The organism is Streptomyces sp. NPDC053367 (genome assembly GCF_044545925.1).
In the GTDB taxonomy this organism is placed as follows: domain Bacteria; phylum Actinomycetota; class Actinomycetes; order Streptomycetales; family Streptomycetaceae; genus Streptomyces.
This window is the reverse complement of sequence record NZ_JBITYN010000001.1, coordinates 453,121-501,287: the sequence shown is the minus strand read 5'-3', so window position 1 is coordinate 501,287 and position 48,167 is coordinate 453,121. Positions and strand designations below refer to the sequence as shown.

Sequence of the window (48,167 nt, the reverse complement as noted above, 5' to 3'; positions counted from 1 at the left end):
GCGCCCCGCGGGGGGGCGGGGGGGGGGGGGGGCGCTTCGGGCTCATAAAAAAAGCCCCCCCCCCCCCCCCCCCCCCGGGGGGGGGGGGGGGCGCCCCCCCCCCCCCCCCCCCCCCCCCGCTCGTCAAGGGCGCCTACTGGCAGCGTGCCCCGGAGTTGATGCAGCGGACCATCTTGTCCATCAGGCCCTCGTCGAAGACGTTGATGAAGTCGTCGTGGTCGGTGATCGCCTTGTGCAGCTGCTCGGGGAAACCGTCCACCGCGAACGCGTTCCGCACCTGGCCGTTCTCGATCACCGGCGCCTCGACGTCGTAGACGAGCCGCATCACCAGCTGCGGGATCGCCTGGAAGCCGTTCTGGCAGCGGCCCTCGCCGTCCGCGAACGCCACGTGCGTGCGGTGGTTGGCGCTGTCGATGTTCTGGCCGTCCCAGCAGCTCTGGAACTTGAAGGTGCGCACCACGTCACTGCCGTCGGGGCAGATCGGGTACTTGTCCTTCAGCTGCCGGTCCTCGAAGCCGGTGCAGCTCCAGGAGGCGTTGGCGTTGCCGGGCCCGTTGGTGAAGGCCTTGGCGTCGCCGGTGATGATCCGCAGGAACTTCGGCATCGCCACGACCTTGGACTTCGGGCTGCCGAAGAACTTGATCTGCGCCTGCTTCGCCTGCAGGATCCGGCCGACGTTGCCCTCCTTCCCGCCGCCGTCGTTGTTCTGGTCGAAGTCCTGCGTGCCGTCCTGCACCCGCAGCACCGGCCAGTAGTAGGAGGACTTGTCGCCCTGGTTGGCGCAGCTGGTGCCGGCGTCCGCGAACGTGTCGTTGTTCGCGAAGGCGTCGTTGGCCTGGTTGCCGACGTAGTCGTGGAGGTGGTGGGCGCCGTTGCTGACGCCGGGCGCCACGATGACGTTGTCGGTGTTGAACTTCTTGTTCTCGTTCACACCGCACTTGGTGGTGAAGGAGCCGGTGGAGGCGTTGCGGCCGCGGTTGATCCGCTGGACGTTGGGCTGGACCGTGGTGATGTCCACGAAGTCGTCGGCGACGGGACCGTTCCCGGCCTGACCGCCGTTGCCGTTGCCCTGCTGGCCGTCGCCGTTCTGGTCCTGACCACCGTCCTGCTGGCCGTCGCCGTTCTGGTCCTGGCCGCCGTCCTGCTGGCCGTCCCCGTTCTGGTCCTGACCACCGTCCTGCTGCTGGCCGTCGTCCTGTTGCTGACCGCCGTCCTGCTCGCCGTCGTTGGTCTGCGGCTGCTCCGAGGGGGCGGCGGTACAGCCGGACAGTCCGTCGAGGCTCTCGGGGGCGCTGCCCCCGACGCGGTTGATCTCCAGCTGGATGCGGTCGATGATCGCCTGCCGTCGGTCCTTCAGCGGCTGCAGGATCGCGTTCTGGACGAAGTTCGGGTCCCGCGTCTGGGCGTCCCGGGTGGTCGCCAGTCGCTGGTATGCCTCGGTGATCTGCTGGTCCATCGTGGCGAGTTCGCCGTCGACCTCGCCCCGGGCCCGGTCCGGTACGTCGGTGAGCTGCTGGCCGACGTCCGGGCAGTCGATCGTGGCCACCTGCACGCCGGCCGCCTTCGTCCGGTCGGTCCAGGTGTCTCGGTCCTCGTGCGCCGAGGCGTAGAAGTTCGCCCAGATCAGCCCGCCCCCACCGAGCGCTAGGGCCGCCGATGCGGCAATGGCCTTGGTGGCCAGCGGCGTACGGCGTTTTCGTGTGTTGCGTCCCATGGAACTCCTCTGACTTCCTTGCGGGGCAGCATCGAGGCGCCCGACAGGAGTGAAGCGGCTCCGTTCCATACGGACGCGGTCCCACCGGTGTTCAAACGTCACAGAAATCAACAGCCGTGCGGTAAGCCGGTGTTGAAGATCAGTGGTCCCCGTCCAGGAAGGCGAGGACGGCCAGCACCCGCCGGTTGTCGTCCTCGCGGACCTCCAGACCGAGCTTGGCGAAGATGTTCGCCGTGTGCTTGGCGACGGCCCGCTCGGTCACGGTCAGCCTGGCGGCGATCGCCGCGTTCGAGCGGCCCTGCGCCATCAGCTCCAGCACCTCCCGCTCACGCGGGGTGAGCCGGGCCAGCGGCCGGTCCTCGCCCGAGCGGCACCACCAGCCCCAGCAGCCCCTGCACCAGCAGCGCGGGTGCCAGCACGGCCAGTCCGGTTCCGGCCAGCATGTCCACGCACAGCCACCGCAGGTCCCGCCATGTCCCGGGGTTCCGCAGCAGCGCGTGCGCCAGCTCGGCCCGCCCCATGATCCCCGGCCGGGGCTCGGGCGACGGCGCGTACCGGGGGGGGATCCGCACCTCGCCCCACTCCTCGGCCAGCTCCCGCCGCTTCCCGGCGTACGCGCGGACCGCGGTCAGCACGGTGGGGGTGGCCAGCACCCCGACACCGAGCGGGATGTAGACGACCGACACCACCGTCAGCACGGTGAGCGCGACGGAGGCGGTCCAGCCCAGCACCGCCAGCCCCAGCCCGCGCGCCCCGGCCACCAGCACATCGCGCGGCTTCGCCACCGCCATGACCCCACCTCTTCCGCTCCGGGGTCCACTCTGGCCGAGACGGGCTCGCAGAGCACGGGGGTGAGGGCCCGGGGGAGGGGTGCTGCCAGGTACACCAAGTCGCCTGTGTGTGACGCAGGTTACGCCCGGCCGCTGTCGTGACCGCTGAGTAACTCCGTTCGGGATCTCGTACATAGCGGCGACCTCTCCCCGACTCCCAGGAGGCGCGCATGTCGCGTAGGAGGACTCTCAGTACGAAGAAGAAGCTGGCGCTGCTGGTGAGCGCGGCCACGGTCGCGGGAGGAGGTGCCTTCGTCATGGCGAGCACCTCCAACGCCGCGCAGTCGGCGAAGGACTCCACCGTCTGCCAGGGCCTCGCCACCGCGCTCGGCAACAACGAACGCTTCATCGAGGGCCAGCGGGCCAACCCCGACGCCCAGTCGGCGGCGCGGATCGCCAACCGCGAGGCCGTCATCGAGCAGATCGAACGGCAGCAGGAAGCGGCCGGATGCGTCGTGGGGGAGTCGGCTCAGGGCTCCCAGGCGGCACAGAACGGCCAACAGGGACAGCAGCAGGGACAGCAGCAGGGCCAGGCCGGGCAAGAGCAGGGCCAGGGTCAGGGCCAGCAGGCCGGGGGCGGGGCGGAGGCCGGGGGCGGCGGCGGGGCCGCGTCCCCCGCTCCTCCCGCGCAGGCATCGCAGCCGCCCGCGGCCTCCGGTCAGCAGGTCTGCAACGGCTCCACCGTCACCCTCTCCGGAGAGGGCGGCGCCCCGGCCGCGTCCAGCAACCAGTTCCCGGCCGGCACGAAGCTGAAGGTGACCAACCTCGACAACAACAAGTCCACGACCGTCGAGGTCACCTCGGTCTCCGGTAGCTGTGTGCTGCTGAACAACGCCGCCTTCGAGCAGGTCCGCGAGCCCGGCAAGTTCCTGATCCGCCGGGCCGTGATCGAGAAGGTGGGGTGAGGCTCAGGACGCCAGGAAACCGCTGAGACGGCCGGCCAGACCGGCCGGCGCGGACTGCGGCAGCGCGTGATGGGAGACGTCCGCGAGGACCTCGACCTGTGCGCGCGGCAGCAGTCGGGCCGCGCGGGCGGCCACCGCGGACGGGTCATGGGTCCTGCTGTTCGCGGCCACGAGCAGCAGGACGGGCACGTCCAGGCCGCCCAGCGCCCCGGGTGCGGGACGCGGTCCGGTCACCGGCTTCGCGGAGGGGAAGCCGGCGGCCGCCTCCTGGAGGCGCAGCCAGTCGGGATCCAGCACGGCTCCCGCGGTCTCCCACTCCAGGAAGGCCCGCACCCGGCGCGCCGAGGGCCGCAGCAGCATCGGCGCGGCCCGCAGCAGGTACGCCGCCGCGAACCCGGCGAAACACCCGGTCGGGTCCAGCAGGAACAGGCGGCGCACCCGCGCGGGCGAGCCGAGGGCGTGATGCAGTGCGATCCAGGCGCCGTAGGAATGCCCGCCCACATCGGCGGCCTCGACGCCGAGCCCGTCGAGCAGCGCGTCGAGCCAGGCGGTGAGGTCGGCGACCGCACGGAGGGGACGGTCGCCGGCCCGCGCGCTGCGCCCGGGCCGGCCGACCAGATCGACGGCGTACACCCGGTGGGTACGGGCCAGCTCGCTCACCTGCGCGTACCAGGAGGCCGAGGTCGCGCCCCCGCCGCCCGGCAGCAGCACCAGCGCGGGCCCGTCGGCGGGCCCGCAGACATGGACGTACGTCGTCCCGTACGGCGTGGGCACCTCGACCGCCTCCCGGCCGGCCGGCCACTTCGCCACGACCTTGTCGTACGCGGAGAAGAACCCGTCGAAGTCGTATGTCCCCAAGGCCGGCGCCCCCTATTATCTCGTTGAGCGAGATTGTCGTGGAACGAGATGATAGCCGGAGGTGCGGGGGATGCGGGAGCCGGGACCGGAGATGGAGATCGTCCATCTGCTCCGTGCGGTGACGGTCGAACTCGGGCTGCACAGCGCCCGGTTCGCGAACCGCAACGCCATGCACCCCACCGACGTACGGGCCCTGATCGCCCTCATGGACGCCGCCCGCGCGGGCGAGGAGCTGACCGCCGGCCGGCTGGGCACCGCACTGGGCCTGAACTCCGCCGGTACGACCGCCCTGGTCGACCGTCTGGAGCGGGCCGGGCACGTCCGCCGGGTGCGCGGCGAACGGGACCGCCGCCAGGTCGTCGTCCAGGTCGAGGAACGGGCCGTCGAGCTGGGCTGGGCCTTCTTCGGCCCGCTGATCGGGCGGACGGTGGAGCTGCTGCGGGAGTGCGACGACAAGGAGCTGGCGGCGATCCGCCGCTTCCTGGCCGGCGTACGGGACGCGGCGGCGCAGGCGGAGTGACCGCGCGCCCCCGCGCCCGGGCACCGACCGCCCCACTCCCGTGCGGGTTCGCGCATTCCCCTCGCATACGAAGGCCCGGCGCGCGCACGTCCTGCACGTGTGAACCGGCGGGATCCGCGGCGCCCCGCACGGGGCGGGCCCTCACGACGTGAGATGGGGCACACCAACACCAGGTAACACGGGGTTCACATTCGAGCAATGACCGGGAAATCGCCTGTTGGCAGGCTCCGGGCATCGACGGCGGCGCTCCGGTGCCGCAGCGCCGCAGCACCCGCAGTGGTAGACCCACCCCCGAAGGAAGTGGCCCGTGACCTTCAAGGCTGAGTACATCTGGATCGACGGCACCCAGCCGACCGCCAAGCTCCGCTCCAAGACCAAGATCATCGCGGGTTCGCCCGCCGGTCTGGACGCGCTGCCGATCTGGGGCTTCGACGGGTCCTCCACCAACCAGGCCGAGGGCCACGCCTCGGACCGCGTCCTCAAGCCGGTCTTCACCTGCCCGGACCCGATCCGTGGCGGCGACGACATCCTCGTGCTCTGCGAGGTCCTGAACATCGACATGACGCCGCACGAGTCCAACACCCGTGCCGCGCTGGCCGAGGTCGCCGAGCGGTACGCCGCCCAGGAGTCGATCTTCGGCATCGAGCAGGAGTACACCTTCTTCGACGGCGCCCGCCCGCTCGGCTTCCCCGAGGGCGGCTTCCCGGCCCCGCAGGGCGGCTACTACTGCGGTGTCGGCGCCGACGAGATCTTCGGCCGCGAGATCGTCGAGAAGCACCTCGACAACTGCCTCGCCGCCGGCCTCGGCATCTCCGGCATCAACGCCGAGGTCATGCCCGGCCAGTGGGAGTTCCAGGTCGGCCCGCTGGCCCCGCTGGAGGTCTCCGACCAGCTGTGGGTGGCCCGCTGGCTGCTCTACCGCACCGCCGAGGACTTCGGCATCTCCGCCACCCTCGACCCCAAGCCGGTCAAGGGCGACTGGAACGGCGCCGGCGCCCACACCAACTTCTCCACCAAGGCGATGCGCGAGAACTACGACGCGATCATCATCGCCGCCGAGGCGCTCGGCGAGGGCTCCAAGCCGCTCGACCACGTCAAGAACTACGGCGCCGGCATCGACGACCGCCTGACCGGTCTGCACGAGACCGCCCCGTGGGACAAGTACTCCTACGGCGTCTCCGACCGCGGCGCCTCGGTCCGCATCCCGTGGCAGGTCGAGAAGGACGGCAAGGGCTACATCGAGGACCGCCGCCCGAACGCCAACGTCGACCCGTACGTCGTGACCCGCCTGCTCGTCGACACCTGCTGCGCCGCCCTGGAGAAGGCCGGCCAGGTCTGATCCGCCGGCTCACGGCTTCCCGGAAGGGGGCGTCCACCGCGAGGTGGGCGCCCCCTTCCGCATGCGCCGGCAGGCAAGTCGGCCCCCGGCGCCGGACCATGACCGCCATCCGGTCGCGGAAGTGTCCGATCGGTGAGAGGAGGGGTCCGCCCGGCGCGGGCGTCTGCTTCAATATGGGCATGGCCAGCTACCAGAAGTGCACCGCGACGGGTCGCCATGACCTCGAGCCCTTCTGGCCCTCCCGTCAGCACCACGACTTCGACCGGGTGTGTCGCCGCGCGACGAACGCGCGGGCCCTCTAAAGCCGTACACCCACCCGGCCTTCGGCCCAGCGCGCAACGACGTACGTCCCTCGACGAGCCCGACCACGACCTCGCGGCCGTCGATCCTCCCGACGAACCTCTCGCGCGAAAGAGCTGACGACTCATGGCGACCACCCGTTCCCTTTCCCCCCTCTCCACGCTTCCCGCGCCCGCCCCGCAGGAGCCCCCGGCACGCCACCGGCTGCGCGCCGTCGGCCCGGACGAGGTGCCCGACCTCGCGGACTTCCTCCCGCCGGGCGCCACCTGGCTGCCGGCCCCCCAGCACACCCTGCCGACCCTGCCGGGCCGCCCGCCGATGGTCGGATACCTGGTGCTGGTCCCGGCCGGCCAGGAGCCCCCGCTGCCGGCCGAGCCGGCCGTCCTGGACGGCGGCGAGACCCCCGTGGTCCGCATCGACCCCGTGCAGCGCACGGCCGCCGTGGCGGGGCGCGAACTGGACCTGACCTACCTCGAGTTCGAGCTGCTGGCCCACCTCGTCGCCCACCCGAACCGGGTCCACACCCGCGACCACCTCGTCACCACGGTGTGGGGCTACGGCCATGTCGGCGACGGCCGCACCGTCGACGTCCACATCGCCCGGCTGCGCCGCAAGCTGGGCGCCGAGTACCGCCAGTCCATCCAGACCGTGCGCCGGGTCGGCTACAAGTACACGCCGCCCATCGCCCGCTGAACCGGTCGGGCCGTTCTGCCGACGGCTAAGCACGCTTCCCACGCCCGCCCGCGACGGGGCAGAGTCACCGGCATGAGACTTCTGGTGCTGGGTGGTTCGCATTTCGTCGGACGGGCCGTCGTGGAGGCCGCGCTCGGACGCGGCTGGGAGGTGACGGTGTTCAACCGGGGGCGGGAGACACCCGTCCCCGGCGTACGGCCGCTGGTCGGTGACCGCACCGCACCCGGCGGCCTGGACCCGCTGGCCGAGGGCGAGTGGGACGCGGTCGTCGACACCTGGTCGGCCGCGCCCCGCGCCGTACGGGACGCGGCCCGCCTCCTGCACGGGCGCGTCGGCCGCTACGTGTACGTGTCGAGCTGCTCGGTGTACGCGTGGGCCCCGCCCGCCGGCTACACCGAGGACGCGCCCCTCGTCGAGGGCGCCGAGCCCGACGCCGGGCAGACCGACTACGCGCACGACAAGCGCGGCGGCGAACTGGCCGCCGCCGGCACCTTCGGCGCGGACGCCTCACTGCTCGTCCGCGCGGGCCTGATCCTCGGCCCGTACGAGAACATCGGACGGCTGCCCTGGTGGCTCAACCGGCTCGCCCGCGGCGGCCCCGCGCTGGCGCCGGGCCCCCGGGACCTGCCGATCCAGTACGTCGACGTCCGCGACCTCGCCGACTGGACGCTCGGCGCGGTCGAACGCGAACTCGTCGGGCCGTACAACCTCATCAGCCCACGCGGCCACGCCACGATGGGTGCCCTGCTGGAGGCCTGCCGGTCGGTCACCGGCGCGAGCGCGGAGCTCCGCTGGACCGACCCCTCGGCCGTCCTCGACGCGGGCATCGAGCCCTGGACCCAGCTCCCCGTCTGGGTCCCGCCGGGCACCGACCTGCACGAGGCCCTCCACTGCGCCGACGTCTCCCGCGCCGTCGCCGCCGGCCTCACCTGCCGCCCGGTCGCGGAGACGGTCGCCGACACCTGGGCCTGGCTGCGGTCCGTCGGCGGCAGCGCCCCGCAGCGCCCGGACCGGCCGGCGGTGGGCCTGGACCCGGAGCTGGAGGCGAAGGTGCTTCGAACGGGGAGCCGCTGACGGCGCCGCCCGCTCCCGGGGGGCCGGGCGGACCTCACTTGCGGGTCAGCGCGTCCCGTACCGCCTCGTCGGTGCGGCCCACCACGGCCGTGCCGTCGTCGGCGGTGATGATGGGCCGCTGGATCAGCTTCGGATGCGCCACCAGCGCCTCGATCCAGCGGTCCCGCGCTGCCTCGTCCCGCGCCCACTCCTTCATCCCCAGCTCCTTCGCGTCCGCCTCCTGCGTCCGCGTGATGTCCCACGGCTCCAGCCCGAGCCGCTCCAGCACCTGCCTGATCTCGTCCGCGCTGGGCACGTCCTCCAGATACCGGCGGACGGTGTAGTCGGCGCCCTCGGCGTCGAGCAGGCTGATGGCGCTGCGGCACTTGGAACAGGCGGGGTTGATCCAGATCTCCATGGCGTACACGGTACGCGGGCCCCGCGGGCCCCGCGGGGCGCGTCCGAGGCGCCGCCCGCCGGACTCCATGTTCGATTTCCGGCGGTGCCGCACGTATCTCCTGAGGCGGGTGTGACGGTCCGGCAATTTCCATTCTCACCTGCGGTTTTGACGGCATGACGGCCTCGCCGATTGTCAGTGGCCGGCGGTAGAATGGAGGAAGTGTTCGAGGGTGTTGCCGAGGTCGCCGGATGGCCACGGCGGGGCGCCCCGACCGCGACAGGAGGATGCCTGTGCCCGCTGCCGCACTGAAGACGAAGCCGCTGCCGACCCAGTCCACCGCGAAGCGTCCCGTTCTGCTCGACCTGCCCTACGCGCCCGTGGTGAAGCGGCCGCTGCCGCCGGGCCGGCCGCGCGAGTGGTACATCGCGCACAACCGCCGCCTGAAGGCGATGCGTCTCGCCATCGCCCTGCTCGACTCGGGCGTCTACGTCCCCCAGCAGGCCCGCAACGAGACCATACGCAGCGCCGCCGAGCAGATCGGCGTACACCCGCCGTCGGACACGACCTGCCACATGGTCCGGGCGTTCCTGCGCTACAACCGGTGACCTGACCCAGCCGGGTGCCCGCCGCGACCGGGGCACCCGGCATTTCCGCGCCCGGCGGGCCGGCCGACGCCGGGCTCGTCCGCGCTCGGCCGTTTCCCGGGCCTGGGGCGGCCGGCTCGGGGGCCGCCGACCGGTGCGTTGTCCGGCCGACCCCCCTCCCGGCGCAGCCGACCGGTGTCTCAGCCGGCCAACTCCCGTGCCAGGGCCACCCCGAGGCGGGGCGGCCGGTGCCGTCGGGCCAGGGCCGGTCGCCTTCGGCTCGGGGCGAACCCCGGCCCTCAGCCGGCCGTCGGCCGCCGGGTCCTCAGCCGGCCGCCGGGTCCTCAGTCGGCCGCCGACCCCCGGCCCTCAGCCGGCCGCCGGCCGCCGGGTCCTCAGCCGGCCAGCTCCCGCTCCAGCGGTGTCCGGAAGCGAGGGGTCACGCGGGTGCCGTCGACCCAGGCGCGCAGCCGTTCCGCTTCCGCCGCGATCGCCGCCTCGGCCTCCCGGCCCAGGCCGTCGCCGTCGAGGACGCGCCAGACGATCTCGCCGTCGGGCCGCTGCGCCCAGCCGCCCACGACACGGCCGTCCCACCACACCGTGGGGCCGATGTTGCCGCTGCGGTCGAACAGGGCCGGTCTCAGCTCCGGCGCCAGGTACCAGTCCCGCTGCTGCCAGGCCATCGCCGTCGGGTCCAGCGCGGGCAGCAGCGCCGCCCACGGCTCGGCCGCGCCGCCCGTCACCGGCTCGGCGTCACCGGCGGCGACGAACCCCGTTCCTCCCTCCAGCGCCACCCCCTGCGCCCCGATCGCGGCCAGCGCCCGCCGTACGTCGGTGACCTTCCACCCCGTCCACCACTTGAGGTCCGCCTCCGTGGCCGGCCCGCAGCAGGTCAGCCAGCGCTCCAGCAGCGCCGCCTGCGCGGCGGCCTCCGCCAGCTCGGGGTGCGGGGGAGCGGGCGCCCAGCGGAACTGGCTCGACGTCCACGAGCCCAGCGGACGGCCCCGCACCACCTTGCCCTCCGTGCCCAGCACCCGCAGCAGCCGTGTCGAGACCGTGTGGATGCCTTCCGAGCTCGTCCCGGGCGCGTGCAGGAACCGCTCCCGCAGACGCGGCTCGTCCGCCGCCAGCTCGGCCGCCGTCGCCTGACCGCGCCGCTCCAGCGCGGCCAGTGCCGCGGCCTCCACCTCGGCGAGCCACGCAGCGTCCGGCGCCCCGGCCGCCGCCATGTGCTTCAGCAGCGCGGCCCGCTCCTTCGCGGCCACCGCCAGCCCCGTCGAGGCGTGCACCACCGCCGTCAGCTCCGCCGGGAACACGAACACCGTCCGCCGCATGCCGTGCATCCGCACCAGCGACCGGTCCTCGTACAGCGCCCGCTCGGTCTCGGCCACCGTCTTGCCGGCGTCCGCGAGCCGCGCCCCCACCGCCAGGAAGACCGTCGCCGGATCCGTCCCGTGCAGCGCGACCAGCGATCCGGCGACCTCCTCCGGCACGGCGGCCCGCGCGCCCCCGGCCAGCCGGTGCCGCACCGCCAGCCGCCGACGCCGCTCCTCATCCGTGAAGACCCGCACCCCAGCCCTCCTCACCACGCACCACTCGTACGCCCATCTTGACGGCCCCCACTGACAACGCCCGGACCCTTACCGCGCGCGCACCCTCACCAGGCCCCATGGCCCGCGAGGCCGTGGCCGCTGAGCAGGGACGACACCAGCTCCCGCCGGTCCTCCGGGTGGTCGCGCAGCCACATGCCCAGATGGTGGTCGGCGCCCGGCAGGTCGAGGCGGCTGAAGCGGGCGCGGGCGCCCAGCGCGTCCTGCACGGCCTCGGTCACCGCCGGCGGGATGACGTGGTCCGTGCCCGGCACCACCAGCACCGCCCGGCCCGCGTAGGCCCGCAGCGCCGCGAGCGCGGCCGAGTCGCGCCAGCTCCCCGGCCGGCGGATCAGCGCGCTGAACCGCCCGTCGCCCCGCCCGAACGGCACGTCCCACGCCTCGGCCGCGTACACGGCGGGCGCGCACAGCCCGAGGGCCGCGACCCTGTCGCCCTAGTGCGCGGCGAGGTCGGCGACCGTCTGCCCGCTCATGCTGAAACCCACGAGGACCAGCGGCGCGCTCGTCGGCACGCGGGCGTCGATCACCGCGACCGCCTGCTCGAAGCGGCGCCGCAGGCTCAACTCGGCCGGCTCGCCGGTGCTTTCGCCGTGCCCGGAGAAGTCGAAGGCCACCGCCCGGCAGCCGTGGGCCGTGAACTCGCCCAGCAGCGCCAGCAGTCGCTCCTTGCTGCCGCGCCCGGCGCCGTGCAGCAGGACGGCCGTGGCAGTCGCGGGGTCCGCGTCACAGCCGTACGCGCCGCTGAGGCGTTCGCCGTCGAAGTCCTGCGTGAAGAAGGTCGGTTCGCCCATGGGCCCCATTGGACCAGGGCCGTCGCGGGAAAAGGAGATGCACGCGCAGTGACCGGCTCCCTACGCTGGAAGCGCGTCCTCGAGAACGCAGCCCACACCCCCACCTACCCGGAAGACACCAGTCATGAGGAATCTCGTCATGGCCGGAACCGTGGTCCTGGTGGTCCTGGGATTCGGTGACCACGTCTGGTGGCTGGCAGCCGTCGCCCTGCTCTACCTGTACGCACAGTACGGGCGGAGCTCGTCCGCGGCGGCACGGGGCGGGACCCCCGCGGGACCGACGCCCGCCACCTACCAGGCCTACCGGGCCCGCCGTGACCAGCAGGCCAAGTGGGAGCGCCGCTACCGCAGGGAGCGCCCCCACGAGGCCCGTCGCCAGGAGCGCGGCAAGTAGACCGGCCGCTCACCGATCCGACGGGGCTCCCGGGCATCACAGCCCGGGGGCTCCCCACAGCGGGAACCAGCGGCCGAGGTCCTGCTCGACGCGCAGGTCGTCCGCGAGCGCGGCCTTGACCCGCAGCTCCAGGGCGTTGTCCCGGCGTTGCCCGGGCAGGGGCGCGAAGGGGTAGAAGGTGCCGCGTTTGTAGAGGTAGACCAGCGCGAGCGCGCGGCCCGCGTCGTCCCGGAAGCCCGCCTGCGAGCACAGCAGCTGCGGGCCGAAGCCGTTGGCCTCCAGGGAACTGTTCACCGCGTGCAGATCGTTGACGAGCTGCGGCAGCTCGTCGGGGGAGCGGCGCGAGACCAGCCAGGAGTAGCCGTAGGCGTCCTCCTCCAGGTCCACCGGCGGCCCCTCCCGCCCGGCGTCCGCGTCCAGCAGCGCCCGCACCTCGCGATGCGTCTGCTCGAAGGCGGCGCCCTCCACGGTCGCGAAGCACACCGCGCCCCGCCCGGTCGGCCTGAACCCGACGGCAGCCTCCAGCGTGACCGCGGCCGAGGGCAGCGCGAACAGCTGGTCCAGATCCGGCGCGACCGGCTTCGTACGACCGAGCAGGATGTCCAGCAGCCTCATCTCACCCGGCCCTCCCCGGCTCGGCCGCCTCGCCCAGCTCACCCGAGATCCGCCCGAGCTGCTCCAGCCGCTGCTCCAGCGAGGGGTGCGTGGAGAACAGCCGGGACAGGCGGGAGCCGACCGCCGGTGCGAAGTAGAAGGCGTTGAAGGCCTGGACCGTCCGCAGGTCCTTGGTCGGGATCCGCGCGAGGTCGCCGCTGACCTTCGTCAGGGCCGCAGCCAGCACCGAGGGCCGTCCCGTGAGCAGCGCCGCCGCGCGGTCCGCGGCCAGCTCCCGGTACCGCGACAGGGCCCGGATGAGTACGAAGCTGAGCGCGTAGACGGCGGCGGACACCCCGAGCACGGCGGCGAGCACCACGGCGGTGTTCTGGTCCTTCCGTCCCCCGAACACCCCCGAGTAGAAGGCGAACCGCACGATCAGCCCGGCCAGCACCCCCAGGAACGACGCCACCGTGATCACAGCGACGTCCTTGTGGGCCACATGCGACAGCTCGTGCGCGAGCACCCCCTCCAGCTCGGCCGGCTCCAGCCGCCGCATCAGCCCCGTCGTCACGCACACCACCGCATGACCGGCGTCACGCCCCGTCGCGAAGGCGTTCGGCATGTCCATCGCCGACACCGCCACCACGGGCTTCGGTACGTCCGCCAGCGCACACAACCGGTCCACCACCGCGTGCAGCTCGGGAAACTCCTCCCGCTCCACCACCCGCCCGCGCATCGCGTACAGCGCGATCCGGTCCGAGAACCAGTACTGCGCACCCAGCAGCCCCGCCGCGACCACCACGACCAGCACCCACGACCTCAGCAGCACCACCAGCACGCCCACGAACACGACGTACAGCAGCCCGAGCAGAAACAGGGTGACCACCATCCGCGCGGCCAGCCCCCGGTCCCTCCGAATCCGCCTGCCCACGACCCATCACCCCACTCAACCGACCGGCCCCCCTGCCAGTGTGCGCCGACGGGGGCGGGGCGGCTCAGTACGGCAGCCCGGCCGCCCGCCGCAGCTGACCGACGTCGTGCGCGTCGCTGTACAGATGCCGCACCTGGTCCAGCAGCTCGCCCACCGCCGGGTCCCCGAGCCGTACGTCAGGCCCCGGCCGCCAGCTCCGTACGGACTGCCGCGCCCGCAGACGCAGCTTCGTATCCACGTCGTCCACCAGCGCCACCGCTCCCCGCAGCCGCACCAGGCCGCCCCGCGCGTGAATCAGCCGGAACGCGGCCACGCGCACGTGCCGGGGCCGCGTGACCTCAAGGCGCTGCCACAACCACCGCTCCGGCAGATCCCCGGCCGAAGGGAGCAGCGCGAGTGCCGTCTCCCGTACGACGCCGGGGGCCGGGTCGTCGAGCAGCGGCCGCAGCCGCGCGGCATCCGCCACGTCCAGCATCCGCAGCCCTGCCACGGCCCGCGCCCGCACCCGGGCCTCAGGATGCCCCAGCAGCGGCCACAGCAGCGCGGCGTCCGCCCGCTCCCCACTCTCCGCGAGCCCGCTCACCGCCGGGGGCGGCACGTCCTGCGGCCGCGCGCACCGCTCCCGGTACCAGGCGAGGGGGTCGCCCCCACCCTGCCGCACGACATACCGTGCGCAGGCCCTGACCAGCGCCGAGCGGTCCGTGAGGAATTTCACCGCGACCTCGGGCCGCCCCGCTGCCCGCAGCGCGGTGACCCCGGCGGCCCGCGCCTGCGTGTTCCGCGCCCCGAGCAGCTCCGGCAGGACGTCGTCGTACGCCGCACCGCGCACCACGGCGGCCAGGGCCGCGTCCGCGCACAACTGCTGGACGACGATGTCACCGTCGCGCGCTGCCGCCCGGGCCAGCTCGACGGGGGAGAGGAGACCGTCCTCGACGGCCAGCCGACGGGCGAAGCGCTGCACGTCCCGGTCCCCGACGCCGTACAACGACTCCAGCAGCCCGCCGGGCGCCCGCCGCAGCAGTTCCCCGAGCAGCCGCACACCGTACGCGCCGTGTCTGCGGCGGCCCACCCGCAGCAGGAGAGCCGCGACCGAGGCCGCTCCTGCCGCGTCGAGCCGCTCGGCCAGCACCTGCCGGGCGCGCTCGCGCACGGGTTCAACCCAGTCGGCACTCCGGATCACGACCAGCGGCAGCAGCCCGGGAAGCTCCCCGGCTCTGGCCAGCGCGGCTTCCCGCACCCGCCCGTCCGGGTGGCACAGGGCGACGGCCAGACCGGAAACGTCGAGCTCCGCGACTGGCCGCAGTCCGCCCGGCAGCCAACCGGACAGGTCGCGCACCTCCAGGTCGAAGGCGATCCAGCCGGCGGCGTCGGCGGGGTCCAGCGCCTCCCGGCGGACCGACAGCATGAATTCGGGCACGATCAGTACGGCCGCGTATTCAGGTACCCGATCACCACGATCACCAGGGCCACGCAGCCGAGGACCACCGCTGTCGAGACCCAGGAGGAGCGGCGCGGGGCGGACGGGCCGGGGTCGGCGCGGAAGGGGACCGGGCCCGGCGGGTTGTGCTTCCAGCGGGCCGCGAGCATCCGGGCCCGGGCCGAGGGCTCCTTGTGCTCCGCGGACTCCGCCCAGCGCAGGTCGTACTCCCGCTCCTGGTCGTCGTTCTGGTCGTGCGTCGGCATCTGTGGCCACCCCCGTGTCGAACAGACCTTTGAGAAAAACATACGCCCGTGCCCCGCCGTCGGTACAAACGGCGGGGCACGGGCGGTCAGGCGGGGACCGGAATCCGGTCAGGCGCCGATCACACGTCGAAGTAGAGCTCGAACTCGTGCGGGTGCGGGCGCAGCTGGAGCGGGGCGATCTCGTTGGTGCGCTTGAAGTCGATCCACGTCTCGATCAGGTCGGACGTGAACACGTCGCCCTGGAGGAGGAACTCGTGGTCGGCCTCGAGGGCGTCGAGGACGGCGTTCAGGGAGGTCGGGACCTGGGCCACGCCCGCGTGCTCCTCGGGAGCCAGCTCGTAGAGGTCCTTGTCGATCGGCTCGGCCGGCTCGATCTTGTTCTTGATGCCGTCCAGGCCGGCGAGCAGCAGCGCCGAGAAGGCGAGGTACGGGTTGCCGGAGGAGTCGGGCGCGCGGAACTCGACGCGCTTGGCCTTCGGGTTGGAGCCCGTGATCGGGATGCGCATGGCCGCGGAGCGGTTGCGCTGCGAGTACACCAGGTTGATCGGCGCCTCGAAGCCCGGGACCAGGCGGTGGTAGGAGTTCACCGTCGGGTTGGTGAACGCCAGCAGCGACGGGGCGTGCTTGAGGATGCCGCCGATGTAGTAGCGGGCGGTGTCCGAGAGGCCGGCGTAGCCCTGCTCGTCGTAGAAGAGCGGCTCGCCGTTCGTCCACAGCGACTGGTGGACGTGCATGCCCGAGCCGTTGTCGCCGAAGATCGGCTTCGGCATGAAGGTCGCGGTCTTACCGTTGCGCCAGGCCACGTTCTTCACGATGTACTTGAAGAGCTGGAGGTCGTCGGCCGCGGCGAGCAGCGTGTTGAACTTGTAGTTGATCTCCGCCTGGCCGGCGGTGCCCACCTCGTGGTGCTGGCGCTCGACCTTCAGGCCGACGTTGGCCAGCTCCAGGGAGATCTCGGCGCGCAGGTCGGCGAAGTGGTCGACCGGCGGGACCGGGAAGTAGCCGCCCTTGTAGCGGACCTTGTAACCGCGGTTGTCCTCCAGGGCGCCGGTGTTCCAGGCACCCGCCTCGGAGTCGATGTGGTAGAAGGACTCGTTCTCCGACGTCTTGAAACGCACGCTGTCGAAGACGTAGAACTCGGCCTCCGGACCGAAGTACGCGGTGTCGGCGATACCCGTCGACGCCAGGTACGCCTCGGCCTTCTTCGCCACGTTGCGCGGGTCACGGGAGTACTGCTCGCCCGTGATCGGGTCGTGGATGAAGAAGTTGATGTTGAGCGTCTTGTCGCGGCGGAACGGGTCCACCCGCGCGGTCGACAGGTCGGCGCGCAGCGCCATGTCGGACTCGTGGATGGCCTGGAAGCCGCGGATCGACGAACCGTCGAACGCCAGCTCCTCGTCGGGGTCGAACGCCTCGACGGGCAGCGAGAAGTGCTGCATGACGCCCGGCAGGTCGCAGAAGCGGACGTCGATGAACTTGACGTCCTCGTCCGCGATGAACTTCTTGGCCTCGTCGGCGTTCTGGAACATCCAGCTCCTCCTACTCCCGACCGCCATGCCGGGGTGGTAGTTCGTTCGTGCGGCCAGTGCGGTGGCACACGCTCGCACCTGACCCTAGGGACGGGTGATTTCTCGGGCGTGACTCATTTGTTTCGCAGAAGTTAACCGGCCTTCTCTCCACCCTAGGGCCTCCCCAGCCCCGACACACCCCGCCGTGTCCCGGTCGAAAAGGGGCGCAGTACCGTGTACGGGTGGACAAGAGGCAAGCAATCGGATCATGGCTCTCCGGGCCCCGCGCGGCCCTGGAGGAAGCCGGTGCCGACTTCGGATACCCGGGCCGGCAGCTCGGTCTCCCGCAGCAGGGGCCCGGCTCGATCGCCCGCCCCGGCAGGCGTCTGGGCGCCCTCGCCGTCGACTGGGGGCTGTGCCTCTTGATCGCATACGGCCTGATCACGGACGGCTATGGCCAGGCCACCGGCAACTGGGCGCTGCTGATCTTCCTGGCGCTGAGCATCCTCACCGTCGGCACCGTCGGCTCCACTCCCGGCAAGCGCCTCTTCGGGCTGCGCGTGATCGCCGTCGACACCAGGGCGGTGAGCCCGGTGCGCGCCCTGGTCCGCTCGGTGCTGCTGTGCCTCGCGGTCCCCGCCCTGATCTGGGACCGCGACGGCCGCGGCCTGCACGACCGGCTGGCCGGTACGGTCGAGGTCCGCATCTGACCTTCGTATACGCCGAAGATCGTATACGGCGAAGATCACACCATGTGTGTGCGACGAAGAAGGGGCGCCCGGTGCGGTCGAGCACCGGGCGCCCCTTCGTGTCACGAGGACCACGGGCGTACGAGGAGGGGGTCAGCGACCCTTCGGGCCGCCCTTCGGCAGCTTCATGCCCTTGGGCATCGGACCCTTCGGCAGCGGCATGTTGCTCATCAGGTCGCCGAGCGCGCGCAGCCGGTCGTTGGTGGCGGTCACCTGCGGGCCGGTCAGCACGCGGGGCAGCTTCAGCATGGTCGTGCGGAGCTTCTTCAGCTCGACCTGGCCCTCGCCGTTGCCCACGATCAGGTCGTGCACCGGCACGTCCGCCACGATGCGGTTCATCTTTTTCTTCTCGGCGGCCAGCAGGGTCTTCACCCGGTTCGGGTTGCCCTCGGCGACCAGGACGATGCCGGCCTTGCCGACGGCCCGGTGCACCACGTCCTGGCTGCGGTTCATCGCCACCGCGGGGGTGGTCGTCCAGCCCCGGCCGATGTTGTCCAGTACGGCCGCGGCCGCGCCCGGCTGGCCCTCCATCTGCCCGAAGGCGGCCCGCTCGGCCCGGCGGCCGAACACGATCGCCGTCGCGAGGAAGGCGAGCAGCAGGCCCAGGATGCCGAGATAGACCGGGTGACCGATCAGGAAGCCGATCGCGAGGAACACACCGAGGGTGCCGAGGCCGACAGCCGCGAGTACGAGACCGATCATCTTGTCGGCCTTGCGGGTCATCTTGTACGTGAGAGCGATCTGCTTCAGTCGCCCTGCGTTCGCGGCGTCCGCCGCGGTTTCCTTCCTCGCCATGCCACGAAGTCTACGTGGCCCCGGAAGCGCCTTCGACGGCAGTGCCGGGCCGGCCCGGGCGGGACGCTCAGGAGCGGGCGGCGGCCTGGTCCAGCACGCGCTGGGCCTCGACCCGGTCCTTGGCGCGGCGACGGTCCTCCAGGACGGAGGTCCAGGCGTTGCGGCGGGCGGTGCGCTGGCCGCCGCTCATCAGCAGCGCCTCGACCGCGCGCAGGGCGTCGGTGAAGGTCGGGATGGGTGTGGCGCGGACGGGCGCGGCCTGCATGTGGAGGTCCCCCCTCGAAGCGGGTTCACGTGGCGTGAGTCAAGCGTCACTCACTGGTGTTACCAGGGGGTGACCGAGGGGTCAAACACCGATGAAACCTTTCGCCAGAGACTTTCGGGAGTCCGGAAACGCCGACGCGGCCCCGGCGTACGCCCCCATCTGCGGGGACGGCCGGGACCGCGTCCAACTCGCCTCTACCGGCGGGTAGTTGCTTGTGCCCGAATTCACACAGGCCGGGCGGTCATGTCACACCGCCTGCACGGCCACGAACGAGCCGCGCTTCTCGATGGCCATCTGGTACAGCCGGCCCGCGCGGTACGACGACCGCACGAGCGGGCCCGACATCACGCCGGAGAAGCCGATCTGCTCGGCCTCCTCCTTCAGCTCCACGAACTCCTGCGGCTTCACCCAGCGCTCGACGGGGTGGTGGCGAACGGAGGGGCGCAGGTACTGGGTGATGGTGATCAGCTCGCAGCCGGCGTCGTGCAGCTGCTTGAGCGCCTCGCTGACCTCCTCGCGGGTCTCGCCCATGCCGAGGATCAGGTTGGACTTGGTCACCAGGCCGAAGTCACGGGCCTCGGTGATCACCTTCAGCGAGCGCTCGTAGCGGAAGCCGGGGCGGATGCGCTTGAAGATCCGCGGGACGGTCTCCACGTTGTGCGCGAAGACCTCGGGGCGGGACTCGAAGACCTCCCGCAGCAGCTCCGGCACGGCGTTGAAGTCGGGGGCCAGCAGCTCGACCTTGGTGCGGCCGCCCTCGCGGCCGGCGGTCTGCTCGTGGATCTGGCGGACCGTCTCCGCGTACAGCCAGGCGCCGCCGTCCTCCAGGTCGTCGCGGGCGACGCCGGTGATGGTGGCGTAGTTCAGGTCCATGGTGACCACGGACTCGCCCACCCGGCGCGGCTCGTCGCGGTCGAGCGCCTCGGGCTTGCCGGTGTCGATCTGGCAGAAGTCGCAGCGCCGGGTGCACTGGTCGCCGCCGATGAGGAAGGTCGCCTCGCGGTCCTCCCAGCACTCGTAGATGTTGGGGCAGCCGGCTTCCTGGCACACGGTGTGCAGGCCCTCGCCCTTCACGAGGCTCTGCATCTTGGTGTACTCGGGGCCCATTTTCGCCCGGGTCTTGATCCACTCGGGCTTGCGCTCGATGGGGGTCTGGCTGTTGCGGACCTCCAGGCGCAGCATCTTGCGTCCGTCGGGTGCGACTGCGGACACGACCGGCTCCCTAGCGATTGATTCTTCGGCGTCCTCAAGGGTACGCCCGTGGATTTGAAAGCCTCGTGCCGCGTCAGGCAGCCGGCGTCTTCTCGACCGCGCGCGGCTTGAGGTCCGCGTTCTCCAGGACGTCCTTCAGGTGCCGCTCGACGACGGGCAGCACTTCCTCGATGGTGACCTCACGGCCGAGTTCGTACGACAGGGAGGTCACGCCCGCGTCGCGGATGCCGCAGGGGATGATCTTGTCGAAGTTGGAGGTGTCCGGGTTCACGTTCAGGGCGAAGCCGTGCATGGTGACACCCTTGGCGACGCGGATGCCCACGGCGCAGATCTTGCGGTCCTCGCGGCGCTGGCCCGCGTTCGAGGGGGCGTACTCGGGGCCGTTCAGCCGCGGGTCGAACTCCGGGTCGGTGGTCCGCGGGTCGAAGTCGAGGGTGGGACCGCCGAGGGCGGGGCGCTCCTCGACCGGGTCGCCCAGCACCCAGACGCCGGCGCGGCCCTCGACGCGCGAGGTCTCGATGCCGAACTCGGCGCACACCCCGATCATCGCGTCCTCGAGCCGGCGCAGATGCGCGACGACGTCCACCGGGCGGGGCAGCTTCTGGATCGGGTAGCCGACGAGCTGGCCCGGACCGTGCCAGGTGATCTTGCCGCCGCGGTCCACGTCGATCACGGGCGTGCCGTCGAGCGGGCGCTCCTCGGGTGCGGTGCGGCGGCCCGCGGTGTACACCGGCGGGTGCTCCAGGAGCAGGCAGGTGTCGGGCACCTCGTCCGCGAACCGGGCGGCGTGCACCCGGCGCTGCTCGTCCCAGGCGACCTGGTAGTCGACCATGTCCGCGCCGAACCCCATCCGGACGAACCGCAGCTCACTCACGGCAAGCGCCTCCTCGAAGTCGTAAGGCATGAAACGCGCCCACGCCACTGTACGACTCCCGGTCGCACGTCAGCCCGGCAGGCAATCCTCACACGATCGGATGAATGGGCGTCGAAGTGTGCGGTCACCTGCTCACGCTCCGCTACATTCACGCCGTTCACAAGGCCATAAGGGCTGCTCACAGGCAATTCCAGGCACTTCGGGACGCCCGGAAGGCAGGAGATCGCACCGCACATGACGGATCGACCCGCGCAGCGCACCCCCAACCGCCAGCTCGCCGCCCTCATCGCAGAAGCGGGGTTCTCCAACGCAGGTCTCGCCCGCCGTGTGGACCAGCTCGGCATGGAACACGGGCTCGATCTCAGATACGACAAGACGTCCGTCACCCGCTGGCTGCGCGGGCAGCAGCCGCGCGGCACCACACCCGCCCTCATCGCCGAGGTCTTCACCCGCCGCCTCGGCCGCCGCCTCACCGCCCAGGACCTCGGCCTGGACGCCTGCGCCCCCGTCTACGCCGGTCTGGAGTACGCCGCCGGCCCCGAGGAGGCCGTCGACATCGTCAGCGGCCTGTGGCGCAAGGACTCCGGCAGCCACGCCGAACTGCGCAAGATCGCCTTCACCCCCGCGGGGCTCGTGGTGCCCAGCCGGGACTGGCTGATCGGGCGCCCCGACGACTCGGTCGCCCGCGGCGAGCAGCCCGCCCGGGTGCCCGCCCAGGGCCGCTCCGCCGTACCCCGGCAGCGCACCCAGAGCGAGCGCGGCCCCGGCCAGAAGGTCACCGCCGGTGATGTCGCCGCCCTGCGCTCGGTGGCCGACCTGTTCCGCACCCTCGACGACATGTACGGCGGCGGCCACGCCCGCCAGGCCCTCGTGCGCTACCTGGAGCACGAGTGCGAGCCGATGCTGCGCGGCACCTACGGCGAGCAGACGGGCCGCCGCCTGTTCGCCGCGGCCGCCGACCTCACCCGGCTCGCCGGCTGGACGTCGTACGACATCGCCGCGCACGGCCTCGCCCAGCGCTACTTCGTCCAGGCGCTGCGGCTCGCGCAGGCCGCGGCCGACCGGACGTACGGGTCGTACGTGCTGGTCACCATGAGCCGCCAGGCCGTCTACCTCGGGCACGGGCGCGAGGCCGTGCAGCTCGCCCGGGTCGCCCAGCAGGGCGTGGGCGGGTCGGCTCCGCCGGTCGTGCAGGCGCTGCTGCACGCCGCCGAGGCCCGCGGGCACGGGGTGCTCGGGGAGGTGCGGGCCTGTACGGCGTCCCTGGTGCGGGCCGAGCGGGCGCTGGAGGCCGCCCGGCCCGGGGACGAGACGCCGCACTGGGCGCGCTTCTTCGACGAGGCGCAGCTCGCCGACGAGTTCGGGCACTGCCACCGGGACCTTCAGCAGTTCCGGGCGGCCGCGCAGCATGCGGAGAAGTCCTTGCAGCTGCGCGGGCCCGGGTTCGCCCGGAGCCGGCTGTTCTGCCGGGTGGTGCTGGCGACGGCGCGGCTGGGGCTGGGTGAGCTGGACCAGGCGTGTGCGCTGGCGGCGGAGGCCGCCGGGCAGGCGGTGGAGATGCGGTCGGTCCGGGCCGTCGAGTACATCAGGGACTTCGAGCGGAGGCTGGAGCCGTACAAGGACGCTCCGCCGGTCAGGGGGTACCGGGAGAGGGTCGCGGCGTTGCGGTAGCGCGTCTCGCCGTGGTGTCGACCGCGGTGTCGCGTCTTGCTGCTTCGTCGTCGTTATCGCGCAGTTCCCCGCGCCCCGTCAGGCCGCCTGCTGTACGGCTTCCGGCATCGGGAGGGAGTGGTGCAGACCCATGTCGTGCAGGATCGCCTGGGACGCCCTGCGGCCCGAGTGCAGGGCGCCCTGGACCGTGCTGGTGTCCCGGTGGTCGCCGCAGACGTAGAGGCCGGCCAGGAGGCGCACGGGGCGGCGCAGGTCGTGGGGCGGGCGCATGGCCGGAACCGCCTCGGGGGTGTGGTGGACGGCCAGGGTCTCCCAGCGGGACGTCGAGGTGCCGTACAGGCGGGACAGATGCGTCCGGACGGCCGTGTCGAGGTCGGGGGGCGGGGTGCCGAGGACCGTCGAGGAGATCAGGGCCCGGCCCGCCGGGGCGCGGGTCGGGTCGAGGTCGCTCATCAGGGCCGTGTGCGCCACGGGACCGCCGCGGTCGGCGTCCAGGAGCAGGGAGGCGCCGGTCGCCGGGGAGACGTCGGTGGTGTGGTGGACCACCGTCACCGGGTGGAAGTCCGGCACGCGCAGTCCGGGCAGCAGGCCGGCGGCCGAACGGGCGTCGGTGGCCAGCAGGACCGCGCGGCAGCGGAACTCGCCGTGGTCGGCCGTGGTGACCGAGGTCGTGGAGACGGAGGTGACCTGGACGCCGGTGTGCAGGGTGCCCGGCGGCAGGGTGCGCGCCAGCAGTTCCGGCAACACCTCCGCGCCGCCCTCCGGCACGCACAGCCGCCCCGCCGCGAACGCCCGCAGGGCCAGGTCCGCGCACCGGCTCGACGTCGTCAGGTCCGGGTCGCACAGCAGCGCGGCCAGCAGCGGGCGCAGGAAGCCGTCGACCGTGCGCGCGGGCAGGCCACGGGCGCTGAGGGCCTGTCCGGCGGGCAGCTCGGGGCGGGCCAGCAGGCGTTCGACCGGGGTCGCGGCGAGCCGGGCCAGGGCCGTGCCCAGCCGGGCCTGGTCGACGGCCGTGCCGACCGGCTTGCCGGGCTGCGCCGGCCGAGGGGCGCTCGCGAAGGCGCGTACCGCGTGAAGTGCGCCCCTCGCGCTCCCTCGGTGGGCCGGGGCGCCGACCTGGTGCCGGCGCCCGTCGCTGTGCAGCAGGACGCCCGGGGCGAAGTGGCGCAGCACGAGCGCGCCGAGGCCGGGGGTCAGGTCCAGTTCCGGGTACGCCGTGGACAGCAGCTGCCCGATCCGGTCGAGCCGGAACCCGTCGACCTTCTCGGTCGACATGCGGCCGCCGGGACAAGGGGCGGCTTCCAGGACGACGGTGTCGACTCCTGCGCTGGTCAGCCTCTGTGCGGCGGCGAGACCGGCGATCCCGGCTCCCACCACGACGACGTCCGCCTGATACGCGGGCTGAAGCACGTGCCCCTCCTCGAGGTTGAGGTTGCGCGGCCGGTGGAGACCTCATGCCCCCAATGGACTCCGGGGATACCCGAGTTCTGGTCGAGGTTAGGGCCGCGGCCGATCAGAGACAGTCGCGCATGAGCAGGGCACGGTCGCACGGCGGTCGCACACGGACGCCAACCGCCGTTTTCCGCAGGCCGTTTCCGGCCGGGGCTCAGTCCAGCGCCGCGCGGATGGTGTCCTCGATCCCCGGGAACGCGAACGTGAACCCCGACTCCAGCAGCCGCATCGGCAGCGCCCGGGTGCTGCCCAGCACCTCACCGGCCATGTCGCCCAGCACGGTCCGCAACACCGGCGCGGGCACGGCGAGTACGGCCGGGCGGTGCAGCACCCGGCCCATCGCCGCCGTGATCTCACGGTTCGTCAGCGGCTCGGGCGCGGTCACGTTGAACGGCCCCGACAGGTCGTCGCGGTCGAGCAGATGCCGGATCGCCGCGACCTCGTCGTGCAGCGAGACGTACGACCAGTACTGCCGCCCGTCCCCGAAGCGCGTCCCCAGCCCCGCCCGGAACACCGGGAACAGCTTCCCCCACGCCCCGCCGCCCCGGGCCACCACCAGCCCGGTGCGCACGAACGCCGTGCGCACCCCGGCCCGCTGCGCGGGCGCCGCCGCGGCCTCCCACTCCACGCACACCGACGGCAGGAAGCCCTCCCCGGCGGGCGCGTCCTCGTCGACCGCGCGCTGCCCGGTGTCGCCGTAGTAGCCGATCGCGCTGCCGTTCACGAAGACCCGCGGGCGGGGCTCCAGCGCGGCGATCACCCGGGCCAGGGTGCGGGTGCCCAGCACCCGGCTGGCGCGGATCTCCTCCTTGTACGCGCGCGTCCACGGCCGGTTGCCGACACCCGCTCCCGCGAGGTTCACCACCGCCTCGCACTCGGGCAGGTCCACACGGCCGCCCCGCGGGTCCCACCGGACCTCGTCCGCCGCCCGCGGCTCGCGCCGCACCAGCCGCACCACCTCATGCCCGTCCGCCCTCAACGACCCCACCAGGGCCCGTCCGATGAGTCCCGACGCCCCGGCCACCACGATTCGCGCACGCTCCATCCCCCCATCCTGCCGGGCGCACCCCGCCGCTCCGGGCCGGGCCCGCCGTCAGCCCCCGGACAATTCCGGCCCCGCCGTCCGCGCCCCGGATAATCCCGGACCCGCCCCGCCGTGCCGCCGTACAGTGACCGCCATGCCGGATCCACAGATACGCATACGCGTCGCGACGTACGCCGACGAGCCCGCGCTGAGCCGTCTCGACCACGTCACCTGGTCTCCGCTGCACGCCGTGACCCCGAGGCCGGGACCCGACGAGCCGTTCTTCCGGGAGACCGCGGGGCCGGGGGACCACCTGGTCGCCGAGCTGGACGGACGACTGGTCGGGTACGTCCGCCTGGGCTTCCCGACGCCGCTCGCCTCGAACGCGCACGTACGGCAGATCCGCGGCCTCGCCGTGGACGGCGACGCGCGCGGCAAGGGCGCCGGCCGGGCGCTGGTGCGGGCCGCCGTCGACCGGGCGCGGACCCTCGGGGCGCGCAGGATCACGCTGCGCGTGCTCGGCCACAACACCGTCGCCCGCGCGCTGTACGAGGCCGAGGGGTTCGTGGTGGAGGGCGTGCAGCCGGGAGAGTTCCTCCTCGACGGGCAGTACGTGGACGACGTGCTGATGGGGCGGTCGCTCGTCTGACCCGCGTGCGGCCGTCGCGCCGGCCCGGCCCCTACGAGGTGACCAGCACGCCCGTGTCCACCCGGGCCGTCGCGTGCGCCCCGCGCTCCGCCTCGGGGGCGACCTCGGCGGCCGTCAGGACGTACGCCGTCTCGTCGTCGGAGGTGGAGCGGGCGAAGACCATGCCGTACACCCGGCCGCCCGTGGTCAGCAGCGGGCCGCCGGAGTTGCCGGGCCGGACCGTGGAACGAATGGAGTAGATCTCGCGGGTGACCGGCTCGTCGCTGTAGATGTCCTTCCCCCTCGCGTCCAGCGTGCCCGCGACCGTGGCCGCCTGCAGGTCCAGGCCGCCGTCCTCCGGGTAGCCGGCCACGACCGCCGCGTCCCCGCGCTCGGCCTCGTCCTCGAAGCGCAGGACGGGCGCCCGCAGCCCCGGCACGTACAGCACCGCCACGTCCTTGTCCGGGTCGAACAGCACCACGCGCGCCTCGTACGGCCGCCCGACCCCGCCGATCCGTACCGCCGGCGCGTCGATGCCGGCCACCACATGGGCGTTGGTCATCACATGCTCCGGCGCGTACACGAACCCGCTGCCCTCGCGGCCCTGTGTGCCCGAGGCACCCTCGATCTTGACGGTGCTGCGCTGGGCGGCCTCCGTCGCCGCGGGGGTGACGCTGTCGCCGGAGGGTCTGGCCACCCGGGCCGTGGAGTCGTTCTCGAACGGGTTGAACACCTGGGGGAAGCCGGCCTCCGTCAGCGCCGACGCGGCCCGTGAGAACCACGCGGGCGTGCTGTCGGGCATCGCCCGCTGGACCGTGCCGAGCAGGTGCGAGTCGCGGATCGCCCCCGTCAGCAGCGGCGAGGAGGACGCGCCCAGCACACTCGCGGCGACCCACGCCACCATCAGCACCGCCAGGGAGTTCGCCACCGCACCGCCCACGCCGTCCGCGACGCGCAGCGGGCCGCGGTCCAGCTCGCGCCGCAGCCGCAGCGCGAGGCGGGCCGCCAGCTCATGGCCCGCCACCGCCGGCACCAGCACCGTGCACACCGCCGTCGCCGTGGCCGCGGTCGTGCCCGGTGTCACCAGCTCCATCACCCACGGAAGCACCCACACCCCCACCACCGCGCCACCCACGAACCCGGCCAGCGACACACAGCCGGCCACCAGACCGCGCCGGTAACCCGCCCCGGCGTAGGCGAGGACCGCCAGCAGCAGAAGGATGTCGAGCACGTCCACGGAGCCGCCTTTCTCTCGGACGCCCCTGCGCGCACGGGGCCGGGCCCACTGGTACGTGAGGAACGGACCCGGTGATCAGCCATCTGTGCGTGTACCCCGGAAAACGTCCCTGACCAGGACGATGGTTCCACCGGGTGGCAGCGCACACATCGCGGGCGGGGCGGAACGGACCGACAGTGGGTCCATGCGTGTCGAGCGACTGGCCCACCGGGCACGAGCCGCGGCCCGCCGCTGCGCCGCCGTACGGATACCCGGCCCCGCCCTGCCCGTGCTGGGCTGTCTGCCCGGGCTGGCCGCCGTGGTCGCGCTGGGGCTGTGCGCCGCCGGCGTGGAGCGCCCGGCGGGCGGGCAGGCCGTCGCCCGCCCCGACTCCGGGGCGCACACCGCGCCCCGGCCCGCCATCGTGCCCCGCTCGGCCTGGCTGACCGAGGACACCGAGCCCGACAGGCCCCCGCCGCCCCGCTACGACGACCGGGTCGTCGCCGTCTTCGTGCACCACACCGACTCGCCCAACGCCTACGACTGCGCCGAGACGCCCCGCATCATCCGCTACCTCTACGCGGGCCAGACCGGTGCCCGGGACTGGGACGACATCGGCTACAACTTCCTCGTCGACCGCTGCGGAGTCATCTACGAGGGCCGCGCGGGCGGCGTCGCACGGGCCGTCACCGGCGCCCATACCCAGGGCTTCAACCACCGCACCGCCGGCATCGCCGCGATCGGCACCTTCACCGAGGGAGTGGAGGTGCCGCGCGTGATGAGCGACGCGATCGCCGCGCTGGCCGCCTGGAAGCTCGGCCTGTCGGACACCGACCCGCGCGCCCGCGTACGGCTGGTGTCCAGCAACAGCCGCAGCCGCTTCAGCGCGGGCACCACCGCCACGCTGCCCGCCCTCGCGGGCCATCGGGAGGCCTTCATGACCACCTGCCCAGGGGCGTCCCTCAGCGCCCTGCTGCCGGAGATCCGCCGGCTGGCGGCGCGCCTGCAGGGCCGCGCCTGAGCGGCCGGGGCGCCCGGCACCCGAGGTACTGGAAGAGGCCGATGACACGCGAAGCTCTCAGGGCCTGCCGGACCGGCGAGACACCCCTATCCCCTGAACCGCTCCCACAGCCGCGGATAGCGGGCCTCCAGCTCCCGGTCGTCCTCGAAGTCCAGCGGGGTGCCCTCCGGCTCCGTGGGCGGGGGCGGGATGCCGAGGTCGGGGGCGACGGTGCCGGTGAGCTGTTCGTAGGCCTCGTCGGCGGCGTAGCCGAGTTCCTCGCCGTCGCCGTCGATCTCCTCGTCGAAGTCCTCCAGGAGGTCGGCCAGCGCGTCCGGATCGTGCAGCGCGCCCTCGAACACCTCGCGGCCCTGGCCGATCAGCCAGCAGCGGAAGAAGTCGAAGGCGTCGTCGCTGCACCCGTCCAGCAGCACCCACGCGGCGCCCCACAGGTCCCAGCGGTAGGCGCGGTTGTAGCGGGCCTCGAAGTGCCGGGCGAAGTCGAGCACGGACTCGGGGTCGAGGGCGGTGAGCCGCTCCACCAGCAGGTCGGCCTGGTCCTCGGGGTCGCCCTCGGCGGCCTCACGAGTGCTGTCCACCAGCTCCCAGAACTCCGTCTCGTCCATCACTGGTCCAGCATCGTCCCTGCACCCGGGGCACGCACCCCGAAGACCCTCATCGGTCCCGCCGGTACAGCTCCGCCAGCCGCAGCGCGCGCTCCGCGAACCGGGCCCGCAGCGACTCGGGCGCGAGCACCTCCGCCTCCGGGCCGAGCGCGGTCAGCTGGGTGAGGGCGACCTCCTCGGACTCCACGCGCAGGGTCAGCACGACCCGGCCCTCCGCGTCCGGCTCGTCCGCGGCGGCCAGCGCGTCCCGTGCGGACACCGGGTCGACCGTGTGCGGCAGCAGCCGCAGCCCCGCAGGGGACAGCCGCACCACCACCTCGGCCCGCAGGATCGACCGTGCGAACCGTTCGGCCTGCTCCGCCCAGAACCCCGGCAGGTCGAAGTCCTCCTCCCGGCGGAACCGGTCCTCCCGCGGCTCGACCCCGGTGAAACGGTCGATCCGGTACGTACGGAAGACCCCGTCCGCCGGGACGCGCGCGCACAGGTACCAGACCCCCGCCTTCAGGACGAGCCCGTACGGCTCCAGCACCCGCGCGACCTCTTCCCCTCCCCGCCGGTAGCGCGCGGCCAGCACCCGGTCGTCCCACACCGCCTCCGCGACCGCCGGCAGCAGCCCGGGCGTCTCCGGCTCCCGGAACCAGCCCGGCGCGTCCAGGTGGAACCGCTGCGCCGCCGTACGCGAGGCGTCCCGCAGGGACGGCAGCAGCGCCGCCGACACCTTCAGCCGGGCCGCCGAGGCCGCGTCCTGAAGACCCATCTCCCGCAGCGCCCCCGGCACCCCCGACAGGAACAGCGCCTCCGCCTCACTGCGCGCCAGCCCCGTCAGCCGGGTGCGGTACCCGCCGATCAGCCGGTATCCGCCCGCCCGGCCCCGGTCGGCGTACACCGGCACCCCCGCCTCCGACAGCGCCTGCGCGTCCCGGGTCACCGTCCGCTCCGACACCTCCAGCTCCCGCGCCAGCTCGGCGGCGGTCATGGAGGGCCGGGACTGGAGCAGGAGCACCATCTTGATCAGCCGGGCAGCACGCATACCGCCATCATGCAGAAAGGCCCCCGCCGAAGCGGGGGCCTCCCTCGAAGCAGAGCGGTCGGACCTTACAGGCCGTACTTCTCGCGCGCTTCCTTCACCGCGGTCGCCTTGACCTCGCCGCGCCGGGCGAGCTGCGCCAGGGCCGCGACGACGATCGACTCGGCGTCGACGCCGAAGTGGCGGCGGGCGGCCTCACGGGTGTCCGACAGACCGAAGCCGTCGGCACCGAGCGACGAGTAGTCCTGCTCGACCCACTGCGCGATCTGGTCCGGGACCTGGCGCATGTAGTCGGACACGGCCAGCACCGGGCCCTCGGCGCCCTGCAGCGCCTGACGGACGTACGGCACCCGCTCCTCGCCGCGCAGCAGGGCCGCGTCGGCCTCCAGCGCGTCACGGCGCAGCTCGGTCCAGGAGGTCGCGGACCACACGTCGGCGGCCACGCCCCACTCCTCGGCGAGCAGCCGCTGGGCCTTCAGCGCCCAGTGGATGGCGGTGCCCGAGCCCAGCAGCTGGATGCGCGGGGCGTTCGCCGGGACGGTCACGCCCGCCGACTCCGCCGTGTTGAAGCGGTACAGGCCCTTGACGATGCCCTCGTCGATGCCGAGGCCGGACGGCTTGGCCGGCTGCGGCAGCGGCTCGTTGTAGACGGTCAGGTAGTAGAAGACGTCCGGGTCCTCGCCCGGGGCCGCCTCGCCGTACATCCGGCGCAGACCGTCCTTGACGATCGCGGCCACCTCGTACGCGAACGCCGGGTCGTACGTCAGCGCCGCCGGGTTCGTCGCCGCGATCACCGGGGAGTGGCCGTCGGCGTGCTGCAGGCCCTCGCCCGTCAGCGTCGTACGGCCGGCCGTGGCGCCGACGAGGAAGCCGCGGCCGAGCTGGTCGCCGAGCTGCCACATCTGGTCGGCCGTGCGCTGCCAGCCGAACATCGAGTAGAAGATGTAGAACGGGATCATCGCCTCGCCGTGCGTCGCGTACGACGTCGAAGCGGCGATGAAGTCGGCCATCGAACCGGCCTCGGTGATCCCCTCGTTGAGGATCTGGCCGTTCTTGGCCTCCTTGTAGTACATCAGCTGGTCGCGGTCGACCGGCTCGTACGTCTGGCCCTTGGGCGAGTAGATGCCCAGCGAGGGGAACAGCGACTCCATGCCGAAGGTGCGTGCCTCGTCGGGGACGATCGGCACCCAGCGCTTGCCGGTCTCCTTGTCGCGGACCAGGTCCTTGATCAGCCGGACGAAGGCCATGGTGGTGGCCACGTTCTGCGAGCCGGAGCCCTTGTCGAAGGACGTGAACGCCTTCTCCGCGGGGGCCGGCAGCGGCGCGACCGGGTGGACGCGGCGGGCCGGGGCCGGACCGCCGAGGGCGGCGCGGCGCTCCTGGAGGTAGCGGACCTCGGGGGAGTCGGCGCCCGGGTGGCCGTAAGGGACCACGCCGTCGACGAAGTCGCTGTCCTTGATCGGCAGCTCCAGCAGGTCGCGCATCGTCTTGAACTCGTCCACCGTCAGCTTCTTCATCTGGTGGTTGGCGTTCTTCGACGCGAAGCCCTCGCCGAGGGTGTGGCCCTTGACCGTCTGCGCCAGGATCACGGTCGGCGCGCCCTTGAACTCGACGGCGGCCTTGTACGCGGCGTACACCTTGCGCGGCTCGTGACCACCGCGGGAGAGGTGGAAGATCTCCAGGATCTTGTCGTCGCTCAGCAGCTTCGCCATCTCGGCCAGCTCCGGGTCCTTGCCGAAGAAGTCCTGGCGGATGTAGGCGGCGTCGCGCGTCTGGTACGTCTGCACCTGCGCGTCCGGTACCTCACGCAGGCGGCGTACGAGGGCGCCCGTGGTGTCGAGCCGGAACAGCTCGTCCCAGGCGGAGCCCCACAGCGTCTTGACGACGTTCCAGCCGGCGCCGCGGAACTGGGCCTCCAGCTCCTGCACGATCTTGAAGTTGGCGCGGACCGGGCCGTCGAGGCGCTGCAGGTTGCAGTTGATGACGAAGGTCAGGTTGTCCAGCTGCTCCCGCGCGGCCAGCGCGAGGGCCGCCGTCGACTCCGGCTCGTCCATCTCGCCGTCGCCGAGGAAGGCCCAGACGTGGGACGCGGAGACGTCCTTGATGCCGCGGTTGGTGAGGTAGCGGTTGAACCGCGCCTGGTAGATCGCCGACAGCGGGCCGAGGCCCATCGACACCGTCGGGAACTCCCACAGCCAGGGCAGGCGCCGCGGGTGCGGGTAGGACGGCAGGCCGTTGCCGCCGGCCTCCTGGCGGAAGTTGTCCAGGTGCGCCTCGGTCAGGCGGCCGTCCAGGAAGGCGCGGGCGTAGATGCCGGGGGAGGCGTGGCCCTGGATGTAGAGCTGGTCGCCCGAGCCGTCGGCCTCCTTGCCCTTGAAGAAGTGGTTGAAGCCGGTCTCGTACAGCCAGGCGGCGGAGGCGAAGGTGGCGATGTGGCCGCCGACGCCGTACTTGCTGCCGCGGGTGACCATCGCGGCCGCGTTCCAGCGGTTCCACGCGGTGATCCGGGCCTCCATGGCCTCGTCACCGGGGACGGCCGGCTCGGCGGCGGTCGGGATGGTGTTGACGTAGTCGGTCTCGAGGAGCTTCGGCAGCGCGATGCCGGCGCCCTCGGCGCGCTCCAGCGTGCGACGCATCAGGTACGCGGCACGGTGCGGGCCCGCAGCCTTGGCGACGGCGTCCAGGGAGGCCTGCCATTCGGCGGTCTCCTCCGGGTCACGGTCGTGGAGCTGGTCGAGCTCGCTCGGCTGGATGGCGTTGGGGTCGGTCATGTCGCCGCCTTCCTCAGTCGAAGGGGGTTCCCTCATCGGTAAGGGACTGGGGGTGCCCTTGGTCTTTGGCAGGACAGGGCGTGGACTTCGGTGGAAGTCCGTCGGCGACTGTAACCCCCTGATCGATGATCGATCAAAGGGTTCGGGATGAAAACCTCTTGATCACGAGAAAGTCGGCACGCGGTGCCTTCGGCGATGGCACCGGGTGACGCGACGCGGCCTTGTTTTCGCAGGTGAGTGCCGTTTGAGCGGGGGCGCGCTCAGGCATCGCAGCCCGCCGCGGGATGCGGTCAGGGCCACTCAGGCATCGCAGCGCGCCGCGGGATGCGGTCAGGGCCACTCAGGCATCGCAGCGCGCTGCGGGATGCGGTCAGGGGGCTCAGCCTTCGCCGCGGACTGCGGCAGGGCGCGGCAGGCTTCGCAGCGGCTGACGTCAGGGGCGCGCTCAGGCTTCGTGCCGGGGCGCGCAGCCCAGCACGTGCGCCTTCACGAGGTCCGCGATCCTGGGGTCACGGCGCCGGAACGCCTCCACCAGCTCCTGGTGCTCCTCCGCGTACGACTGCTGCACGGTGCCCAGCCAGCGGATCGACAGCGCCGTGAACACCTCGATGCCCAGGCCCTCCCACGTGTGCAGCAGCACCGAGTTGCCCGCGGCGCGCACCAGCTCCCGGTGGAAGCCGACCGTGTGGCGGACCTGGGCCGTGCCGTCGGACTTGCTGTCGGCCTCGTAGAGGGCGCTGACATGGGGCTCCAGGGCCGAGCAGTCCTCCGCCAGGCGGCCGGCGGCGAGCTCGGCCGCGATGGCCTCCAGACCGGCCCGGACCGGGTAGCTCTCCTCCAGGTCGGCGGCGGTGAGGTTGCGGACGCGTACGCCCTTGTTCGGCGCCGACTCGATCAGCCGCAGCGACTCCAGCTCGCGCAGGGCCTCGCGGACCGGGGTCTGGCTGACCTCCAGCTCGGTCGCGATACGGCGCTCCACGATGCGCTCGCCCGGCTGCCAGCGCCCGCTGATGATCCCCTCCAGGATGTGCTCGCGGATCTGTTCGCGCAGCGAGTGGATGACGGGGGCGGTCATGAGGGCTCCTTAGGGCGCGGCCGACCCTTAGACAATACGGCGAGGGCGCTCCGCCGATGAGACCGACGACGGCGCTTTCTCGCAGGTGAGACGAGGCTTACACGCCTACGGGGGTGGGTCGTGTCCTTGTTCGGCGGGTGCGGGCTGGTTGTTCGCGCAGTTCCCCGCGCCCCCAACACCGGATGCCCCCGAACCCTGTGTCCAGGGCCGGGGGCATCGGTGTTCCACCTGAGGCGTGGTCGCCGCCGGGCCTTACAGACCCAGCTCGACCTCGAACTCGCCCGCCTCCAGGATGGCCTTGACGGCCGTGAGGTAGCGGGCGGCGTCGGCGCCGTCGACCAGGCGGTGGTCGTAGGACAGGGTCAGGTACGTCATGTCGCGGACGCCGATGACCGTGCCCTCCTCCGTCTCGATGACGGCGGGGCGCTTGACGGTGGCGCCGATGCCGAGGATCGCGACCTGGCCCGGCGGCACGATGATCGTGTCGAAGAGCGCACCGCGCGAACCGGTGTTGGAGATGGTGAAGGTCGCGCCGGACAGCTCGTCGGGCGTGATCTTGTTGGCACGGACCTTGCCCGCCAGCTCCGCCGTGGCCTTGGCGATGCCGGCGATGTTCAGGTCGCCCGCGTGCTTGATGACCGGGGTCATCAGGCCCTTCTCGGAGTCCACCGCGATACCGACGTTCTCGGTGTCGAAGTAGGTGATCGTGCCCTCGGCCTCGTTGATCTTGGCGTTGATGACCGGGTGGGCCTTCAGCGCCTGCGCGGCGGCCTTGACGAAGAACGGCATCGGGGAGAGCTTGACGCCCTCACGCGCGGCGAAGGAGTCCTTCGCCAGGCCCCGCAGCCGCATCAGCCTGGTGACGTCGACCTCGACGACCGACGACAGCTGGGCCTGCTCGTGCAGCGCCTTGACCATGTTGTCGCCGATGACCTTGCGGATCCGCGGCATCTTCACGGTCTGGCCGCGCAGCGGGGACGCCTCCAGCACCGGGGCCTTCCTGGCGGCGGCCGGCGCGGCCGCGGCCGGAGCCGGGGCGGCGGTGGCGGCCTTCGCGGCCTCGGCGGCGGCGAGGACGTCCTGCTTGCGGATACGGCCGCCGACGCCGGTGCCCTTGACGGAGCCCAGGTCGACGCCGTTCTCGGCGGCGAGCTTGCGCACCAGCGGGGTGACGTAGGCACCCTCGTCGGTGGCCTGCGCGGCGGCGGGAGCCGGGGCGGCCGGAGCCTGCGGGGCCGGGGCCGGGGCCGGGGCGGCGGGAGCGGCCGGGGCCTGGGCGGCCGGAGCCGGAGCCGGGGCCGGAGCGGCGGGGGCCGGAGCCGGAGCGGCCGGAGCCGGAGCGGCCGGGGCCTCGGCCTGCGGGGCCGGAGCGGCAGGGGCGGCCGGAGCGGCGGCGGCCGGGGCGGCACCCGGGGCGCCGATGACGGCGAGCTTGGCGCCGACCTCGGCGGTCTCGTCCTCGCCGACCGTGATCTCCAGCAGCACACCGGAGGTGGGCGCCGGGATCTCGGTGTCGACCTTGTCCGTGGAGACCTCGAGCAGCGGCTCGTCGGCCTCGACGGAGTCGCCGACCGACTTCAGCCAGCGGGTGACGGTGCCCTCGGTGACGGACTCACCGAGCGCGGGCAGGACCACGTCCGTGCCCTCGGCGGAGCCGCCGCCCGCGGTGGCCTCGGCGGTGGGCGCCGGGGCCGGGGCGGCCTGCTCGGTGGAGGGCTGGGCGGCCGGGGCCGGCTCCGGAGCCGGCGGGGCGACCTGCTCGGCGGCGGGGGCCTGCTCGGCGGCCGGGGCCGGAGCCGCGGCCGGGGCGCCGCTGCCGTCGTCGATGATCGCCAGCTCGGCGCCCACCTCGACGGTCTCGTCCTCGGCGACCTTGATGGAGGCCAGCACACCCGAGGCAGGGGCCGGGATCTCGGTGTCGACCTTGTCGGTCGACACCTCGAGCAGCGGCTCGTCGGCCTCGACGCGCTCGCCCTCGGCCTTCAGCCAGCGGGTGACAGTGCCCTCGGTGACGCTCTCGCCGAGCGCCGGAAGGGTTACGGAAACCGCCATGGTTTCTGTTGCTCCTTACGAATTGCGGAAGTCTGTGTCGTCGCGACGTGTCGTGCGACCGAGGGTCGGGTCAGTCGTGCGCGTGCAGCGGCTTGCCCGCCAGGGCGAGGTGGGCCTCGCCGAGCGCCTCGTTCTGCGTCGGGTGGGCGTGGATGAGCTGGGCGACCTCGGCCGGCAGCGCCTCCCAGTTGTAGATCAGCTGGGCCTCGCCGACCTGCTCGCCCATGCGGTCGCCGACCATGTGGACGCCGACGACGGCACCGTCCTTGACCTGGACGAGCTTGATCTCGCCCGCGGTCTTCAGGATCTTGCTCTTGCCGTTGCCCGCCAGGTTGTACTTCAGAGCGACGACCTTGTCCGCGCCGTAGATCTCCTTGGCCTTGGCCTCGGTGATGCCCACGGAGGCGACCTCGGGGTGGCAGTACGTCACCCGCGGGACACCGTCGTAGTCGATCGGCACGGGCTTCAGACCGGCAAGACGCTCCGCAACCAGGATGCCCTCGGCGAAGCCGACGTGCGCGAGCTGGAGCGTGGGGACCAGGTCACCGACCGCGGAGATGGTCGGGACGTTGGTGCGCATGTACTCGTCGACCAGGACGTAGCCGCGGTCCATGGCGACGCCCTGCTCCTCGTAGCCGAGGCCCTGGGAGACCGGGCCGCGGCCGACGGCGACGAGCAGGACCTCGGCCTCGAACTCCTTGCCGTCGGCGAGGGTGACCTTCACGCCGTCCTGCGTGTACTCGGCCTTCTGGAAGAAGGTGCCGAGGTTGAACTTGATGCCGCGCTTGCGGAACGCGCGCTCAAGAAGCTTGGAGGAGTTCTCGTCCTCGACCGGGACGAGGTGCTTCAGGCCCTCGATGACCGTCACGTCGGCGCCGAAGGACTTCCACGCCGAGGCGAACTCGACGCCGATGACACCGCCGCCGAGGATGATCGCGGACTTCGGTACGCGGTCCAGGACGAGGGCGTGGTCGGAGGAGATGATCCGGTTGCCGTCGATCTCCAGGCCCGGCAGCGACTTCGGCACGGAGCCGGTCGCCAGCAGGACGTGGCGGCCCTGGACGCGCTGACCGTTCACATCGACGGAGGTGGGGGAGGACAGCCGGCCCTCACCCTCGATGTAGGTCACCTTGCGGGAGGCGACGAGACCCTGCAGACCCTTGTAGAGGCCCGAGATGACGTCGTCCTTGTACTTGTGGACACCCGCGATGTCGATGCCCTCGAAGGTGGTCTTGACGCCGAACTGCTCGCTCTCGCGGGCCTGGTCGGCGATCTCGCCCGCGTGGAGCAGGGCCTTGGTGGGGATGCAACCCCGGTGCAGGCAGGTGCCGCCGACCTTGTCCTTCTCGATCAGGGCGACGTCCAGGCCCAGCTGCGCCCCGCGCAGGGCCGCGGCGTAACCACCGCTACCACCGCCGAGGATCACTAGGTCGAAAACGGTGCTGGCGTCGTTCGCCACGTCACGTCCTCCATGCATGTGCGCCACGCCGGTCTCCAGTGACCGGTCGGCGGCTGGTGTCCGGCCGCTCGTTCTTCGGCCCTTAGGTGGGGCCCTGTCCTGCCGAGCCCCATCTTCGCACTAGTCAGCGCTTGACGAGACGCGGGGCCGGGGTGTGAGACATGGCACTCCTCGCGACCCCCCTGAGGGGCAGCACCCGAAAAGGGGCGCGGGGCTCCGCCGGCGCGCGGCCTCTGGGGCAGCCCCCAGGGGCGCGGGGAACTGCGCGAACAGCCCCCACGCCCCCGCGGCCGCCGTACAAGCGACGGGACCGAGCTCTCGGGCGAAGGCCGCCCGGGCTCTCGGGCGAAGGTCAGCCCAGGTCCCCGGCAGCCGTCAGCTCCGCCAGCCGCACCAGCGTGCGCACGGCGGACCCGGTGCCGCCCTTGGGCGTGTACCCGAACGGCCCGCCCTCGTTGAAGGCCGGACCGGCGATGTCGAGGTGCGCCCAGGTGATGCCCTCGCCGACGAACTCGCGCAGGAAGAGACCGGCGACGAGCCCGCCGCCCATCCGCTCACCCATGTTCGCGATGTCGGCCACCGGAGAGTCCATGCCCTTGCGCAGGTGCTCCGGCAGCGGCATCGGCCACGACTCCTCGCCGACCTCCTCCGCCGCCTCGACCACCGCGGAGCGGAACGCGTCGTCGTTGGCCATGACACCGAACGTCCGGTTGCCCAGCGCCAGCACCATCGCCCCGGTCAGCGTCGCCACGTCCACGATCGCGTCCGGCTTCTCCTGGGAGGCCGCCCACAGCGCGTCGGCCAGCACCAGCCGGCCCTCGGCGTCGGTGTTGAGCACCTCCACCGTCTTGCCGCTGTACATGCGCAGCACGTCACCGGGGCGGGTGGCCGAGCCGGACGGCATGTTCTCGGCGAGCGCCAGCCACGCGGTGACGTTCACCTCCAGGCCGAGGCGCGCGGCGGCGACCACGGCCGCGAAGACCGCCGCCGCGCCGCTCATGTCGCACTTCATGGTCTCGTTGTGACCGGCCGGCTTCAGCGAGATGCCGCCCGAGTCGTAGGTGATGCCCTTGCCGACCAGCGCGAGGTGCTTCTTCGCCTTGGAGGAGGTGTACGACAGCTTCACCAGGCGGGGAGCGGACGCCGAGCCCGCGCCGACGCCGAGGATGCCGCCGTAGCCGCCCTTGGCGAGCGCCTTCTCGTCGAGCACCTGCACCTTGAGGCCGTGCTCCTTGCCCGCGGTCTGCGCGACGGCGGCGAAGGCCTCCGGGTCGAGGTCGTTCGGCGGGGTGTTGATCAGGTCGCGGGCGCGGTTGAGCTCCTCGGCGACCGCGACGGCGCGCTCGACCGCGGCCTTCTGGGCCTTGTCGCGCGGCTTGCCGCCCAGCAGGACGACCTCGGCGAGCGGAGCCTTGCCGTTCTTGGCGTTCTTGCCGTTCTTGCCGTTGTCCTTGTACGCGTCGAAGGAGTACGCGCCCAGCAGCGCGCCCTCCGCGATCGCGCCCGCGTCGCCGGAGTCGGCGAGCGGCAGGGCGAAGCCGGCCTTCTTGGTGCCGGTGAGGGCGCGGGCGGCCGCACCGGCGGCGCGGCGCAGCGCCTCGGCGTCGTACTCGCCGTTCTTCTCCGGCGCGGCGCCCAGGCCCACCGCCACCAGGAGCGGGGTCTTGAAGCCGGACGGCGCCGGCAGCTTGGTCACCTCGCCCTCGGCGCCCGAGGCGCCGAGGGTCTCCAGAACGCCGGCGAGCTTGCCGCCGTAGGCCTTGTCCACGGCCTCGGCGCCCGGCGCGACGACAGGGCCCTGGGCGGCCTTGGCGACACCGATCACGATCGCGTCGGCCCTCAGATTGGGTGCCGCGGACGTGCTGAGAGTGAGAGCAGTCACGGTGGTGAAATCTCGCTTCCGATGTGAAGTTGCTGTGGCCGAACGGTGTGGGTCGGCCGGGCCCGACAGCCGACCCTAGAACCGGGGTGAGCCCTCGCTCTCCACCGGGGTCCGCACCAGTGCGGCGTATGCCTGGCACGAGACTACGCGCGTGCGCCGAGTTCGCTCATTCCTACGGGCGTTCACCTGTGAGTGGCGTCGTGGCTATTTCCCGATACTCACACTCGGTGACTTGAGTCACACTCATCGCGTTCGGATGAGCGGCGGTGATGCCGCTTTGAATGATTTCCACGGATCCCCCGTCAATGAGCACAGGGGGATCTTCTGGGGGGAGGACCAGAAATGGCGCAGAGCGCGCACGGACGGCGGAACACGGCAGCGGCCCTCGGGGTCGCGGGCCTGCTGGCCCTGGGGGTGGGGGCCCCGCAGGCGTCGGCCGCCACGGCACCGCGCATCGACCTCAGGGTGCTGCTCGTGGACAACGGCGACAGCGCGGTCCGCGCGATCGCCGCCCAGCTGAGGAGCACGGGCGTGCCGTACACCACGCTCGACCTGTCGGACCCGGGCCGCCCGGCCGTCACGGACGCCTTCCTCAGCGACACGGTGAACGGCACGCCGCGTGCGAAGTTCCAGGGTGTGGTGCTGCCCCACGAGGCGCCCTTCGGCCCCGGCTCGGCCGAGCAGACCGCGCTGGAGACCTACGAGCGCACCTACGGCATCCCGCAGGTCGACGCCTACACCTGGGCGCACCCCGGCGTCGGCCTCGACTACACCAGCGAGGGCGGCTGGGCCGGCCCGCTCGACGGCGCCGAGGCGTCCGTCACCGCCGCGGGCAGGGCGGGCCGCTTCGGCTACCTCGACGGCGCCTTCGCCTTCGAGGACAACGACCCGGCCGTCCAGGAGAGCTACGGCTACGCGGCCCGCCCGCGCACCGGGTTCACGTCGTACGTCGACATCCCCGTGCCCGGCGGCAGCGGCCGGGGCAGCCTGGTCGGCGAGTACGCGCACGACGGTCGCCGCGAGCTGGTGGTGACCTTCGCCTACAACCAGCACCAGCGGCAGTTCCGGCTGCTGGCCCGCGGCATCGTGGAGTGGCTGACCGACGGCGTCCACCTGGGCCGGGACCGCAACTACTTCGCCGTGCACGTCGACGACGTCTTCGCGCCCGACGCCCGCTGGGACACCGGCCGCAACTGCACCCCGGGCGACTTCGACTGCCCCGGCGGCGACGACGGCGGCGCCGACCCCATCCGGATGACCGCCGAGGACGCCGCCCACGCCGCCCAGTGGCAGCGCGAGCACGGCTTCACCATGGACATGGTCTACAACGCCGGCGCGGGCGAGGAGTGGAAGGCCGAGCACGGCGGCACCGACGCCCTCACCGACCGGCTGCTCGCCGACAAGGCGCGATACCGCTGGATCAACCACACCTACACGCACCCCTTCCTGGGCTGTGTGCAGGACACCTCCACGGTGCCGTGGACCTGCGCGAAGAACGCCGACGGCTCGACCCGGTACATGAGCCGCTCCGAGATCTCCGCGCAGATCAGGAACAACAAAAACTGGGCGTCCCTCAAGGGCCTGCCCGTCGACACGAGCGAACTCGTCACCGGCGAGCACTCGGGCCTGCGGACCCTGCCGCAGCAGCCCGACGACAACCCGGGCCTGGCCGGCGCCCTCGCCGACAACGGCGTCAAGTGGATCGCCTCGGACAACTCCCGCGAACCGCAGCAGCGGCCCGTCGGAGGCGCGCTCACCGTGCCCCGCCACCCGATGAACGTGTACTACAACACGGGCACCGAGGCCGAGATGGCCGACGAGTACAACTGGATCTACACCTCGGCGGCCGACGGCGGCAGCGGCGTCTGCGAGAACAACCCCACCTCCACCTGCCTGCCCGGTCCGCTCGACCCCGCCACCGGCTACGACGAGCACATCGTCCCGCAGGAGGCCCGCACCGCCCTGGCCCACGTCATCGCCAACGACCCGCGCCCGCACTACGCCCACCAGTCCAACCTGGCCGAGGACCGGATCCTGTACCCGGTCATGGAGAAGGTGCTGGCCGACTACCGGGCCCTGTTCGCGGACGACACCCCGCTGGAGAACCTCCGCCAGAGCGCGATCGGTACCGAGCTCAAGCGCCGCGCGGCCTGGGAGACGGCCCTGGCGAACGGCCGCGTCACGGCCTACCGCGTCGGCACGACCGTCACCGTCACGGCCCCCTCGGGCGTCCAGATCCCGATCACCGCACCCGAGGGCACCCGCAAGCAACTCGTGCTCGGCACGACCGCGTTCGGTACGCCGTACGCGGGCATGCGCTCGGCCTGGACGACCCCGGAGCTTCTCCAGTCGTCGCTGACGCTCAAGTTGGCCTAGCAGGGGCGCGGGGCCGTATCGATGTGCGGCTCCGCCGCGTGGGCGCGACCGGCCCAGGCGACCCGCGGTCGGCGGACCGGCGGCGGTTCCCCGCACACATCCGAACAAACAGGGGGGCAAGCGCAGCGATGCGCACAGGCCAGCACGTCACCATGCTCACAGAAGGCACGTATCCGCACGTCCACGGAGGGGTCAGCACCTGGTGCGACCAACTCGTGAAGGGCATGCCGGACGTCGGCTTCCACATCGTCTCGATCACCGGAACCGGCCGTGAGCCGGTCACCTGGGACCTGCCGCCGAACGTCCGCCACCACACCACGGTCCCCACCTGGGGCCCCCGCCCCGCCCGCGCACGCGCCCCGTACGGCAAGGCCCGCCGCCGCTTCACCGACACCTACGAAAGGTTCCTGCTCTCCTTCCTGGACCCGGAGTCCGCCTGCGACTTCGGCGAGGCCCTCACCGACCTGGCCCGACTGGCCCGCGAGGGCCGCCTGTCCGCGGCCCTGCGCACGGAGACCGCGCTGCGCTCGCTGATGTGGATCTGGACCATGCCGCATCTGCCGACCGCCGCGGCCCGCCCCACCGTGCACGACGCGCTCACCGCCACCGACCTGCTGGAACACGCCCTGCGCCCGCTCGGCACCCGCATCGCGCAGGACTCGGTCGCGCACGCGGTCAGCAGCGGCCTGGCCACGCTGCCCGCGCTCGCGGCACGCGCCCTGGACGGCGTTCCGTTCCTGCTCACCGAGCACGGCATCTATCTGCGCGAGCGCTACCTCGGTTACAGCCGCGACACCCAGCGATGGCCCGTGAAGGCCTTCATGCTCGGCTTCTACCGTGAACTCAACTCGCACGGCTACCGCTCCGCCGACCTGATCACACCCTGCAACCAGTACAACCGCCGCTGGGAGGAACGCGGCGGCGCCGACCCCGACCGCATCCGCACGGTCTACAACGGCGTCGACCCCGCCGCCTTCCCGCACGCCGGCCCCGAGCCGGACGTCCCCACCCTCACCTGGTGCGGCCGGGTCGACCCCATCAAGGACCTGGAGACCCTGATCCGCGCCTACTCCATGGTCCGCGCCGAGCTGCCCGAGACCCGGCTGCGCCTGTTCGGCCCGGTCCCGCCCGGCGGCGAGTCGTACCTGACCAGGCTGGAGAAGCTGGCCGCCGAACTCGGCGTCACCGACGGCCTCACCTTCGAGGGCCGCATCAGCGAGGTCTGGCGGGCCTACGCCGCCGGCCATGTCGTCATGCTGTCCTCCATCTCGGAGGGCTTCCCGTTCTCCATCATCGAGGCCATGTCCTGCGGCCGTACGACCGTCTCCACCGACGTCGGCGGGGTGCGCGAGGCAGTCGGCGACACCGGCCTGGTCGTCCCGCCGCGCGAACCGGAGAAGATGGCGGCAGCGGCCCTCACCCTCCTCAAGGACGACGAACGGCGCCGGGAGCTCGCCGAGTTGTCCCGCCGGCGCGTCATCGACCGCTTCACGCTCCGCCGCTGCGTGGAGAACTTCCGCACGATCTACCACGAGCTCGCGGGCCTCCCCGAGGTGTACGAGCCGACCGTGGAGACCGTCACCGACTGGACCCTGGAGCTGCGCGACCCCTGGTACGCGGCCGTCGCCACGGAAGGGGCCGACTGGTGAGCGGCAGTGTCTGGCTGCCGCCCGGCGCCCGCCCCGACACCCTGCCCGTCATCCCGCGCCGCCGCACCACCCCCAGCTGGGCCGCGCCCGACCCGATCGACGAACTCACCGACCGCCTGGAGGACTTCATCGCCGCGGCCGTCCACCCCGACGAGATAGCCGCACTGCTGGAGTCCGACGGCATGTCCGACGACCGGATACGCACGACGTACGGCGTGAAGGGCTCCTTCGCGCTCGCCGAGGAGCTCTACGCCCGCGTCGACCGCCGCCACCCCGAGCCCGAGGGCCCCGTCCACGACCCCTGGCGGATCGGCCCGCTCGGCTGTCTGGTCCGCGGGGTCGTCTACGCCCTTCCCGGCCTGGCGTACGTCCTCCTGCCGACGGCCACCCTCCCCCTCCTCGCCGCCGCCCTCACCGGCTGGACCTGGAACCAGGGCCTGTCCCACCGTGCCTACGCCTGGCTCGGCCTCGGCGACCGCGCGGCGGCCCGCCGCTGCCTGCTCGTCGGCGCCCCCGCCGGCGCCCTCCTGGGCTCCCTGACCGCCCTCGCCGTCACCGGCACCTCCGACCCGACCGCCCTCGCCTTCGCCACCGGCCAGTCGGCCTACCTGGGAGCGGCGACGATCCTGCTGGTGACGGGCCGCGAACGGCACCTGCTGTACGCCCTCCTGCCGATGGCGGCGGGCGCGGCGCTCACGCCCGTGCTCTCGCTCCCGGGGCCGGTCCGCCACGCCCTGCTGCTGGGTTCCCTGCTGGCGGTGGTGACCTCGGCCGTGCGCCCCACGGAGGGCGGGGCTGCGCCGGACAAGCGGCGGCCGCCGCGTGGGCACGGTCGGCCGCGGCGCACCCGCACCCGGCGGACGGCGGCGGGGCCCCCGCTCCTCGCCTCCCTTCCGTACGCCCTCTTCGGCCTGGGCAGCGGAGTGCTGGTGCTCCACGTGGCTCTCGGAAGCGCGCCCGGCGCGGTCGCCCTCACCCTCGGTATGGGAGCAGCCGAGTGGCTGCTCCACCGCTTCCGCAGCGCCGGCCTCGCGGCGCTGCGCTCCACCGGCACCCCGGCCGCCTTCCGCCGGGCGACCGCCCTGATGGTCGCCCGCTGCCTCACCGGCTACCTCGCCGTCCTCACCGCGCTCGCCCTGGCCACCGCCGCCCTGTGGCCGCACTCCCCGGACCTCGCGGGCCCCCGCCTGGCCGGCCTGCTGCTGCTCGGCGTGGTCGTGTGGACCGGGCTGCTGCTCCAGTCCTTCGGCGCGATCGTCAGCGCGGCGCTGGTGTCCTGCGCGGCGGCCCTCGCCCAGACCCTGCTCCTGTCCACGCAGGCTCCCGCATGGACGGGACCCGCGGTGTACGGCGCGGCGGCCGCGGCACAGGCGACCCTGGTGTGCCTGCTGCTGGGAAGGGCGACCGCCCACCGATGAGCACCCTGCTGGTCCCGTACTACGAGCACCCCGACATCCGCCCCGCCGAATGGCAGGCGATCCTCACCGCGGCGCCCCGCCTCTACGGCGTCGTCCTCAACCCGGCCAGCGGCCCGGGGGAGCGCCCCGACCCGGCGTTCGCGCGGACGGCGGCCCGGCTGCGGGACGCGGGCGTCCGGGTCCTGGGCTACGCCGACACCGCCTACGGCGACCGGCCCCACGCCGACGTCGTACGCGATCTCACCCGCCACCACAGCTGGTACGGCACCGACGGCGTCTTCCTCGACCAGGCCGCCACGTCCCCGCAGGCCCTGCCGTACTACCGCCGACTCGCCTCGGCCGCCTGGGCCTCCGGCTGCGCCACCCTCGTCCTCAACCACGGCACCCCGCCCGACCCGGCGTACGCGAGGATCGCCGACGTCCTGGTCACCTTCGAGGGCCCCTGGGAGAGCTACCGGGACCTGCCGCCCACACCGTCGTACGGCCACGGGGTCCGGGTCTGCCACCTGGTGTACGGCGTCCCGGCCGGCGCCGGCCCGCGGGTGCGGGGCGCCGACCTGCACTGCGCGGTGCCGGGCGCGGGGGATCATCCTTGGGGTACGTTGCCGCACACCCTGGAGCCCGCCCGGTGAGACGCCCCGCCCTTCTTGTCGCCCTGTTCCTCCTGCTCGCGGCCTGCACCTCGGCCCCCGACGACTCCGAGGGCGAGCCGGCCCCCGGCGGGCGCTGGCGGCCGCGGCCCGGCATCGCCTGGCAGTGGCAGCTCAGCGGCCGGCTGGACACCTCCGTCGACGTGCCGGTGTACGACATCGACGGCTTCGACCACGACGCCGGCACGGTCGCCGCCCTGCACGACGACGGCCGCAAGGTCGTCTGCTACCTCTCCACGGGCGCCTGGGAGGACTGGCGCCCCGACGCCGACGCCTTCCCGCGCTCGCTCCTCGGCCGGGGCAACGGCTGGGAGGGCGAGCGCTGGCTCGACATCCGCCGCACGGACGTCCTGGAGCCGCTGATGGCGGCCCGCCTGGACATGTGCCGCGACAAGGGCTTCGACGCGGTCGAGCCGGACAACATGGACGGCTACGCCAACGAGACCGGCTTCCCCCTGACCTCCGCCGACCAGCTCCGCTACAACCGCCTGATCGCCCGCCTGGCCCACGACCGCGGCCTCGCGGTCGGCCTGAAGAACGACCTCGACCAGATCCCCGAGCTGGTCGGCGACTTCGACTTCGCGGTGAACGAGCAGTGCGCCCAGTACGAGGAGTGCGACGCCCTCACCCCGTTCGTGGAGGCCGGCAAGGCCGTCCTGCACGTGGAGTACGAGCTGCCGGTGCGCCGCTTCTGCCCCGAGGCGCGGGAGCTGGGCCTGAGCTCGATGCTGAAGCGCTACGAGCTGGACGCGTGGCGACGGCCGTGTCCCGAGGGGCCGTCCGACACCCCCTAGCCCAGCGCGAGCACCACGAGCGCGGCGGTGACGGCCGTCTCCGCGAGCCCGCCGAACACGTCCCCGGTCACCCCGCCGAACCGCCGGACGCACCGCCGCAGCAGCAGCTCGGCCGCGCCGGCCGCGGCGACGACGGCCAGGGGCCCCCGGACGAGGCCGCAGACCGCGCCGGCCACCACCACGGCCAGCGCCACCGCGACCGCCCCCCGCACGGGAACGACCCCCGCCACGGCGGCCCCCAGCCCCTCGGGCCGGGCCGCGGGGACCCCCGTCCGCGCGGCCAGGGTCAGCGCGAGCCGCCCGGCGGTGGCGGACACGGCCACCGCGAGCGCCCCCCGTACCCAGGAGCTTTCGTACAGCTGGGCCACGGCGGCGATCTGGGCGAGCAGCACGAACACCAGCGTGATCACACCGAACGGCCCGATGTCCGACTGCTTCATGATCCGCAGGGCGTCCTCGGCGGGCTTGCCGCTGCCCAGCCCGTCCGCGGTGTCGGCGATCCCGTCGAGGTGCAGGCCCCGGGTGAGCACGGCCGGCAGGGCGACGGAGGCGACGGCGGCGAGCAGCGACCCGGCCCCGAGGACCAGCAGCAGCAGCCCGGCGGCACCGGCCGCCAGACCCAGCACCGCCCCGACCAGCGGAGCGCACAGCATCCCGCCCCGGGCCGCCCCGCGGTCCCAGCGCGTCACGCGCACGGGCAGCACGGACAGCGTGCCGAAGGCGAAGCGGAGGCCGTGAGCAGCGGGTATCGAGGACACGGCGGAAGGCTACGCGACGGCGCGACCCGAGAGGCGGCCGTACCCGCGCGGACGGACACTGCCGACATGGGCGACTGGTTTCACCGCAACATCACCGAACCCGGCAAGCTGCCGCTGCTGCTCGCCCTGCTGGCGTTCGTGCTGACCTTCCTCGTCACGCGGACCATCACCCGTATGATCCGCGCGGGCCGGGGGCCGTTCCGCAACGTCCAGTCGGGCGGGCTGCACATCCATCACGTGGTGCCCGGTGTGGTCCTGACCTTCGTCGGCGGGTTCGCCGCGGTGGCCGGCGGCCGGCACGGCTTCGGGGCGTCGCTCGCCGCGGTCGTCTTCGGCATCGGCGCGGGCCTGGTGCTCGACGAGTTCGCGCTGATCCTGCACCTCGACGACGTCTACTGGACGGAGGCCGGCCGCCAGAGCGTGGAGGTGGTGGTGCTGACCGCGGCACTGGTCGGCCTGCTGCTGCTCGGCTTCTCGCCCTTCGGCGTGGACGGCCTCAGCGACGACCAGGTCGAGAACCGGGGCACCGCCCTCGCGACGATCGGCGCGAACTTCCTGTTCGCGCTGGTGGCCCTCGGCAAGGGCAAGATCCGCATGGCCCTGTTCGGCGTGATCGTGCCGGTCGTGGCGCTCGTCGGCGCGATCAGGCTGGCCCGCCCCGGTTCCGCGTGGGCCCGCCGCCTCTACCGCCGCCGCCCTCGTGCGCGGGCCCGCGCGACCCTGCGCGCCTACCGCCACGACCGCCGCTGGACCGGGCCCGCCCGCCGCCTGCAGGACTGGATCGGCGGCAGCCCGGACCCGGCGTCGGCACAGCTGCCGCCGCCCCCGCCCCCGTCGACGCGCGACTCCCCCTGACGGCGGTGCCGCACCGCACGCACACGGTGCGGTGCGGGTCTCCGCGTCTCAGTCCTCCGTGGGCTCCCCGGCGGGCTCCTCCTCCGGCTTCTCCGCGGGCTTCTCCGCGGGCTTCTCCTCGGGCCGTTCGGGCAGTTCCGCCGCCAGCGCCGCCGCGGACTGCACCAGCGGCAGGGCGAGCAGCGCGCCCGCGCCCTCGCCGACCGTCACGCCGTGGTCCAGGAGCGGCTCCAGGGCCATCCGGTCCAGCGCCTTGGCCTGCGCGGGCTCCCCGCTGAGCTGTCCGGCCAGCCACCAGTCGGGCGCCCGGAACGCGATCCGCTGCCCGACGAGCGCGCACGCCGCGCCGACCACACCGTCCAGCACGACCGGCAGCTTGCGTACGGCGGCCTGGAGCAGGAAACCCGTCGTCGCGGCGAGGTCCGCCCCGCCGACGGCCGCCAGCAGCCGCAACTGCTCACCGAGCACCGGCCGGGCCCGCCGCAACGCGTCCCGGATCGCCGCGCACTTGCGCATCCAGGCCAGGTCGTCGATCGCCAGCCCGCCCCGCCCGGTCACCACCGAGGCGTCGGTCCCGCAGAGCGCGGCGACCAGCACCCCCGCGGCCGTGGTCCCGCCCACGCTCACATCGCCGAGCACCACCAGGTCCGTACCGGAGTCGGCCTCCTCGTCGGCCACCGCCATGCCCGCCCGGAAAGCGGCCTCCGCCTCCTCCAGGGTGAGCGCGTCCTCCACGTCGATCCGCCCGCTGCCGCGCCGCACCCGATGCCGTACGACGTCCGCGGGCAGGGTCTGCGGGTCGCAGTCCAGCGCCATGTCGACCACCCGCACCGGCACGCCCTGCCGCCGGGCCAGCACCGCCACCGGACGGGCGCCCTCCAGGATCCCGCGCACCAGCTCCACCGCGCTGCCCGCGGGCCGCGCCGACACCCCGAGCCCGGCGATGCCGTGGTCGGCGGCGAACAGCACGACCTTCGGCCGCTCGACCGGCCGCACCGGCACCACGCCCTGCGCGGCGGCCAGCCACTCACCCAGTTCGTCCAGGCGCCCCAACGATCCGGGCGGCACGATCTGACGCTCCCGGCGCGCCTCCGCGTCGCGGCGCACCCCGCCGTCGGGACGCTCGATCAGATCGGTGAAGTCGTCGAGATTCAGCGAGCTCATTCGCCGAACAGTACC

At 72.9% G+C, this 48,167-nt stretch carries 43 protein-coding genes and 2 pseudogenes; 17 read left to right on the top strand and 28 right to left on the bottom strand.

Translation table 11 applies throughout. The features are described 5' to 3' along the window. Positions 1–133 precede the first annotated feature (133 nt). From ACIGXJ_RS02305 to ACIGXJ_RS02295, 3 genes and pseudogenes are all read right to left on the bottom strand, one after another. Positions 134–1,714, bottom strand: coding sequence for a DUF1996 domain-containing protein (locus ACIGXJ_RS02305; RefSeq protein WP_399640446.1), 1,581 nt, complete (start codon positions 1,712–1,714; stop codon positions 134–136). A 139-nt stretch (positions 1,715–1,853) separates the two neighbouring features. Next, a pseudogene (locus ACIGXJ_RS02300) lies at positions 1,854–2,084 on the bottom strand (response regulator transcription factor); the annotation flags it as partial. Beyond that, on the bottom strand, positions 2,041–2,505 hold the full coding sequence (locus ACIGXJ_RS02295; protein WP_399640443.1) for a sensor domain-containing protein: 465 nt from the start codon (positions 2,503–2,505) through the stop codon (positions 2,041–2,043). The pseudogene ACIGXJ_RS02300 and the gene ACIGXJ_RS02295, both read right to left, overlap by 44 nt. Positions 2,506–2,714: 209 nt before the next feature. On the opposite strand from ACIGXJ_RS02295, the gene ACIGXJ_RS02290 reads away from it, so the two are divergent. After that, on the top strand, positions 2,715–3,449 hold the full coding sequence (locus ACIGXJ_RS02290) for a hypothetical protein (RefSeq protein ID WP_399640440.1): 735 nt from the start codon (positions 2,715–2,717) through the stop codon (positions 3,447–3,449). 3 nt (positions 3,450–3,452) lie between these two features. Here the strand turns inward: ACIGXJ_RS02290 and ACIGXJ_RS02285 are convergent, their stop codons facing one another. Further along, complete coding sequence (locus ACIGXJ_RS02285; RefSeq protein ID WP_399640438.1) at positions 3,453–4,307, bottom strand: alpha/beta fold hydrolase; 855 nt, start codon at positions 4,305–4,307, stop codon at positions 3,453–3,455. A gap of 70 nt (positions 4,308–4,377) precedes the next feature. Between ACIGXJ_RS02285 and ACIGXJ_RS02280 the strand changes: the two genes are divergently transcribed. The 4 genes from ACIGXJ_RS02280 (at position 4,378) to ACIGXJ_RS02265 (ending at position 8,233) form a co-directional block, all read left to right on the top strand. Further along, positions 4,378–4,827, top strand: coding sequence for a MarR family transcriptional regulator (locus ACIGXJ_RS02280; protein ID WP_399640435.1), 450 nt, complete (start codon positions 4,378–4,380; stop codon positions 4,825–4,827). A 307-nt stretch (positions 4,828–5,134) separates the two neighbouring features. Beyond that, on the top strand, positions 5,135–6,166 hold the full coding sequence (gene glnII, locus ACIGXJ_RS02275) for a glutamine synthetase (RefSeq protein ID WP_399640432.1): 1,032 nt from the start codon (positions 5,135–5,137) through the stop codon (positions 6,164–6,166). A gap of 426 nt (positions 6,167–6,592) precedes the next feature. Further along, complete coding sequence (locus tag ACIGXJ_RS02270; RefSeq protein WP_399640429.1) at positions 6,593–7,159, top strand: winged helix-turn-helix domain-containing protein; 567 nt, start codon at positions 6,593–6,595, stop codon at positions 7,157–7,159. Positions 7,160–7,231: 72 nt separating this feature from the next. Further along, positions 7,232–8,233 (top strand): NAD-dependent epimerase/dehydratase family protein, encoded by a 1,002-nt coding sequence (locus ACIGXJ_RS02265; protein ID WP_399640426.1) that lies wholly within the window; start codon positions 7,232–7,234, stop codon positions 8,231–8,233. A 34-nt stretch (positions 8,234–8,267) separates the two neighbouring features. Here the strand turns inward: ACIGXJ_RS02265 and ACIGXJ_RS02260 are convergent, their stop codons facing one another. Next, complete coding sequence (locus ACIGXJ_RS02260) at positions 8,268–8,630, bottom strand: arsenate reductase family protein (protein WP_399640424.1); 363 nt, start codon at positions 8,628–8,630, stop codon at positions 8,268–8,270. Positions 8,631–8,902: 272 nt separating this feature from the next. Here ACIGXJ_RS02260 and ACIGXJ_RS02255 point away from each other — a divergent pair, with 272 nt between their 5' ends. Continuing rightward, complete coding sequence (locus ACIGXJ_RS02255; RefSeq protein WP_399640421.1) at positions 8,903–9,217, top strand: hypothetical protein; 315 nt, start codon at positions 8,903–8,905, stop codon at positions 9,215–9,217. 374 nt (positions 9,218–9,591) lie between these two features. Here the strand turns inward: ACIGXJ_RS02255 and ACIGXJ_RS02250 are convergent, their stop codons facing one another. Next, entirely contained in the window at positions 9,592–10,782 is a 1,191-nt protein-coding gene (locus ACIGXJ_RS02250) for a winged helix DNA-binding domain-containing protein (RefSeq protein WP_399642127.1), read from the bottom strand. A gap of 86 nt (positions 10,783–10,868) precedes the next feature. Continuing rightward, a pseudogene (locus ACIGXJ_RS02245) lies at positions 10,869–11,597 on the bottom strand (alpha/beta hydrolase); the annotation flags it as partial. A 124-nt stretch (positions 11,598–11,721) separates the two neighbouring features. On the opposite strand from ACIGXJ_RS02245, the gene ACIGXJ_RS02240 reads away from it, so the two are divergent. Next, entirely contained in the window at positions 11,722–11,991 is a 270-nt protein-coding gene (locus ACIGXJ_RS02240; RefSeq protein WP_399640419.1) for a hypothetical protein, read from the top strand. A 36-nt stretch (positions 11,992–12,027) separates the two neighbouring features. Here the strand turns inward: ACIGXJ_RS02240 and ACIGXJ_RS02235 are convergent, their stop codons facing one another. From ACIGXJ_RS02235 to glnA, 5 genes are all read right to left on the bottom strand, one after another. Beyond that, the gene (locus ACIGXJ_RS02235) at positions 12,028–12,606 is read right to left on the bottom strand and encodes a hypothetical protein (RefSeq protein WP_399640416.1); all 579 of its coding nucleotides are present in this window, start codon (positions 12,604–12,606) and stop codon (positions 12,028–12,030) included. 1 nt (position 12,607) lies between these two features. Continuing rightward, the gene (gene htpX, locus ACIGXJ_RS02230; RefSeq protein ID WP_399640413.1) at positions 12,608–13,519 is read right to left on the bottom strand and encodes a zinc metalloprotease HtpX; all 912 of its coding nucleotides are present in this window, start codon (positions 13,517–13,519) and stop codon (positions 12,608–12,610) included. A gap of 64 nt (positions 13,520–13,583) precedes the next feature. Continuing rightward, positions 13,584–14,924: a hypothetical protein gene (locus tag ACIGXJ_RS02225; RefSeq protein WP_399642126.1), complete on the bottom strand. Its 1,341-nt coding sequence runs from the start codon at positions 14,922–14,924 to the stop codon at positions 13,584–13,586. 14 nt (positions 14,925–14,938) lie between these two features. Next, positions 14,939–15,202, bottom strand: coding sequence for a hypothetical protein (locus ACIGXJ_RS02220; protein ID WP_399640411.1), 264 nt, complete (start codon positions 15,200–15,202; stop codon positions 14,939–14,941). 119 nt (positions 15,203–15,321) lie between these two features. Beyond that, complete coding sequence (gene glnA / locus ACIGXJ_RS02215) at positions 15,322–16,731, bottom strand: type I glutamate--ammonia ligase (protein ID WP_399640408.1); 1,410 nt, start codon at positions 16,729–16,731, stop codon at positions 15,322–15,324. A 221-nt stretch (positions 16,732–16,952) separates the two neighbouring features. Here glnA and ACIGXJ_RS02210 point away from each other — a divergent pair, with 221 nt between their 5' ends. Next, a complete protein-coding gene (locus tag ACIGXJ_RS02210; protein WP_399640405.1) occupies positions 16,953–17,420 on the top strand; it encodes an RDD family protein in 468 nt (155 codons plus the stop codon). Positions 17,421–17,552: 132 nt separating this feature from the next. On the opposite strand, the gene ACIGXJ_RS02205 is transcribed toward ACIGXJ_RS02210, so the two are convergent. The 4 genes from ACIGXJ_RS02205 to lipB all read right to left on the bottom strand — a co-directional run bounded on the left by ACIGXJ_RS02205 (position 17,553) and on the right by lipB (position 20,605). Further along, positions 17,553–18,254 carry a DUF4191 domain-containing protein gene (locus ACIGXJ_RS02205; RefSeq protein WP_399640402.1) on the bottom strand — a complete coding sequence of 234 codons (702 nt, stop codon included), beginning with the start codon at positions 18,252–18,254 and terminating at the stop codon, positions 17,553–17,555. A gap of 67 nt (positions 18,255–18,321) precedes the next feature. Further along, positions 18,322–18,519, bottom strand: coding sequence for a hypothetical protein (locus ACIGXJ_RS02200; RefSeq protein WP_399640399.1), 198 nt, complete (start codon positions 18,517–18,519; stop codon positions 18,322–18,324). Positions 18,520–18,765: 246 nt separating this feature from the next. After that, positions 18,766–19,785, bottom strand: a complete 1,020-nt coding sequence (lipA, locus tag ACIGXJ_RS02195) for a lipoyl synthase (protein ID WP_399642125.1) — start codon at positions 19,783–19,785, stop codon at positions 18,766–18,768. Positions 19,786–19,804: 19 nt separating this feature from the next. Further along, on the bottom strand, positions 19,805–20,605 hold the full coding sequence (gene lipB, locus ACIGXJ_RS02190) for a lipoyl(octanoyl) transferase LipB (protein WP_399640396.1): 801 nt from the start codon (positions 20,603–20,605) through the stop codon (positions 19,805–19,807). Positions 20,606–20,839: 234 nt separating this feature from the next. Here lipB and ACIGXJ_RS02185 point away from each other — a divergent pair, with 234 nt between their 5' ends. Continuing rightward, the gene (locus tag ACIGXJ_RS02185) at positions 20,840–22,276 is read left to right on the top strand and encodes a regulator (protein ID WP_399640394.1); all 1,437 of its coding nucleotides are present in this window, start codon (positions 20,840–20,842) and stop codon (positions 22,274–22,276) included. 78 nt (positions 22,277–22,354) lie between these two features. Here ACIGXJ_RS02185 and ACIGXJ_RS02180 read toward each other — a convergent pair whose 3' ends face one another. Continuing rightward, positions 22,355–23,686, bottom strand: coding sequence for an NAD(P)/FAD-dependent oxidoreductase (locus ACIGXJ_RS02180; protein ID WP_399640391.1), 1,332 nt, complete (start codon positions 23,684–23,686; stop codon positions 22,355–22,357). A 196-nt stretch (positions 23,687–23,882) separates the two neighbouring features. Next, entirely contained in the window at positions 23,883–24,773 is an 891-nt protein-coding gene (locus ACIGXJ_RS02175; RefSeq protein ID WP_399640388.1) for a TIGR01777 family oxidoreductase, read from the bottom strand. 133 nt (positions 24,774–24,906) lie between these two features. On the opposite strand from ACIGXJ_RS02175, the gene ACIGXJ_RS02170 reads away from it, so the two are divergent. Further along, on the top strand, positions 24,907–25,401 hold the full coding sequence (locus tag ACIGXJ_RS02170) for a GNAT family N-acetyltransferase (protein WP_399640386.1): 495 nt from the start codon (positions 24,907–24,909) through the stop codon (positions 25,399–25,401). Between the two features lie 31 nt (positions 25,402–25,432). Here ACIGXJ_RS02170 and ACIGXJ_RS02165 read toward each other — a convergent pair whose 3' ends face one another. Continuing rightward, positions 25,433–26,617 (bottom strand): MarP family serine protease, encoded by a 1,185-nt coding sequence (locus tag ACIGXJ_RS02165; protein ID WP_399640382.1) that lies wholly within the window; start codon positions 26,615–26,617, stop codon positions 25,433–25,435. 184 nt (positions 26,618–26,801) lie between these two features. On the opposite strand from ACIGXJ_RS02165, the gene ACIGXJ_RS02160 reads away from it, so the two are divergent. Beyond that, positions 26,802–27,617, top strand: a complete 816-nt coding sequence (locus ACIGXJ_RS02160) for a peptidoglycan recognition protein (RefSeq protein WP_399640379.1) — start codon at positions 26,802–26,804, stop codon at positions 27,615–27,617. An 86-nt stretch (positions 27,618–27,703) separates the two neighbouring features. On the opposite strand, the gene ACIGXJ_RS02155 is transcribed toward ACIGXJ_RS02160, so the two are convergent. From ACIGXJ_RS02155 to ACIGXJ_RS02125, 7 genes are all read right to left on the bottom strand, one after another. Next, a complete protein-coding gene (locus ACIGXJ_RS02155) occupies positions 27,704–28,222 on the bottom strand; it encodes a DUF4240 domain-containing protein (protein ID WP_399642124.1) in 519 nt (172 codons plus the stop codon). Between the two features lie 49 nt (positions 28,223–28,271). Next, complete coding sequence (locus ACIGXJ_RS02150) at positions 28,272–29,252, bottom strand: helix-turn-helix transcriptional regulator (RefSeq protein ID WP_399640375.1); 981 nt, start codon at positions 29,250–29,252, stop codon at positions 28,272–28,274. Between the two features lie 65 nt (positions 29,253–29,317). Further along, positions 29,318–32,020, bottom strand: a complete 2,703-nt coding sequence (gene aceE, locus ACIGXJ_RS02145; protein ID WP_399640372.1) for a pyruvate dehydrogenase (acetyl-transferring), homodimeric type — start codon at positions 32,018–32,020, stop codon at positions 29,318–29,320. A gap of 445 nt (positions 32,021–32,465) precedes the next feature. After that, positions 32,466–33,095 (bottom strand): GntR family transcriptional regulator, encoded by a 630-nt coding sequence (locus tag ACIGXJ_RS02140; RefSeq protein WP_399640369.1) that lies wholly within the window; start codon positions 33,093–33,095, stop codon positions 32,466–32,468. Positions 33,096–33,347: 252 nt separating this feature from the next. Further along, on the bottom strand, positions 33,348–35,147 hold the full coding sequence (gene sucB, locus ACIGXJ_RS02135; protein ID WP_399640367.1) for a 2-oxoglutarate dehydrogenase, E2 component, dihydrolipoamide succinyltransferase: 1,800 nt from the start codon (positions 35,145–35,147) through the stop codon (positions 33,348–33,350). A 70-nt stretch (positions 35,148–35,217) separates the two neighbouring features. Further along, a complete protein-coding gene (gene lpdA, locus ACIGXJ_RS02130) occupies positions 35,218–36,606 on the bottom strand; it encodes a dihydrolipoyl dehydrogenase (protein ID WP_399640364.1) in 1,389 nt (462 codons plus the stop codon). A gap of 352 nt (positions 36,607–36,958) precedes the next feature. After that, positions 36,959–38,488, bottom strand: coding sequence for a leucyl aminopeptidase (locus ACIGXJ_RS02125; protein ID WP_399640362.1), 1,530 nt, complete (start codon positions 38,486–38,488; stop codon positions 36,959–36,961). A gap of 342 nt (positions 38,489–38,830) precedes the next feature. On the opposite strand from ACIGXJ_RS02125, the gene ACIGXJ_RS02120 reads away from it, so the two are divergent. The 5 genes from ACIGXJ_RS02120 to ACIGXJ_RS02100 all read left to right on the top strand — a co-directional run bounded on the left by ACIGXJ_RS02120 (position 38,831) and on the right by ACIGXJ_RS02100 (position 45,375). After that, a complete protein-coding gene (locus ACIGXJ_RS02120) occupies positions 38,831–40,864 on the top strand; it encodes a hypothetical protein (protein WP_399640359.1) in 2,034 nt (677 codons plus the stop codon). A 128-nt stretch (positions 40,865–40,992) separates the two neighbouring features. Continuing rightward, positions 40,993–42,513 (top strand): GT4 family glycosyltransferase PelF, encoded by a 1,521-nt coding sequence (gene pelF, locus ACIGXJ_RS02115; RefSeq protein ID WP_399640356.1) that lies wholly within the window; start codon positions 40,993–40,995, stop codon positions 42,511–42,513. After that, a complete protein-coding gene (locus ACIGXJ_RS02110) occupies positions 42,510–43,931 on the top strand; it encodes a hypothetical protein (RefSeq protein WP_399640353.1) in 1,422 nt (473 codons plus the stop codon). Before pelF ends, ACIGXJ_RS02110 begins: the two co-directional genes overlap by 4 nt. After that, complete coding sequence (locus tag ACIGXJ_RS02105) at positions 43,928–44,563, top strand: spherulation-specific family 4 protein (protein WP_399640350.1); 636 nt, start codon at positions 43,928–43,930, stop codon at positions 44,561–44,563. Before ACIGXJ_RS02110 ends, ACIGXJ_RS02105 begins: the two co-directional genes overlap by 4 nt. Continuing rightward, the gene (locus tag ACIGXJ_RS02100; RefSeq protein WP_399640347.1) at positions 44,560–45,375 is read left to right on the top strand and encodes an endo alpha-1,4 polygalactosaminidase; all 816 of its coding nucleotides are present in this window, start codon (positions 44,560–44,562) and stop codon (positions 45,373–45,375) included. The genes ACIGXJ_RS02105 and ACIGXJ_RS02100 overlap by 4 nt, the downstream gene beginning before the upstream one ends. Here ACIGXJ_RS02100 and ACIGXJ_RS02095 read toward each other — a convergent pair. Next, the gene (locus ACIGXJ_RS02095) at positions 45,372–46,133 is read right to left on the bottom strand and encodes an adenosylcobinamide-GDP ribazoletransferase (protein WP_399640345.1); all 762 of its coding nucleotides are present in this window, start codon (positions 46,131–46,133) and stop codon (positions 45,372–45,374) included. The two genes, ACIGXJ_RS02100 and ACIGXJ_RS02095, sit on opposite strands and share 4 nt — an antisense overlap. A 66-nt stretch (positions 46,134–46,199) precedes the next feature. Here ACIGXJ_RS02095 and ACIGXJ_RS02090 point away from each other — a divergent pair, with 66 nt between their 5' ends. After that, complete coding sequence (locus tag ACIGXJ_RS02090; protein WP_399640342.1) at positions 46,200–46,988, top strand: hypothetical protein; 789 nt, start codon at positions 46,200–46,202, stop codon at positions 46,986–46,988. Positions 46,989–47,036: 48 nt separating this feature from the next. Here ACIGXJ_RS02090 and cobT read toward each other — a convergent pair whose 3' ends face one another. After that, positions 47,037–48,152 carry a nicotinate-nucleotide--dimethylbenzimidazole phosphoribosyltransferase gene (gene cobT / locus ACIGXJ_RS02085; RefSeq protein WP_399640339.1) on the bottom strand — a complete coding sequence of 372 codons (1,116 nt, stop codon included), beginning with the start codon at positions 48,150–48,152 and terminating at the stop codon, positions 47,037–47,039. Between the last annotated feature and the right edge of the window lie 15 nt (positions 48,153–48,167).

Bases quoted from the DNA above. Each gene is read 5' to 3' on its own strand.
- ACIGXJ_RS02305 (WP_399640446.1), bottom strand. From the start codon at position 1,714: ATGGGACGCAACACACGAAAACGCCGTACGCCGCTGGCCACCAAGGCC.
- ACIGXJ_RS02295 (WP_399640443.1), bottom strand. From the start codon at position 2,505: ATGGCGGTGGCGAAGCCGCGCGATGTGCTGGTGGCCGGGGCGCGCGGG.
- ACIGXJ_RS02290 (WP_399640440.1), top strand. From the start codon at position 2,715: ATGTCGCGTAGGAGGACTCTCAGTACGAAGAAGAAGCTGGCGCTGCTG.
- ACIGXJ_RS02280 (WP_399640435.1), top strand. From the start codon at position 4,378: ATGCGGGAGCCGGGACCGGAGATGGAGATCGTCCATCTGCTCCGTGCG.
- ACIGXJ_RS02270 (WP_399640429.1), top strand. From the start codon at position 6,593: ATGGCGACCACCCGTTCCCTTTCCCCCCTCTCCACGCTTCCCGCGCCC.
- ACIGXJ_RS02265 (WP_399640426.1), top strand. From the start codon at position 7,232: ATGAGACTTCTGGTGCTGGGTGGTTCGCATTTCGTCGGACGGGCCGTC.
- ACIGXJ_RS02260 (WP_399640424.1), bottom strand. From the start codon at position 8,630: ATGGAGATCTGGATCAACCCCGCCTGTTCCAAGTGCCGCAGCGCCATC.
- ACIGXJ_RS02240 (WP_399640419.1), top strand. From the start codon at position 11,722: ATGAGGAATCTCGTCATGGCCGGAACCGTGGTCCTGGTGGTCCTGGGA.
- ACIGXJ_RS02235 (WP_399640416.1), bottom strand. From the start codon at position 12,606: ATGAGGCTGCTGGACATCCTGCTCGGTCGTACGAAGCCGGTCGCGCCG.
- ACIGXJ_RS02225 (WP_399642126.1), bottom strand. From the start codon at position 14,924: ATGCTGTCGGTCCGCCGGGAGGCGCTGGACCCCGCCGACGCCGCCGGC.
- ACIGXJ_RS02220 (WP_399640411.1), bottom strand. From the start codon at position 15,202: ATGCCGACGCACGACCAGAACGACGACCAGGAGCGGGAGTACGACCTG.
- glnA (WP_399640408.1), bottom strand. From the start codon at position 16,731: ATGTTCCAGAACGCCGACGAGGCCAAGAAGTTCATCGCGGACGAGGAC.
- ACIGXJ_RS02205 (WP_399640402.1), bottom strand. From the start codon at position 18,254: ATGGCGAGGAAGGAAACCGCGGCGGACGCCGCGAACGCAGGGCGACTG.
- ACIGXJ_RS02200 (WP_399640399.1), bottom strand. From the start codon at position 18,519: ATGCAGGCCGCGCCCGTCCGCGCCACACCCATCCCGACCTTCACCGAC.
- ACIGXJ_RS02185 (WP_399640394.1), top strand. From the start codon at position 20,840: ATGACGGATCGACCCGCGCAGCGCACCCCCAACCGCCAGCTCGCCGCC.
- ACIGXJ_RS02175 (WP_399640388.1), bottom strand. From the start codon at position 24,773: ATGGAGCGTGCGCGAATCGTGGTGGCCGGGGCGTCGGGACTCATCGGA.
- ACIGXJ_RS02170 (WP_399640386.1), top strand. From the start codon at position 24,907: ATGCCGGATCCACAGATACGCATACGCGTCGCGACGTACGCCGACGAG.
- ACIGXJ_RS02160 (WP_399640379.1), top strand. From the start codon at position 26,802: ATGCGTGTCGAGCGACTGGCCCACCGGGCACGAGCCGCGGCCCGCCGC.
- ACIGXJ_RS02155 (WP_399642124.1), bottom strand. From the start codon at position 28,222: ATGGACGAGACGGAGTTCTGGGAGCTGGTGGACAGCACTCGTGAGGCC.
- ACIGXJ_RS02150 (WP_399640375.1), bottom strand. From the start codon at position 29,252: ATGCGTGCTGCCCGGCTGATCAAGATGGTGCTCCTGCTCCAGTCCCGG.
- aceE (WP_399640372.1), bottom strand. From the start codon at position 32,020: ATGACCGACCCCAACGCCATCCAGCCGAGCGAGCTCGACCAGCTCCAC.
- ACIGXJ_RS02140 (WP_399640369.1), bottom strand. From the start codon at position 33,095: ATGACCGCCCCCGTCATCCACTCGCTGCGCGAACAGATCCGCGAGCAC.
- sucB (WP_399640367.1), bottom strand. From the start codon at position 35,147: ATGGCGGTTTCCGTAACCCTTCCGGCGCTCGGCGAGAGCGTCACCGAG.
- ACIGXJ_RS02120 (WP_399640359.1), top strand. From the start codon at position 38,831: ATGGCGCAGAGCGCGCACGGACGGCGGAACACGGCAGCGGCCCTCGGG.
- pelF (WP_399640356.1), top strand. From the start codon at position 40,993: ATGCGCACAGGCCAGCACGTCACCATGCTCACAGAAGGCACGTATCCG.
- ACIGXJ_RS02105 (WP_399640350.1), top strand. From the start codon at position 43,928: ATGAGCACCCTGCTGGTCCCGTACTACGAGCACCCCGACATCCGCCCC.
- ACIGXJ_RS02090 (WP_399640342.1), top strand. From the start codon at position 46,200: ATGGGCGACTGGTTTCACCGCAACATCACCGAACCCGGCAAGCTGCCG.
- cobT (WP_399640339.1), bottom strand. From the start codon at position 48,152: ATGAGCTCGCTGAATCTCGACGACTTCACCGATCTGATCGAGCGTCCC.